The following is a 56,578-nucleotide window of genomic DNA, read 5'->3' as shown; positions in this document are numbered from 1 at the left end:
CTCTGCCCGACCACCGAGCGGGACCTGGCCGACGGGATCGGGCCGGCCCGCCGGCTGGCCGATGCGGACGTCCCGCTGAGCCTGGGCAGCGACAGTCACGCGGTGGTCGACCTCTTCGAGGAGGCCCGTGCCGTGGAGCTCGACGAGCGGCTACGCACCCGCCGGCGCGGCCACTTCACCCCGGCCGAGCTGGCGAGGGCCGCCACCGCCGCCGGGCACGCCGCGCTGGGCTGGCGCGACGCCGGCCGGCTCGCCGTCGGCGCCCGCGCCGATCTGGTCACGGTCCGGCTGGACAGCGCCCGCACGGCCGGGGTGCCACCGGTGGGGGCGTTCTTCGCGGCGACCGCCGCCGACGTCGCCTCGGTCGTCTCCGACGGCCGGCAGGTGGTCGCCGACGGGCGGCACCTGACGGTGGACGTGCCGCGCGAGCTGCGCGCCGCCGTCGAGGCGGTGACCCGGTGAGCGGCAGCCTGCTGGTCGACAATATCGGTGAGCTGGTGACCAACGTCGCCAGCACCGGCGACGGGAGCCCGCTCGGGCTGCACCATGACGCCGCCGTGCTGGTCGAGGAGGGCCGGGTCGCCTGGGTGGGCCCGGCCAGGCATGCGCCGGCCGCCGACCGGCGGATCGACGCCGAGGGGGCGGCGGCCCTGCCCGGCTTCGTGGACAGCCACGCCCACCTGGTCTTCGCCGAGGACCGGGCCGCCGAGTTCGCCGCCCGGATGGCCGGCCGACCGTACACCGGCGGGGGCATCCGGACCACGGTCGGCACGACCAGGGCGGCCTCCGACGACACGCTGCGGGCCACCGTGCGCCGGCTGGTCGGCGAGGCGACCCGGCAGGGCACCACCACGATCGAGATCAAGAGCGGGTACGGCCTCACCGTCACCGACGAGACCCGGTCGCTGCGGATCGCCGCCGAGTTCAGCGAGGAGACCACCTTCCTCGGCGCCCACGTGGTCCCCGCCGAGTACGCCGACCGCCCCGACAACTACGTGGAGCTGATCTGCGGGCCGATGCTGGCCGCCGCCGCGCCGCACGCGCGTTGGATCGACGTCTTCTGCGAACGGGGCGCGTTCGACGTCGACCACGCCCGCAACATCCTCGCCTGCGGACAGGCCGTCGGGCTGGGCGCGCGGGTACACGCCAACCAGCTCGGTCCCGGGCCGGGCGTGCGGCTCGGCGTCGAGCTGGGCGCGGCGAGCGTCGACCACTGCACGCACCTGACCGACGCCGACGTCGACGCGCTGGCCTCGACCCGGATCGGCTGCCTGTGCCACGAGGGGGGACACACCGCCACGGTGGCGACCCTGCTGCCCGGGGCCGAGTTCTCCACCCGCTCGCCGTACCCGGACGCGCGCCGGCTGCTCGACGCCGGAGTCACCGTGGCCCTGGCGACAGACTGCAACCCCGGCTCGTCGTACACCTCGTCGATGCCGTTCTGCATCGCCCTCGCCGTACGCGAGATGCGGATGACCCCGGCGGAGGCGGTCTGGGCCGCGACCGCCGGGGGCGCGCGGGCGCTGCGCCGCGACGACGTCGGGGTGCTGCGGCCCGGCTCCCGGGCCGACCTGAGCATCCTCGACGCGCCGTCGCACCTGCACCTGGCCTACCGGCCCGGTGTTCCCCTGATCCGCCAGGTTCTGCACAACGGAGTGCCGCAATGTCGACCGTAGTAGTCCAGCCCACCGGAATCTCCCCCGCCGACGTCCTCGCCGTGGCCCGCGGCACCGCCAAGGTCGCCCTCGCCCCCGCCACCGTGGAGGCGATGGCGGTCAGTCGCTCCATCGTGGACGGCATCGAGGCCGACGGCCGCCCCGTGTACGGAGTCTCCACCGGCTTCGGGGCGCTGGCGAACACCTTCGTCGCGCCCGAGCGGCGGGCCGAGCTCCAGCACTCGCTGATCCGCTCGCACGCGGCCGGGGTGGGCGCCCCGATGCCGCGCGAGGTGGTCCGGGCGATGATGCTGCTGCGGGTCCGCTCGCTGGCGCTGGGCCGCTCCGGAGTGCGCCCGCTGCTCGCCGAGGCCCTGGTCGACCTGCTCAACAACGATGTCACCCCATGGGTGCCGGAGCACGGCTCGCTCGGCGCGTCCGGCGACCTGGCCCCACTGGCGCACTGCGCGCTGGTGCTGCTCGGCGAGGGTTGGGTGCTCGGCCCGGCCGGCGAGCGGATCGACGGCGCGGACGCGCTGCGCGGGGCCGGGCTGGCACCGGTGGGGCTGGCCGCCAAGGAGGGGCTGGCGCTGATCAACGGCACCGACGGCATGCTGGGCATGCTGCTGCTGGCGGTCCGCGACGCGGCGCACCTGTTCACCATGGCCGACGTGACCGCCGCGCTCGCCATCGAGGCGATGCTCGGTTCGGAGCGGCCGTTCCTGCCGGAGCTGCACGCGATCCGCCCGCACCCGGGGCAGTCGGTGTCGGCGGCGAACATCCACCGGCTGCTCCAGAAGTCGGCGGTGATGGACTCGCACCGCGACGACCTGGCGCACGCCGTGCAGGACGCGTACTCGATGCGCTGTGCGCCGCAGGTCGCCGGGGCCGCCCGGGACACTTTGGACTTCGTCCGCACGGTGGCCGACCGGGAGTTGGTGTCCGTGGTGGACAACCCGGTGGTGCTGCCCGACGGACGGGTCGAGTCGACCGGGAACTTCCACGGGGCCCCGCTCGGCTTCGCCGCCGACTTCCTGGCCATCGCCGCCGCCGAGGTGGGGGCGATCTCCGAGCGGCGGGTGGACCGGCTGCTCGACGTCACCCGGTCCCGGGACCTGCCGGCGTTCCTCTCCCCCGACGCCGGGGTCAACTCCGGCCTGATGATCGCCCAGTACACCGCCGCCGGGATCGTCGCGGAGAACCGTCGGCTGGCCGCCCCCGCCTCGGTGGACTCGCTGCCCACCAGCGGCATGCAGGAGGACCACGTCTCGATGGGCTGGGCGGCGACGAAGAAGCTGCGCACCGTGCTGGACAACCTGACCAGCCTGCTCGCGGTGGAGCTGCTGGCCGCCGTACGGGGGCTCCAGCTGCGCGCCCCACTGACGCCGTCGCCGGCCGGCCGAGCTGCCCTCGCGGCGCTCGGCGACGTGGCCGGGGAGCCCGGACCGGACGTCTTCCTCGCCCCGCTGCTGGAGGCCACCCGGGCGGTGGTGGCCGGCCCGGAGCTGCGGATCGCCATCGAGCGGGCGATCGGCCCGCTCGGCTGATCGCCGCCCGGGTGGCCGGGACCCGCTCGCCGTCAGGCCCGGGTGGCCGGGACCCGCTCGCCGTCAGGGCCCGGGTGGCCGCGACCCGCTCGCCGTCAGGCGGGTGGCGGAAGCACCTTGGCGATCAGCTTGGCCAGCTCGCGCAGCGCCTTGCCCCGGTGGCTGATCGCGTCCTTCTCCTGCGGGGTCAGCTCCGCGTTGGTGCGGTCCTGGCCGTCGCCGAGGAAGACCGGGTCGTAGCCGAAGCCACCCTCGCCGCGCGGGGCACGCAGCAGCCGGCCGGTCTGGCGCCCGTCGACCAGGTGCTCCTTGCCGCCCGGCAGCACCAGGGCCACGGTGCAGACGAACGACGCGCCCCGGTGCTCGTCCGGCAGGTCGGCGATCTGGTCCAGCACAAGCTGGAAGTTGGCCCGGTCGTCGCCGTGCGAGCCCGCCCAGCGGGCGCTGAACACGCCCGGCATTGCGTTGAGGGCGTCGACCGCCAGGCCGGAGTCGTCGGCGATGGTCGACAGGCCGGTGCGCCGGCAACCCTCCCGCGCCTTGATCAGTGCATTTTCGCCGAAGGTCAGGCCGCTCTCCGGCAGCTCCGGGTACTCCTCGACGTCGTCGAGGCCGAGCAGCGCGACCCGATGCGCGCCGAGCGCGCCGTCGAGGATCCGCTGGAGCTCGATGAGCTTCTTCCGGTTGCGGGTGGCGAGCAACACGTTGTTCAAGAGAGAACCTTCCGCTGTGCCTCGGTCAGTTCCGCGCAGCCGGCGACGGCCAGGTCGAGCAGGGCGTCGAGTTGGTCGCGGGCGAAGACGCCGGACTCCCCCGTCCCCTGCACCTCGACGAACTCGCCGGTGCCGGTGCAGACCACGTTCATGTCGACCTCGGCCGCCACGTCCTCGGTGTAGCAGAGGTCGAGCCGGGCCTCGCCCGCGATCACGCCGACGCTCACCGCGGCGACGGAGCGGTGCATGACCTTCTCCGGCTTGCCGGCCAGCGACTTGCGGTCGGCCAGCCAGCTCACCGCGTCGTGCAGCGCTACGTATGCGCCGGTGATCGCGGCGGTGCGGGTGCCGCCGTCGGCCTGGAGGACGTCGCAGTCCAGCACGACCGAGTTCTCGCCGAGCGCCTTGAGGTCGATGCCGGCCCGCAGGCTGCGCCCGATCAGCCGGGAGATCTCGTGGGTCCGCCCGCCGATGCGGCCCTTGACGCTCTCCCGGTCCGAGCGGGTGTTCGTGGCCCGGGGCAGCATCGAGTACTCGGCGGTCACCCAGCCCAGCCCGGAGCCCTTGCGCCAGCGGGGCACCCCCTCGGTCACGCTGGCCGTGCAGAGCACCCGCGTTCCGCCGAACTCCACGAGCACGGAGCCCTCCGGGTGGGTGCTCCAGCCACGGGTCAGGGTCACCGGTCGGAGTTGGTCGGGCTGTCGCCCGTCAGGTCGCGCCATGACTGCACCCTATGCGGTGCGGTGATCGGACACCCCCGCCGGTGCCCCGGTGACCGCGCCGGGGGCGGTCAGATGTCGTAGCAGGCGCCGGCACGGACCACTTCCAGCGGCCCGTCGTACGCGGCACGGGCCGCCTCGCGGGTGGCCGCCTCGCTGCCCCACGCAGCGACCAGGTGCGTCAGCAGCAGCCGGCCGACGCCCGCCTTGGTGGCCGCCTCGCCGGCCTCTCGGCCGGTCAGGTGCAGGTCCGGGGGGTTCTCCACCCCGTCGAGGTAGCTGGCCTCGCAGAGGAAGACGTCGGCGTCCTGGGCGAGCCGCAGCAGCGACTCGCAGGGTGCGGTGTCGGAGGAGTAGCAGAGCACCCGACCGTCGTGCTCCAACCGCACCCCGTACGTCTCGACGGGGTGGTTCACCCGGTCGACGGTGACGCTGAACGGGCCGATGGGGAACGTGCCGGGCTGGAGGCCGTAGAACTGGTAGACGTCCTCGACCGTGCTGTCCTCCTGCCCGTAGGCCAGCGCCAGCCGGGCCGGTGCCCCGGACGGGGCGTAGACGGGCAGGGTCGGGTGCGGGCCGTCGGGGGCGTACCGGCGCACCACGACGTACGTCACGGCGTCGAGCATGTGGTCGCAGTGCAGGTGGGTGAGGAGGATGGCGTCGGGGGCGTGCAGCCCGGCGTAGCGCTGGAGGGTGGAGAGCGCACCGGAGCCGAAATCGACCAGGAGCCGGAAACCTTCGGCCTCGACGAGGTAGGCCGAGCACGGGGAGTCGGGGCCGGGGAAGCTCCCCGCACAGCCGAGGACGGTCAGTCGCATGAAGTCGTCCTGCTGTCACCTACGGTAGTCGCCGTGTCGGCAGCCGCTCTGTCGATGATCCTTACCGACGCGTACGACACGCTGCGCAGCCTACGCTGGCGCATGCCGGGCAAAGAATCATCTGCTGGAAGTTGTCATCAACGTGACACCCGCACCGGGGCGTTCCGGGCGGGACGACAAACGGGCCGGACCGGTCACCCGGTCACGGCCCGTCAGCGTCGTCGCCCGTCAGCGTTGTCGCCCCGTTGTCAGGCCCAGAGCTGCCCCTCCAGGGACTCCTCGGCATCGGCGAGCGTGCCACCGTAGGCGCCCGTGCTCAGGTACTTCCAGCCGCCGTCGCAGACCACGAACGCGACGTCGGCCCGGCGGCCGTCCCGGACCGCCTCGTGCGCCACCGCCAGCGAGGCGTGCAGGATCGCCCCGGTGGAGAAGCCGGCGAAGATCCCCTCCACCTCCACGAGCTGCCGGGTACGCAGCACGGCGTCGCGGGTGCCGACGGAGAACCGCCGGGACAGCACGGTGGCGTCGTAGAGCTCCGGGACGTACCCCTCGTCGATGTTGCGCAGCCCGTAGACCAGCTCGCCGTAGCGGGGCTCGGCGGCCACGATCTGGATGCCCTCGACCTTCTCGCGCAGGTAGCGCCCGGTGCCCATCAGAGTCCCGGTGGTGCCGAGGCCCGCCACGAAGTGGGTGATCGTGGGCAGGTCCTGGAGCAGCTCCGGGCCCGTGGTCTCGTAGTGCGCCCGGGCGTTCGCCTCGTTGCCGTACTGGTAGAGCATCACCCAGTCGGGGTGTTCGGTGGCGATCTGCTTGGCGGTGGCGACGGCCTGGTTGGAACCGCCTGCGGGCGGCGAGAAAATGATCTCCGCGCCGTACATCCGGAGCAGCTGGATCCGCTCGATCGAGACGTTCTCCGGCATCACGCAGACCAGCCGATAACCGCGCAGCTTGGCCACCATGGCCAGCGAGATGCCCGTATTGCCGCTGGTCGGCTCCAGGATCGTGTCGCCCGGGCGGAGCCGGCCGTCGGCCTCGGCCCGGCGAACCATGAACAGGGCCGCCCGGTCCTTGATGCTGCCGGTGGGGTTCCGGTCCTCCAGCTTGGCCCAGAGCCGCACCGGCGGCGCCCCCTCGGGCACCGCCGGTGAGAGCCGGGGCAGCCCGATCAGGGGCGTGCCTCCGCAGGCGTCCAGCAGGCTGTCGTACCGCGCCATCCTCGCCCCGCCTCAGCGGGCGGCGGCGGCGCGCGTGGCTACCGTGTGTGAGGCGATCGCCGCCGCCGCCGCGAAGCCGAACGCGCCGCCGGCCACGGCCGGCAGGATGGTGATGCTGTCGCCGTCATTGAGCTTGGCGTCGAGCGCGCCGAGGAAGCGGACATCCTCGTCGTTGACGTAGACGTTGACGAAGCGGTGCAGCGCGTCGGCGTCGGTGACCAGCCGACCGCGCAGGCCGGCGTGCCGGGAGTCCAGGTCGGCGAGCAGGTCGGCGAGCGTGTCGCCGGCGCCCTCGACGACCTTCGCGCCGCCGGTGTAGCTGCGCAGGATGGTGGGGATGCGAACCTCGATGGCCATGATGGTGCTCCTTGTCCGGGTGTGCGGTTGCTCGGTGACGGGAGGGGGGGAATGTCGCGGTGCCGCTGGGATCAGCGGTCGGAACACTCGTAGTCGACCGTCGCCGGGGCATGCCCGAACATGTAGGACTGGACGGCGTTCGAGTCCACGGCGGCGTCCACGATCCGGACCGGCTCCTCGGCCACCACGCCGTCGACGATCCGGTAGGAGCGGATCTCCTCGGCGTCGGGCTCACGGGTGGAGACGAGCAGGTAGTGCGCCCCCGGCTCGCCGGCGAGGGCGACGTCGGTGCGGGACGGGTAGGCCTCGGTCGCGGTGTGCGAGTGGTAGATGACGACCGGTTCCTCGTCGCGGTCGTCCATCTCCCGCCACAGCCGCAGATGCTCCATCGAGTCGAACTCGTAGAACGTCATGGAGCGGGCCGCGTTGTCCATCGGGATGTGCCGGGTCGGGGTGTCGCTGCCGACGGGACCGGCGACGACGCCGCACGCCTCGTCCGGGTGGTCCCGACGCGCGTGGGCGACGATCGCGTCGATGATCGACCGGTCGATGCTCAGCACGTCACCCAGCCTAGCGCCTCCGCCTCGCCACCCGTAGGTGGCGGCGGTCACGGTCAGTCGATCATGGCGTTGAGCAGGGACTCCTGGAGGTACCCGAGGTAGGCGTAGACCGACAGCTGGAACACCCGGCTCGACGCCGGGTCGGTGGCGACCGCCTCGTCCAGCTCCGCGCCGAGGTCCATGCCGTCCTTGACCTCCAGCCGGACGCCCATCGCCAGGCGGGCGTCGTTGAGCGCCCGCAGCCACGCCTCGGCCGCCTCGGCGTCGAGCTGGACCTCGCCGTCGGCCGAGTCCGGCAGGGCGGCGAGGATCGCACCGGCCTGGTCGACCTTGCCGGTCTTCAGGTCGCCCTCGGTGTATTTACGGAACTCCGCCGTGCCGGCCGAGTCCTCCGGGTAGACCTCGGGAAAGAGCCGGCCCACCACCGGGTCGGAGTGGTCGAAGCCGTCGGTGAGCAGCCCCACCACCTCGGAGGCCACCTTGCGCAGCACCCGGACCTCGTCGGTGGCGAGATCGGCCACGTACCGGTCGCCCCGGCGCCGGAACATGCTCACGACCGCTCCACCGTGGCCCACAGGCCGTACGCGTGCAGCTGCGCCGCGTCGTGCTCCATCCGTTCCCGGGCGCCGCTGGAGACGGCCGCCCGGCCCTTGTGGTGCACGTCCAGCATGAGCTTCTCGGCCTTCTCCCGGCTGTACCCGAACAGCTTCTGGAAGACCCAGGTCACGTAGGGCATCAAATTGACCGGGTCGTCCCACACGATCGTCACCCATGGCCGGTCGGAGACCGGCACCTCTTCGGTGTCCGGCGTCTCGACCGGTGCAAGCTGCGGAGCCGCCATGCCCCCATCGTGCCACCGCTTCCGGCGAACCGATGAACCGGAACGCCGGACGAGCCCGGATCGCCGACCCGGCGGCGCCCCGGCGGCCGGCACGGAAGCCGACCCGGGCCCTGACGCGGCGGGGTCCGGCCGAGCCCCACCGGCGAGGTCCGGGTCGCCGTCAGGCCAGCAGTATCCCGTGGTCGACCGCCGCGGAGAGCACCGTGCCGAGCGAGTGGCGGACGGCCTCGAACCGGCGGGAGACCTCCCGGGTCAGCTCCAGTTCCACCTCGCGCAGGGCCCGCTGGGCCCAGGACCGGGCGCCGCCCGGATCGTCGTTTCCGGGGCTGTGCCAGAGCTGCCAGCAGCCGCCGGAGAGCGCCACGGCGATCGGCGGAAGCACCTCGACCCGCTCCCCGCCCGGATAGCCGAAGATGGCGTCCACGGCCCCGGCGCCGGCCAACTCCGTCACCCCGGCGGCGCTGGTGACCAACAACACCCGGTCCAGGCCCTGGCCGACCGGGTCATCTGCCAGCCCCCATCGCACGGCGTTGCCGATGCGCCGGCGCAGCCCCTCGGGAATCGGGGCGTCCAGCACCCGCCCGGAGACCTCGTCGAGGATGGCCCGCACGGCCGCATCGCACTGGGCGGTGGCGAGCAGGGAGAGCGCCTCCAGCTCGCGGTCGAGCAGTTGCGGCAGGCCGGCGCAGCCGACCCCGAAGACGATCTCCTGAACCACCCGCAGGTGGGTCTTGGCCAGTTCCAGGGCGAGGTGCTGACGGATCCGCTGGGCGCAGGAACGGGTTTGCCGGTCCAGCAGCCCGGCCCAACCGGTGGCGTCCGCCCCAGCCGGCACCGGCACCCGGCCGTGCGATCCGGGCAGCACCGGCGGCTGCGCGCTGGCCCGGCGCAGCCCCTCGTCGGCGGCCCACCCGACCAGGGCGCGCCGCAGCGCGTCGGTGTCGTCCGGCCGGGCCGGGTACCACCGGGCGCCGGCCAGCCCCGGCACGGTGGCGAGCAGCGTCGCGCGGTGCGCGGCGACCACCACCTCGACCAGGTCCACGGTCCCGTCCACCGATGCGGGTGAATCGCCGGGACCGGGCGGGACGGAAGCCCCCGTGCCGTCCGTCCGCGCCCGGCCCCGGTGGCCGGTCGGGGCCTGATCCCGCGCCCCGGGCGCGCCCGGTCGACGCGCCCCGGCGTCCGGCGCACCGTCCGGCTGCGGTGCCCAGCCCGAGACGCCGGGGGTGACCACGAAGAAGACCTCGGCCGGGGAGTGTGCGACCTCGGCCAGCAGGTGCAGCTCGGCTGCGGTGAGCGCTTGGTCGGCCGCGATCACGAACAACAGCGCCCCCGCCCGGCCGACCGCGTCGAGCAGCAGCCCTCCGCCGGCGACGCCCAGCGTGTCGGTGTCGGGGGTGTCGACCACGGTGAAGTGCCGCAGCAACGGCTCGGTGATGGCCAACTCCACCCGGCGCGGTGGTCGGGCCAGCGCCGGACCCGCCGCCGACAGGTCCGGCGCGTACGCGTGCGGCTGGCGGTAACCGGGCACGTAGGCGGCGCGGGTCGGCACCCGGTCGTGGTCGACCAGCAGCCAACTCCCGGACGGGACGGCGAGCATCGCTGGGGCGCGCCCCAGCAGGGCGGCGAGCACCTCCCGGCGGGCGGCGCCGGCCGGGCCGACGGCGACCACGCCGAGCGGGTCGTCCGGCCGGGACTCGGTCACCCCGAGGCGGATGGGCGTGGGGCCATACCGCGGCGGGCCGGCCGGAGCACTCGGCTCGTCGGACACGTCGGCCGCGGGGAGAGGACCTGGCTTCATCAGGCGGCTGCTCCCGGTGAGGGCGACCGCGTTCGGATCCGGCCGCGTGAACATCCGGCGAGACACCCCCGGATGTCGAAAGAGTACGACGGTACGGCGACCTCGCCGCGTCCACCGGCTACTTAGGAGCACCATGGGATTACTCAACTTCGCACCGTGACGGCACGCACGCGTAGGGCTGTCGATCGATATGCTGCCCGGATGAGTCGGTGGGAGTTCGTCGGCCGCAGGGATGAACTCGGCCGCCTCCTGACGGCGGCGACCGGAGTCGAGGGGCGGGGGCTTTTCTACAGTGGCTCCGCCGGCGTCGGTAAGAGCCGGCTGCTCCGGGAGACCCTGGCTGCCATCCCGACCGACGGGCACGCCGTCTGGTCGGTCTCGGCCAGCGCCACCACCGCCGCGCTGCCGTTCGGCGGGCTGGTCCAGGTGCTCCCCGCCGAGCAACCTCAGGGGCTCTCCCCGGCCGGCGTGCTGCGCTGGGCGGTGGAGCAGCTGCAACAGCGGGCCGCCGGGCGACGCATCGTGCTGGCGGTCGACGACGCGCACCTGCTCGACCCGCCGTCGGCCGCGCTGGTGCACCTGATCGGCCGCGCCGAGAACGCCACTGTGATCGGGACGCTTCGCGACGGCGAGCAGCTGCCGTTACCCATCCGAGCACTGTGGACCGTCGGTCTGGTCGACCATGTCGAGCTGGCCCCGCTGGGGCTCTCCGACACATCCGGGCTACTCGCCGCGATCCTCAAGGGGCCGGTGGACGCCACCTCCGCCGGCCGGCTGTGGCGGCTCTCCGGCGGCAACCCGCTGCTGCTGCGCGAGCTGGTCATGGCCGCACCGGCCGGCGAGCTGAGACGCACGTACGGGGTGTGGAGGTGGACCGGCCGGCTGACGCTGGTGCCCACCCTCACCGAGCTGATCGACACCCGGATCGGGCAACTCACGCCCGGGGTCCGGGCGGTGCTGGAGCTGGTCGCCTTCGGGGAGCCGCTCGGGCTGCACCTGCTCTACCAGGCGGTGGAGCAGGCCGACGTGGAGATCGCCGAGGAGCGCGGCCTGATCAGGGTCGAGGACAACGACCGGCGGACGGACGTGCGGCTGGCCCACCCGCTCTACGGCGAGGTGATGCGGCGGCGCTGCCCGGTCAGCCGCACCCGACGGTTGCAGGCCCGCCTGGCAGAGCTGGTGGAGGCGGTGGGCACGCGGCGCCGAGACGACCTGCTCCGGGTGGCGGTGTGGCGGCTGGACTCCGGCACCGCGCAGGGCCCGGCGCTGCTGCTGGGCGCGGCGGCGCAGGCGTTCGCCCGGTACGACGTGCCGTTGGCGACCCGGCTGGCCCGGGCGGCGCTGGATGCTGACGGCGGCTTCGACGCCGCAGAACTGCTGGCCACCATCCTGATGTTCGCCGACCGGCCGCAGGAGGCGATCGCGATGCTCGACGCGGTCGCCGGCGACGCGGCGGGGCCGGGCCGGCGCAGCCGGTGGCTCACCGTGCGGGGAATGGTCAGTTACTGGGGACTCAGCCAGGAGTCCACCATGGACGACATCGCGGCGCAGGGCGCGGAGCTGTCTGACGCCACCGATCAGGCCCGGGTGCACGCCTTCGAGGCGATCATGCGGCTGCACCGGCTGGACACCGTCCGGGCGGTGCGGCTGGCCCAGGCGGTGCTGGACCGCCCCGCCGCCGGGCTGGCCGCCCGGGAGCTCGCCCGGTGCACGCTGGCCCACCTCCAGGCCGCGCGGGGGCAGCTGGACCGCAGTGCCGCGGCGATCAACCAGGTACAGGCCGAGGTGACCCGGTGGCGCGGTGACATGCCGTACCTCCAACTCGCGCTGGAGCTGGCCCGGGGCACGCGGCTCACGCTCGCCGGCGACCTGGCCGGCATCGACGCCATCGTGGCTGACGAGTTCGCCGACCTGGCCGGGGCGGGCGACTTCCGGCTCGGCACCGGCTACCTGTCCATCCTCAAGGCGTACGCGGCGCGGCTGCGCGGCCAGAGCGGCGCGGCGCTGAAGACGAGCCTCGGCGCCTGCGCGGTGCTGGCCACCAGCCGGGTCTTCGCGGGTCTGGCGCACGCCGAGCGGGCCCAGGCGGCGGCGCTGGGGGGCGACGCCGTGCACGCCGCCGAGGCGATGGCCGAGGCGGACCGTACCCACTCCCCGGGGATGGCGGTGCTGTACCCGTGGCTGGAGCAGGCCCGCGGGGCGGTGCTCGCCGCGGGCGGCGATCTGGCCGGCGCCACCAAGCACCTCGCCGCCCTGGCCGACCGGCTCCGGGGGGACGGGTTCGCCGGACACGAGGTGCTGGTCCTGCACGACCTGGTCCGGCTGGACTCCGCCGCCGTCCCGGTCGGGCCGACCTGCACCGACGGCGGCCGGCGGACGGTGGCCCAGCGGCTGACCGAGCTCTCCGAACGGGTCGACGGCCCGCTGCCGCCGCTGCTGGCCCGGTACGCCCGGGCCTGCGTCGACGACTGTGCCGACGAACTGCTCGCAGTGGCCGACGACTTCGCCGACCTCGACCTGCGGGTGCACGCCGCCGAGGCCACCGCGGAGGTGGTGCGCCGGCTACGACTGCGGCGCTCCAGCGCGGCAGCCGCCGCCCACGAGCGCCTCGGCGAACTGCTAGGTCGGTGCGACCACGTCGACACCCCCGCGCTGCGGTTCCGGCAGCCCGCCCTCAGCGACCGGGAGTGGGAGGTCGCCCGGCTCGCGGCGGAGGGTGCGACGAGCCGCGCCATCGCCGAGCGGCTGTACCTGTCCAGTCGCACGGTGGAGAACCACCTGCAACACGTCTACAGCAAACTGGGGGTGGCCGGGCGGGCGGAGCTGCGGTCCGCCCTGCGGTCGTTCCCGGGCCAGGAGGGCGAGCCGACGCGGTGAACTCTAGGCTGGCCAGGTGAGAACCTTTCGCCCCGCCCTGCTGACCGACCACTACGAGCTGACCATGGTCAGCGCCGCCCTGCGGGACGGCACCGCTGACCGTCCGTGCGTCTTCGAGGTCTTCAGCCGCCGGCTGCCCACCGGGCGCCGCTACGGCGTGGTCGCCGGCACCGCCCGTTTGATCGACATGATCCGCGACTTCCGCTTCTCCGCCGACGAGGTCGACTTCCTGCGCCGCACCGGCGTGGTCGACGACGCCGGCGCCACGTGGTTGGCCGACTACCGCTTCACCGGCGACATCGACGGGTACGCCGAGGGCGAGTTGTTCTTCCCCGGCTCCCCCATCCTCACCGTCTCCGGGGGCTTCGCCGAGTGCGTGGTGCTGGAGACGCTGGTGCTCTCGGTGCTCAACCACGACTGCGCGGTGGCCGCCGCCGCCGCCCGGATGGTCACCGCGGCCCGCGGCCGGGCGCTGATCGAGATGGGCTCCCGGCGCGCCCACGAGGAGGCGGCGGTCGCCGCCGCCCGAGCCGCGTACCTGGCCGGGTTCCGGTTCACCTCCAACCTCGCCGCCGGCGAGCGGTACGGCATCCCCACCGCGGGCACCGCCGCGCACGCTTTCACGCTTCTGCACGACGACGAGAAGACGGCGTTCGCCTCGCAGGTCGCCACGCTGGGCAAGGACACCACGCTGCTGGTCGACACGTACGACATCAGCCAGGGCATCCGTAACGCGATCGAGGTCGCCGGCCCGGAGCTGCGCGCGATCCGGATCGACTCCGGGGACCTGACGGTCATCGCCCAGCAGTCCCGGGAGCTGCTCGACTCGCTCGGCGCCACCGAGACGAAGATCATCGTCTCGGGTGACCTCGACGAGTACGCCGTCGCCACGCTCGCCGCCGAGCCGGTCGACATGTACGGCGCCGGCACCGCCGTGGTCACCGGGTCGGGCGCACCCACCGCCGGCCTGGTCTACAAGCTGGTCGAGGTGGCGGGGCGGTCGGTGGTGAAGCGCTCCGAGCACAAGGCCACCATCGGCGGGCGCAAGGTCGCCGTCCGCCGGCACAAGCCCACCGGCACCGCCACCGAGGAGGTCGTCGTCTCGCAGGGCGTGCCGGACCGGCAGCCCCACGACCGGCTGCTCCAGCGGGCGTACGTCATCGGCGGTGAACCGGTCGCACCGACGACGCTGGACGAGTCGCGGGAGCATCTGCGGCAGTGCCTGATCTCGATCCCGTGGGAGGGCCTGAAGCTCTCCGCCGGTGACCCGGCCGTCCCGGTGACCATCGTCCCGGCCGGCTGACCCCCCGCCACCGACCCGCACCGCGAAGGAGCACCCGGACATGGCCAACGCGCTGATCATCGTCGACGTACAGAACGACTTCTGCGAGGGCGGCTCCCTCGCGGTGGCGGGCGGCGCCGGCGTCGCCGCCGGGATCTCCCGGCTGCTCGCCGCCGAACCCGGCCGCTGGGAGCACGTCGTGGCGACGAAGGACTACCACCTGGACCCGGGGGCGCACTTCGGCGACCCGCCGGACTACATCGACTCCTGGCCGGTGCACTGTGTCGTCGGCACGTCCGGCTCGGAGTTCCACCCCGAGTTGGCCGTCGACCGGGTCGAGGCGATCTTTCACAAGGGCGAGCACGCGGCGGCGTACTCCGGCTTCGAGGGGCACACCGACGACGGCGAGTGCCTGGCCGACTGGCTGCGCGCCCGCGGGGTGGACCGGGTCGACCTGGTCGGCGTCGCCACCGACCACTGCGTCCGGGCCACCGCGCTGGACGCCGCCCGGGAGGGGTTCGCCGCCACCGTGCTGCTCGACCTGACCGCCGCGGTCGCGCCGGAGACACTGGACGTCGCGCTGCGCGCGATGGAGGGCGCCGGGGTGTCCATGCGGGGGGAGACTGTGATCAGGGCCGCCTGAGCAGGAATGCGCTTGCTGCCGTCGCACCCCCGGTCGAAGATGTCGCCCGGAGGTACTGACCGTGGCGAACATGAAACCTTACCGGCAGGCGCTCGCCCTGCCCGGGCTCCGGACGCTGCTGCTGGTGTCGGTGCTCGCCCGCGTCCCGCTCACCGCGACCGGGGTGACCGTCACCTTCTACGTGGTGCTCGACCTCGGCCGGGGCTACGGCGCGGCCGGCCTGGTCGGGGCGGCGATGACCATCGGCATGGCGCTCGGTGGCCCGCTGCTCGGCCGCCTCGTCGACCGGCGCGGCCTACGCCCGGTGCTCGCCCTGACCACCGTCGCCGAGGGGATCTTCTGGTCCACCGCGCCGGCGCTGCCGTATCCGCTGCTGCTGCCGGCCTCGTTCGTCGCGGGGCTGCTCGCCCTGCCGATCTTCTCGGTGATCCGGCAGTCCATCGCCGCCCTGGTGCCGCCGGAACAGCGCCGCCCGGCGTACGCGCTGGACTCGATGTCGACCGAGCTGTCGTTCATGGTCGGCCCGGCCCTCGCCGTGGCGCTCGCCACGGCCGGGTCCGCCCGGGTCACCCTGTACGCGGTCGGCGCCGGCATCGTCGCCGCGGGCATCGCCCTGTGGCGGCTGAACCCGCCCACCCGGGGCACCGACGAGCCGGCCCGGGAGCAGCGTCGGGTGCCCCGCCGCGAGTGGCTGACGGCCCGCCTGGTCGCCGTGCTGGCGGTCAGTCTCGCCGGCACCCTGGTGTTGGGCGGCACCGACGTCGCGGTGGTCGCCGTGCTCCGGGCTGCGGGCGAGGTCGGCTGGACCGGCGCGGTGCTCGCCGCGTGGGCGGTCGCGTCGCTCGGGGGAGGCTTCGCGTACGGGGCGGTGAGCCGGTCGGTGTCTCCGCTGGCGCTGACGGCCGTGCTCAGCCTCTGCACCATCCCCATCGGGCTGGGCGGGGCGCACTGGTGGCTGCTGAGCCTGGCCCTGATCCCGGCGGGCATTCTCTGCGCGCCGACGCTCGCCGCCACCGCCGACGCGGTCAGTCGGCTCGCCCCGGCCTCGGTGCGCGGTGAGGCGATGGGCCTGCACGGCTCGGCCGTGACCGTCGGCCTCGCCCTGGGTGCCCCGCTGTCCGGCGCGGTGATCGACTCCTCGACGCCGGCGTGGGGGTTCGTGGTGACCGGCGCGATCGGCCTGCTGGTCGCCGCCGCCGTGCTCCCCACCGTCCTGCGCCACGGCCGCGAGCCGGCCACGGCCCAGGCCGCACCGACCACGGCCGCACCGACCACGGCCCCGGTTGGCCCGTCCTGATCAACCCCATGGTCCCGCACCCTTTGGCCCGGCCCGGAAAAAGACGGCGGGCGCCACACCCCGCTCGGGGTGCGGCGCCCGCCGTACGGGTGCGGGGTCCTCAGCGCTGGTCGAGGTTCCCTGCGGTGTCCTCCCGGTAGCTGGCGCCACCGTCGGACTCGCTGGTCAGCGGCTTGGCACCGCCCTCGGGCGGGCCGGCCAGGCTCTGACCGGCGGCCAGCTCCGGGAACTTGGCGTCGAAGGCGGGCCGCTCGGAGCGGATCCGCGGCATCCGGTCGAAGTTGCGCAGCGGGGGCGGCGAGCTGGTCGCCCACTCCAGGGAGTTGCCGTAACCCCACGGGTCGTCGACCTCGACCACCGGGCCGGTCTTGTACGACTTCCAGCAGTTCCAGAGGAACGGCAGGGTCGAGATGCCGGTGATGAACGCGCCGATCGTGGAGACCATGTTCAGCGTGGTGAAGCCGTCGCTGGGCAGGTAGTCGGCGTACCGGCGGGGCATGCCCTCGGCGCCGAGCCAGTGCTGCACCAGGAAGGTGGTGTGGAAGCCGATCATCGTCAGCCAGAAGTGAATCTTGCCGAGCCGCTCGTCGAGCATCCGGCCGAACATCTTCGGGAACCAGAAGTAGATGCCGGAGAAGACGGCGAAGACGATCGTGCCGAAGAGCACGTAGTGGAAGTGCGCCACCACGAAGTACGAGTCGTGCACGTGGAAGTCCAGCGGCGGGCTGGCCAGCAGCACCCCGGTCAGGCCACCGAAGAGGAAGGTCACCAGGAAGCCGATGGCGAAGAGCATCGGCGTCTCGAAGGTGATCTGGCCCCGCCACAGGGTGCCGATCCAGTTGAAGAACTTCATACCGGTCGGGACGGCGATCAGGTAGCTCAGGAAGCTGAAGAACGGCAGCAGCACCTGACCGGTGGAGAACATGTGGTGCGCCCAGACGCTCATCGACAGGGCGGCGATGGCGATGGTCGCGGCGACCAGACCCTTGTAGCCGAAGATCGGCTTGCGGGAGAAGACCGGGATGACCTCGGAGATGATGCCGAAGAACGGCAGCGCGATGATGTAGACCTCGGGGTGCCCGAAGAACCAGAACAGGTGCTGCCACAGCATCGGCCCGCCGGTGGCGGGGTCGTACACGTGCGCGCCGAGCAGCCGGTCCGCGGCGAGCGCGAAGAGCGCGGCGGCCAGCAGCGGGAAGATCAGGATCGCCAGCAGGCTGGTGACCAGCATGTTCCAGGTGAAGATCGGCATCCGGAACATGGTCATGCCGGGCGCGCGCAGGGTCAGGATCGTGGTGATCAGGTTGACCGCGCCGAGGATCGTGCCCAGACCGGAGATGGCCAGGCCGACCACCCACATGTTCGCGCCGACGCCTGGCGAGTGCTCGACCGAGCTCAGCGGGGTGTACGCCGTCCAGCCGAAGTCGGCGGCACCGCCGGGGGTGAGGAAGCCTGCGGTCGCCATCGTGCCACCGAACAGGTAGAGCCAGTAGGCGAAGGCGTTCAGCCGCGGGAACGACACGTCCGGGGCGCCGATCTGCAGCGGCACGATGTAGTTCGCGAAGGCGAACACGATCGGCGTCGCGAAGAACAGCAGCATGATCGTGCCGTGCATGGTGAAGAGCTGGTTGTACTGCTCCGGCGACAGGAACTGCATCCCCGGCCGGGCCAACTCGGCCCGCATGATCAGCGCCATCAGGCCGCCGATCATGAAGAACACGAACGCGGTGACCATGTACATGATCCCGATCTGCTTCGCGTCCGTGGTGCGCAGCAGCCGCGAGAGTGCCGACCCCTTGACCGGCTCTCGGACCGGCCAGGGCCGGGTCACAACCGGCTTGGGTGCGACGGTGGTCACGAGTGGCCTCCGGTTCTGGGTTGTGCCGCTGGCACGCGTGGTTATCAGCGAGCCATCATCCGTAGGGAGGATAGTCCCCGGAAGGTGGGGATGCCGCGTGGGGTGGTGGGCTACGATCACCGCCGCCGTGGGCGGCGACTCACAGCGGATCGACCAACAACCGGTAGTGCTCGCCGAAGATCCGCTCGCCGCGTCCGCGCAGGAGAGGATCGCGCAGCGCCGGCGACACGTCGCGGGTCCGGTTGCGGTCCCGGGTCCGGTCCCGCACCCACCGGGTACGCGGGCGCCGGCGACTCTCGTACGCGACCAGCGCCGCCTCGACGCTGTCGGCCGCCTTCAGCGAGTCGGCCAGCACCACGGCGTCCTCCAGTGCCATGGCCGCGCCCTGGGAGAGGGTCGGTGCGGTGGCGTGGGCGGCGTCGCCGACGAGCAGCACCCGCCCCCGGTACCAGCGCCCCAGCTCGACCTCCTCAGTGGTGCCGACGTGCACCCGCTCCAGCGCCTCCAGCACCTCCGGCACCGGCCCTCCGTACCCGCCGAAGAGCTCGCGGAGCCGGGCCGGCGGATCCGCCGGCGGCACGGTGCCCGCCTCGTCGGCGTAGCAGTAGAGCCGCCCGGCACCGAGCGGCACGACGAGGAAGCCGGCCCGCTGGCCGAGCAGCGCGGTCCACTCGGCGACCGGCGGGCCGTCCCGGACGACAGCCCGGTAGACCACCTGACCCGCCGGCCGGGCGGGCCCGCCCAGGGCGGCCAGGGAGCGCACCGTCGAGCGGGAGCCGTCGGCGCCGACCACCAGGTCGTACTCGGCGGTGGTGCCGTCGGCGAGGGTGACGCCGACGGCGGCGGGTAGCAGTTCGATGCCGGCCACCTCGGCGCCGTGCCGGACCACGCCGCCGGCCCCGGTGAGCAGCACCCGGTGCAGCTCGGACCAGGGCAGCGCGCGGCACTCGCCGACGCCGCCCCAGAGCCTGTCGAGGTCGACCTCGCAGATCGGAGCGCCGGCGGCGTCGAGGAAGCGCTGCCGGTGGATGACCTGCCCGAGCGGTCGTACCGGGCCGTCGAGGTCCAGCAGCCGCAGCGCGCGCGCCGCGTTGCCGGGCAGGTAGAGGCCGGTGTCGACGAGTTCCGACGGGCGAAGCTTCTCGGTGACGTCGGGTCGGAAACCCGCCATCCGCAGCGCCCGCGCCACGGCCAGGCCGGCGATGCCCGCGCCGACGACGAGGACGCGCAGGGGGGAGCCACCCATCGTGGTGTACGCCTCCGGAGGGGGTGCGGCACGCATTGGAGGCAAGACACTACTCGGTGCGATCGGCGCACGCCAGGGCTGATCGCCCCGGGCCGACCGCCCCTCGACGGGCCGGGCCGACGGGCGGACGGTTCATCACCCGGACGGCCGCCCGAAGAGACCCGCAGGAATAAATACGGACCGAGGCCCAGAAAGAGCCGACCCGGTTGCGCAACGGTTTCAGACATGTGAATGTGTTCGCAGAGCGTGGGAGCGCTCCCGTCGCACCTGGCGGACCGTATCGACCTCTTGACGCCCGCAGCCAAGGAGCATCATGAAACGTCCACTCCGCGCCCTCGCGGCGGCCGGCCTACTCGCCGCCGGCACGCTCGTCGGCGTCGCCCTCGGCGGCGGCACCGCCTCCGCCGACACCCAGATCTGCGAGCAGTACGGCTCGACCGTCATCGGCGGGAAGTACGTCGTGCAGAACAACCGCTGGGGCACCAGCGCCCAGCAGTGCATCAACGCCACCGGCACCGGGTTCAGCATCACCAGCCAGCAGGGCTCCGCCCCGACCAACGGCGCACCGGTGTCGTACCCGTCGATCTTCGTGGGTTGCCACTACACCAACTGCTCCCCCGGCACGAACCTGCCGGTCCAGGTGAGCCAGATCAGCAGCGCGCCCAGCAGCATCAGCTACAACTACGTCAGCGGGGCCACCTACAACGCCTCGTACGACATCTGGCTGGACCCGTCGCCGAAGCGGGACGGGGTGAACCAGATGGAGATCATGATCTGGCTCAACCGGCAGGGCTCGATCCAGCCGATCGGCTCGCCGGTCGGCAGCGCCACCGTTGCCGGGCGCACCTGGGAGGTCTGGCGGGGCAACAACGGCGGCAACAACGTCATCTCGTACCTGGCGCCGTCGGCGATCCCGTCCATGAGCTTCAACGCCCTGGACTTCATCAACGACACACGCAACCGGGGCGCGATCACCAACTCCTGGTACCTGACCAGCATCCAGGCCGGCTTCGAACCATGGCAGGGCGGTGCCGGGCTGGCCGTCAACTCGTTCTCGCAGTCGGTGAACACCGGCGGCGGCACGCCCACCACCCCGCCGCCCACCACTCCCCCGCCGACCACGCCCCCGCCCGGCGGCGGCTGCGCGGTGAAGTACACGCCGAACTCGTGGAACAACGGCTTCACCGCCGACGTGCAGGTCACCAACACCGGCTCGTCGACGATCAACGGCTGGACGCTGGCGTACACCCTGCCGGCCGGGCAGCAGATCACCGGCTCGTGGAACGCCACCGTGACCCAGAGCGGATCGGCGGTGACCGCGCGGAACATCGGCCACAACGGGACGCTCGCCCCGGGGGGCACCGCCAGCTTCGGCTACCAGGGGACGCTGAGCGGTGCGTACTCGTCGCCGAGCAGCTTCACCCTCAACGGCGCGACCTGCACCCGGCTCTGACCGAGAATTAGGCATGGCGGGGGTGAGGCCAAACCGGCGCCACCCCCGCCTCGCGCCCGGCACGGGATCATCAGGTGTCCTGGCCGGTAGTCACTGAGGCTATCCGCGCAACGTTCTGAGCGCGGCCGACGGCGGCGGAGGTGGAGTTCGCTCAGCAGTTGGTGGAGCGGGCCCAGGCCGATGGGGTGTCCCTGGTCGGGCCGGGCGGGCTCCTCGCCGGGATCACCCGTACCGTGCTCGAATCAGCGCTGGACGCCGAGCTGGATGCTCACCTCGATGAGGTCGGTGTCGATGAGACGACCGGCCGGCGGGTCAACATTCGTAACGGGCACGGGGCGAAGACGGTGCAGACCGAGGTGGGGCCGGTGCGGATTCAGGTTCCGCGGGACCGGGCGGGTTCGTTCACGCCGCGGATCGTGCCGAAGCATGCCCGCGGGTTGGACGGGTTCAACGAGGCGATCCTGTCGCTGTATGCCAAAGGGTTGACGACCGGTGAGATCTGCGCGCATTTGGCGGATGTGTATGACGCCGACGTGTCCCGGGAGTTGATCAGCCGAGTCACCGACAGCGTCGTGGACGAGATGGAAGCCTGGCGGCAACGGCCGCTCGACAGGATCTATCCGGTGGTGTTCATCGACGCCCTGGTGATGAAGATCCGCCAGGGGCAGGTCGCGAACCGGCCCCTCTACGTTGTAGTCGGTATCAGCCTGGACGGGAAACGTGACGTGTTGGGCATGTGGGCTGGCACCGGCGGGGAAGGCGCCAAGCAGTGGGCCGGCTACCTCACCGAACTGCGTAACCGCGGTGTCGAGGACGTGTTCATGGTCTGCTCCGACGGCCTCAGAGGCATGACCGACGCCATCGAGCAGGTCTGGCCGCAGGCGGTGCACCAGCAGTGCGTCGTGCACCAGGTGCGGGCGTCACTGCGTTACACGAATCGCAAGGACTGGCTGAAGATCACCCCCGCGCTGCGGGAGATCTACACCGCCCCCACGGTCGCGGCCGCCGAGGCCCGTTTCGAGGCGTTCGCCGCCGAGTTCGGTGACCAGTACCCCGCCGTGATCCGGCTCTGGCGGACCTCCTGGGCGCAGTTCGTGCCGTTCCTCGACTACGACCACGAGGTCCGCAAGGTCCTCTACACCACCAACATCATCGAGAGTCTGAACGCTCGTTTCCGGCAAGCCGCCCGCCGGCGCGGGCACTTCCCGACCGAGCAGGCCGCGATGAAGGTCCTCTACCTCGTCGTCCAGCAGAAACGCAAGGGCGGCGGAAGCATCACCGGCCGGGTCTACGGTTGGGCCAAGGCCCTCAACGCCCTGATCCTCGCCTACGGCGACCGGATCGCCATCTAACAACCTCGATCACACCACAGGCCCAAACACGGAAATCGACACACTCCCCTGGATTTCGAGGAGCCATGCGCGCCGGATGGATGGCAACTTGGACCAAGGTTCCGGGGAACTGGTGATCTGCATAATAAGGTGGCACCGCCCCTGTATTACCCCAAGGGTGTCGGTTACGGAGAGCGTGCCGCTGGCGAAAATCTTCCTCGGGGGTACGAATGAAAATTCATGAAGTCGCAGACGACGTCCTGAGACGATGTGCAACCGCTCAGTTCTCTGAAGCTACGGACCTTTTCGTCGCTCTTTCTTTGGGCCGTCTTTTCTGGCCGGAAACCACGCTGGTTAACGGAGCTGCATTCCTTGCTCTTCATCCGGGCGACGCGGAGGAGATTGGACGTCGGATTGCCACATGGAATGAATCCGACAGCTTGACATGGGTTCAGGTCGTCGACAGCCTCAACATTTTCGAAGTGCGGTATCTTTTTGCTAACTGGCCCGGGTTTCCAGAAGTCGTAGGAGATGTCGAATCGTGTCTTGCCCAGATCTTGCTTGAAGTGTGGGCAGCCAAACTTAGGGCCGATTTTCCTGATCGTAGGTTCAGTGTCGAGTTAGACGGGAATCCTGCATCAGACGGCCCTTGTGTTTTGGTGCGGCAAACCTATCCGGACTTGCTTTGGCAGTCCGGGTAGTGTGCGGGAGAGTCGGGTCGGCCCTAGGTCGGCTGGGCCGGCGAAACGTATGACGACTGCTCGACTGTAAAGCCAATCCTTAGAGCAAGTTGAAGCCCTGCCGGGCTCTGGCCCGGCAGGGCTTCAATGGATTCCGGTGACTCAGAAATAAGTCTCTTGCTGGTACGGACATCTCCTATCTGCGAGGTCGCAACGGTGGTTGAGTCTTCTTCCGAAATGCCGACGATGGCACGACCGAGGCAACTTCGCACAACAGCCCGAAAACCTCCAACGCCCCAGCAACGACGAGCAGGCCCCGCCACCCGCCAAGCGCTCCCGCACCAGCCGGCAACGCGCACCGAAGCAGTAAGCCAGCCGGACCAATGCCCTCGACCAAGATCCGACTGGCTCAAAACTGCTCTACAGGATCAAGACGGCCCGGCAGAGCCGGGCGCGCGCACGCGCTACGACCTACGGCCCCGCGCGCACGCCCACCAACACCGAGCCACCAGCCAGGAGCCAGGACGATCCGCTCCGAGGCCGGGACGACTCCTTCACTTGATACTCAAGGTGGGTGGCTCCGGGGATCGACGCCGCACCGCTACGCGAACCGCCACTGGTCTCACTTCCGTCGCCATCCCGGCCTGCCGGCACGCCATCGAGACATCGACAATTACTGTTTGAATTTGACGGCAACCGTGACGGCAACCCGAGCAACCAACCAAGGCCCCGGACGGACGGCCGTTACGCTCTGCCATCCCCAACTAATCCGCAGCCCTCCGAGCAGCCCGGTCACCTTCAGGAGTGTTCGCCAACCAGCAGCCTGCGCCGAGCGGCTCCCATCCCAGTTCATCGCACTGCCGAATCACCTGATTCGTCAATTGCTCATAACTTCCCTTCCATGGCCCGAACCCGTCCTCAGTAATATCTCCGGGGATCATTAATCCACCGTCGACTAAGGCACGGACTAGACCCACGGCTGCATCGCGCAATGCGATGCCCTCGCTTGAGGCAGAGTCTCGTGCTTCGCCGACGACCCGGTCAATGGGCACCCAATCTTCCAAACCCTCGGCCAATATCTCCTGAATGACCGATTCACGGCTCCTCGACATGAACTTTCAGACCCTTCGAGTTTGGCGGGAAAATATCGATCGTGGCACCGCCTGATCGAGAGGCTCCACGCCATTGAATTACGGTTCCGTCGGCCTGTCGGTAAACCTCAGGAATCTTTGGCCCTCGAGCCGGAAGCTGCTCGGCACCATTAGTCATCTGACCGAACAGGTTGCGTAATTCATCTTCGCTACCGACAGTTCTGACATGTGATTGCTTGCCGGTCGGCAGGTTATCAAAACTGCTCTTCCAGCAGCCGCCGGTGTTGTGGACCAGTACCGTCGTGCCGCCAGCTACCACATAGTACGTGTGGATGTCGTCAATCGTGAGGTTGTGGACGCGAGCCGTCTCGGTCCACCGCCTGGTCCCAGCGATCTCGACCCGCTGCCCGGAGGACGCCAGCACCAGCTGGCCCTTCCTCAGGTCACGCGCATTCACCCACTCTTCGATCTCGTCCACCCAGAAGGGGTGGATCGCGGTCGCCACGAGCTTCGCGGTCCTGTCGCCCCGGTCGCCGTCCGTGTCCACCGTGATCTCGACAAGATCCTTGCGGCCCTTGCTCGTCAGGGTCGCCACCACCGTCTTGCCCGCAGACTCGCCTGCTTCCGGGTCCGTGGCCCGGACGACATCGCCCACGTCCACGTCCTCGATCGGCTTTTGGCTTCCGTCAGCCATCAGCACGAGGGTCCCCGGCACGAAGCTCTGGGGCACCGCGCAGCTCGCGCCCTCTGCCCCCGCACTCAAGGCGTCGTCCGCGCGTTTGCGGGACTTCATGAAGGTCTGGTAAGCCTCCTTGAGCCGGCCCCCGAGATTCACCAGGCGGTTCTTCAGGTCGTTCAACTTGTTCAGTCGCAGGGCGTACCGGGCGATGAGCTTGCCGGCCGCGCCGCCGACGGCGGTGAGCACCACGTTCAGCGCTGTCGCCGCGCAGGCACCCATGTCGCCCTTGACGAAGCAGTCCATCGCGTCGGTGATCCCAAGCTCGTCGGCAACGATCTTGCCGAGTTCCTTGGCGATCGCGATCACCATCTGCTTCGCCCGCTCCGCCTCCTTACGGGCGCGGGTCACCTCCGGCGGCTCGGACGGTCGCGGGGTATCCGGCGTCGCCTTCTTTTTCGCCTTTCCCGTCGAGACGACGGTCCACCTGCCGCTATGCGGGTCCTGCGCCAGCTTCTGGTCGGGGTGGTCCCTCCAGTACTTGTCCTCGGCGGCACCACCCCCCTCGGTCGCCAGCGGCTTCAGGCCGTCCGGGTCGCTGAACAACAGCGGATTGTTGTTGCCGTACGAGTACCCGTGCATCTGCTGCGGGTCGGCCGGGTCCATGATCGGGTCGACCGAGATGAAACGGCCGATCGTCGTGTCGTACTCCCGCGCGCCGAGATGGGTCAGGCCCGTTGACTCGTCCTTCGTCCCACCGACGAAGCCCTTGTCGCCGAACCATTCCCCCGCCGCGGGCTGGGTGCCCCGCGGGGTGCCGAAGGGCGTGGTCCGACGGTAGGTGAGCTGCCCGGTAGTGGCGTCCACGGCGGCCTGGCCGGTGCCGTGGTGGTCGGCCGCCTGGAACTGGATGCCACTGACGGTCCGGACCACTGACATCTTGTCCGTGACCTGGTAGAAGCGGGTCCCGTTGACCACGTTGGTGGCGTGGTCGAGCCGCAGCTCCATCCCCGGCAGGTAGACGGTGGTGGCGTTCGGCTCCTTCCGGACCAGGCGGTTGCCGTCCGCGTCGTAGACGAAGCTCGTGGTCTGGCCGTTCTCGGTCGCCGAGGCGAGGTGCCCCTCGGCGTCCCAGACCAGGGTCTGCTCCTCGCCGACCCGGGTGCGCTTGGTGGTGTTGCCGGCGCTGTCGTACTCGTAGGAGTAGAGCCGGTCACCGCCGGACGTCTCCTCGGTGACCGAACGGACCGTGTGCGGCTGCGGCTGGCCGGCCGCCGGATAGCCGTAGCTCCGCTCGATCTCCGCAGTGCCACCAGCGGCATGCTGGGTCTCGGTGAGACGGTTGCCGGTGGCGTCGTAGGTGTAGCTGTGGTGGTACGGAGCCGGGCCGCCGAGGCCGCTGGTGGCCGGGCCACCCGCGCACGGCTCGGTGGCGGTGGTGCCGGTGCTCCAGGCATCGGTTACCCGCCGCAGGTGGTCGTAGGTGAAGCACTGGATGTCCCGTTGACCGTTGCCGGGGGTGTCGGCGATGGTCAGGACGTTGCCGGCGTCGTCGTACGTGTAGCGCTGGTCGATGTCCGAAACCGGCTCGGTCGGCGCTGGTTGCCCCGGTGCCACGACAGCCTGGCGGGTCAGCGTGCTCCGGTTGAGCCGCTGGGTGCCCTCGTCGTAGAAGTACGTGCCCCATGCTTTGCGGCCACCGGTGTTCAGCTCGACCTGCTGGAGCTCGCCGGTCTGGGCGTACTGGGTGTTGGTGACGTAGGACTGCTGGCCGGTCGTGCCCGAGCCGGTGATGGCGGTGACCTGCTGGAGGCTGTCGTACGTGTAGGCGACGGTCTCCTGCGCGAGGCCACCGGCCGCCGGGAAGCCGGTGTTCCGGACGGTGCCGTCGCTGTTGTAGCTGGTGAAGAAGCGGTAGACGCCGCCCAGCGGGTCGTCGACAGTGGGCTTCGGGATCGAGTACCGGACCTCGGTCGGCCGGTCGAACACGTCCCGGGCCGGGTAGAAGACCTGGTACTTCAGGCTGCCCACGAGCCGGGTGGAGGAGTAGAGCTGGCCCTTGGAGATGGTGTCGTAGACCGTCTCGCTGAGCTTGGTCCCGGTCGCGACGCTGCCCTGGTAGGTGGCGGTCTTCCGGCCGAGCACGTCGTAGGTGAACGACACCTGCGCGTTCGCGGCGTTGGTCGTGGAGGTGAGCTGGTCGTAGTCGTTGTACTGGAGGGTGCTGGTGCCGGCGTCGGGATCCGACGTGGATATCTTGCGACCCCGCTGGTCGTAGGTGTAGCTCCAGACGTTGCCAGCGGCGTCCGTCACCGTCTTCGGCTGTCCCGCCGTCGTGTAGTCGTACGTCGTCTCGTCGTACGCGCCGGACGGGGCGGCACCCTTGTACTGGCGGAGGGCGCGCGCCTGGCCGCGGGCGTCGGTGATGGTGGTGGTCGGCGTCGCGCCGCTCGGCGGGTCGAGATGGGTACGGTCACCGCCGTAGGCGGTGACGGTGCGCCACTTCTCCGTGCCCGCCACCAGCGTGATGGCGTTGGTGACCCGGTCCGCTCCGTCGTACACGTACGCGTCCTGCAGATCGGTGTCGCCGGTGAGGGTCGGCAGGATCTGCCCGGACGGCGCCCCCGTCGCGTAGTAGGGCGCGTTGACCCGACCGACCTGACCGGTGGCGGTGTAGTAGGTCTCAGCGACCATCCCAGGTCCTCGACCTGGGTGACCCGGCCCACCGGGTCGGTGTAGGTCGCCGTCTTGACGTCGTGGGTGGTGACCGATTTGCCTCGCCTGGGCGACGAGTGTCGCGGTCGCCGCCAGCCTGCTTGGCAATTCGCGGCAGCCTCGAGGAGGGCTTGAGCAGGGATTCAGGCAGCGCTTCGCGCCCCGGGTCGCCCAAGCGCGGGCCGCCGGAATTGCGGGTCCGTCGCGCCGGCCAACGATTCATCGGCGCGATCGAAGCGCGCTGCGCACCAGGTCAGCCCCGGTCCGGCAACCCGAGGCAAGGAATCCACGCAGGCCCATCCCAGCCGCATCGGCGGGCGGCGGAAAACGACGGCCCCGGGCCGCAGCACGGGGCCGGCTACCGGCGGGCGTGCCGGGGTCGGTCAGGTGCCCAGGGCGTCGATGTCGCGCATCTCCTCGGCGGTCAGCGAGAAATCCCAGATGTCGGCGTTGGCGCGGATCCGCTCCGGCGTGACCGACTTCGGGATCACCACGATCTCGTGGTCGATGTGCCAGCGCAGAACCACCTTGGCCGGTGACACTCCGTGCGCGGCGGCGATCCGGGTCAGCACCGGGTCCGCCAGGTCAGTGGACTTGAACGGGCTGTATCCCTCCAGCACCACGCCCCGGTCCCGGTGTTCGGCGTGCCGTTGCCGGTCGTACAGCGAAGGGCTCCACCGGATCTGGTTGACCGCCGGGTTCTCCTCGGTGGCCTGGATCAGCTCGTCGATCTGCGCGGTGCTGTAGTTGCTCACCCCGACCGCCCGGGTCAGGTTGTCGTCGCGGGCGGCGAGCAGCTCCCGCCAGACCGGGATGCTGTCGGCCGGCGAGGACGGTGGCCAGTGGATCAACCACAGGTCGACGTGGTCGGTGCCGAGCGCCCGGAGGCTGGCCTCGATCGTCTCCCGCTCCCGGCCCACCTGTTCCGGGGGCAGCTTGGTGGTGATGAAGATGTCCTCCCGGCGTAGCCCACTCTCCTTGACCGCCCGGCCCACCTCCTCCTCGTTGCCGTACATCGTGGCGGTGTCGAGGTGCCGGTAACCGGCGTCGAGCGCGGCGCGCACGGCGTCGTACCCGGACTGGCCGGTGGCCTGCCAGGTGCCGAAGCCGAGCAGCGGCATCCGCACGTCGCCGGGAAGCAGGGCGGTGGACTGGTCCAGGTCGTCCATGGTGGGTCTTCTACCCCTGATCACGCCGGCCATGCCCCGCGCCGCGTACCGGTGGGGAACCGGCGGCGCCACGCCCGCAGCCGACCGGGCCGGCGGCGGGGTGCTGCGGATCGGGGCGGCTCGACGGAGAATCGCTCGTTGAGCATTGATGTGGCCTGAGACCACGGGCCGGGCTCCGAGCCGGGGGACCGGGACGCCCAGCGCGCGGCGAGGCACCACAAGCCGAGACACGAGGAGCAGCGTGTACCTGACCCACCTGGAGTGCCCGCGCTGCGGGCAGGCGTATCCGGCGACCGAGCCGCAGAACCTGTGTGCGTGCGGCTCGCCGCTGCTGGCCCGCTACGACCTCGCGGCGGTGGCCGACGCGGTCACCCCGGAGCGGTTCACCCTGCGGCCGGCGGACCTGTGGCGCTACCGGGAGCTGCTACCGGTGGCCGACCCCCGATACGAGACCACGCTGGGCGAGGGCTGGACGCCCATGCTGCGCGCCCCGTCGTACGGTGCCCGGATCGGCATCCCGGACCTGATCGTCAAGGACGAGGGGTTGACCCCGACCGGGTCGTTCAAGGCGCGCGGGGCGGCGGTCGGGGTGAGCCGGGCCCGGGAGCTGGGCGTGACCCGGATCGCCATGCCGACCAACGGCAACGCGGGCGCGGCGTGGGCGACGTACGCGGCCCGGGCCGGGATCGGCGCGACCATCGTGATGCCGCTGGACGCGCCGACCATCTGCCGGCGTGAGGTGCTGGCCGCCGGTGGCGACCTGCGCCTGGTCGACGGGCTGATCAGCGATGCCGGCCGACACGTGGCCACCCTGCTGGCAGAGTCCGGGGGCGCGGTCTTCGACGCCGGCACGCTGCGCGAGCCGTACCGGCTGGAGGGCAAGAAGACCATGGGGTACGAGATCGTCGAGCAACTCGGCTGGCAGGTGCCCGACGTGATCGTCTACCCGACCGGCGGCGGGGTGGGGCTGATCGGCATCCACAAGGCGATGCACGAGCTGCGCGAGCTGGGCTGGATCGGCGACAAGCTGCCCCGGCTGGTCGCGGTGCAGTCGACCGGTTGCGCGCCGATCGTCCGCGCCTTCGCCACCGGTCAGCCGCGGGCCGAGCCGTGGGCCGACGCGCACACCGTGGCGTTCGGTATCACCGTTCCGGCCCCGCTCGGCGACGAGCTGATCCTGGCCGCGCTGCGGGCCAGCGCCGGCACCGCGATCGCGGTCGAGGACGCCGAGATCCTGGCCGATCTGCGGGATTTTGGGGCGGACGAGGGGCTGCTGCTCTGCCCGGAGGGGGCGGCCTGCCTGAGCGCCGCCCGGCACCTGCGGGCCGGCGGGTGGATCCGGGACGGCGAGCGGGTGGTGGTGCTCAACACCGGCGCCGGCCTGAAGTACCCGGAGACGGTGGACGTCTCGGCCGTCCCGGTGGTGGCCTGACCGGGAGGGGTGCCCGGGACCGCTCGACCCGGGCCGGCCACGATCAGGCAGGCGGGGGCCGGTCGGCCCCCGCCTCCGCGGGCGGTCAGGAGGTCGGCGGCTCGTCCTTGCCGGCGGCCTCCGCCGCGTCGGCCTCCTTCTTGGTCTTGTGTACGGCCTTGTCTGCGTGCTCCGGCGGCCCGTAGACGGTGTAGAGGACCAGCGGGTTGGGGCCGGTGTTGACGAAGTTGTGCTTCGTTCCGGCCGGCACAACCACCAGGTCGCCCTGGGCGACCTCCTTCTTCTTGCCGGCGACGCGGGCCTCGCCGGTGCCGCTGACGAAGGTCAGGATCTGGTCGGTGCCCTCGTGGACCTCCTCGCCGATCTCGCCACCCGGCGGGATCGTCATGATCACCAGCTGGGTGTGCTCACCGGTCCACAGCACCCGCCGGAAGTCCGGGCTCTTCTCGGCAACGGTCGCGATCGTGAAATGCTCCATGGCCCGCACATACCCCGTGCCGCCCCCGGTCACGCCGGGAACGAAAGATGATGGAATTCCGCACGCTTCGAGGTTTGGACGCGTCGGGGTCGGGCATGTCAAACACCGACCGGCGCACGAGATCGGTCGAGCCAGGTCCTCGTCGGCGTACCGCCGTACGGCTGCGGTGGCGGGAGACGGCCAGAGCGCGGCGACGTCACGACCCCCGGGTCGCGGCGGCGCCGCGCGCTCATGTCCGGCGTCGGTAGGGCCCGGAACCCCCGGCGGTGTACGGGACGCGAGCGGTTGGTCGACTCCGGCGGCGGCGAGGCCGCACCGGCCCCACGCAGGGCCGGTCCCCGCCACGGGGAGGTGACGGGGACCGGGTTCGAGGGCTGTCAGGACGAGATGGTCAGGTGGAACGCCCGGTCGGCGGCCACCCCCGCCGAGGTGAACGTCTGGACGAAGACCCCGTTCGGCACACCGAAGCGGCCGACCACCGCGATCTCGCCGCTGGGCGAGCTGCCCACGGCCCCGGTCAGGCCGATGGTCCCGACGTATGCGGAGCGGGTCAGGTCGTGGCTGAACACCACCTGGTACTGGCCGGCGCCGAGACGGGTGGCCGAGACGGCCCCGAAGCCGCGGACCAGGACGCCCGTGGACTCGATCACGGCCCAGAAGAGCTGCGCGGTGGGGGGCATTCCGACGGTTGTCCCGGGGACCAGCTGTGCGCTGGCCTCGGCGATGTCGCTGGCGCTCGGGGCCGGCTGGTCGGCGGGTTTCTTGGACTCGCTGGACATGGTGGGGCTCCTTGACTGCCGCCCGGTGAGGCGCGGCCAACCTAGAGGGATGAAAGGGAAATATACTGATCAGACGGCGATTGACGGTTTGATCTGATCAATACCCTTTAGTTGGTCAAACGGTAATCCGTGCCCCCCACCCAGGACCAGGGGTAAAACTGTACAATCATGGACTTTCGACTATTTGATCATGCCGCTGAGCTGCGGATATGTCGTCGGATCCGTGACTCTGCGGCGACCCATCCGGGTGCCGCCGGTCAGCCGTCGCGGTGCAGCCAGGCGAGCAGGTTCCGGCGGGCGAGGACGGCGGTCCGGTCCCGGTAACGCGCCAGGGTCTCCGCGTCGAGCAGTTCCCGGCCCTGCCCGGAACGGCCACGCCGAAAGAAGGCCGAACGATCCATGAGCACCCCCGCCGGGTCCGGCGCCAGGCGATCGGCCTGCTGGCGCATCCGGTCGAAGGTGGCCGCCTCGACCAGTTCCGGCCAGCGCGGTCCGGGCACCTCGATATCCAGGTGGTGCCGTTCTTGGAGCGGGCACTGATCACGATGTCGCCGTCGCGGAACGGGAAACCGAGCCACCGGGCGCTGTCCTCGTCCGGGGAACGGTAACGAAAGGGGTTCTCTGGCAGCCGGGGATGGTAATGACGGCAGCGCCGCAAGCACCCGACATTTACCGGAAGCCCTGTGACGAGCACCGATGTCTGGCTACATTGAACTATGGTGCCCGCGCCTGGGGGCCGGGTGGCGGATCCGGTCTACCGCCCCGTCCTCACCAGCCGACGAAGCGAGCTGGAGGCGCTGCGCCATCTCGACGCCGCCGTCGCTCCCCTGCTCGCCCCGGTGCTCGATGTGTCCACCGTGGATGCCACCCTTCCTGACAGTCTCGCCCGGCTGCCGTCCGGGCTGCTGCCGGCGGTCGACGTGACCGCGCTGGCCGACGGGGTGGACAGCGAACTGGTCCGCTGGGGCGTACCGCTGGTGCCGGTGGCCGGGCTCGCGGACAGCGACGCACGGCTGGCCGCCCACGGCCTGGCGGCCCGGGCGTACACCGGAAGGCTGGTGGTGCGGCTGCGGGCCGCTTCGGACCGGTCGGGCCCGGACGCGACGACGGCCGCGGTGGAACGGATCTGGCGGCTCACCCGACTGGTCCCGGAGCAGTGCGAACTCCTCGTCGACGCCGGGGACGTTTGCTGCCGGGCCGACGTCCGGCTGGCGGAGCCGAGGGTCCGGTGGCTGGCGGACTGGGCGCGGCGGCACGCCTGGCGGGCAGTGACCGTGGCGGCCGGCGGGCTGCCGCCGACAATCTCCCGGCTTCCCACCGACGAGCCGGTCCGGCTGGACCGGTGGGACTGGCTGCTCTGGCAGCGGCTGGCCGACCTGGGCGTCGGGTACGGCGACTACGGGGTCGGCTGCGCGGTGCCCGGGGCGGACGCCGCCGGGGACCGGCTGCCCACCGTCCGGTACACCGCCGGTGGGGCGTGGTGGGTCTACCGCTGGTCGCGGCGCGGCGGCCGGGGCGACGAGCGGGTGGCGGACCTGTGCCGGACGCTGGTCTCCGCACCGCACTGGCCGACGGACGGGGCAGCCTTCTCCTGGGGGGACCACGAGATCCTGCGCCGGGCCCGGCGGACGGCCGGGGCCGGGTCGACGACGAACTGGGCGGCCTGGAGCACCTCGCACCACCTGGCGAGGGTGCTGTTCGACCTGTGCCGACCGGCCGGGGCCGGACCGGAGGCCGAGCAGCGGACGGGGCCCCGGCCCGGCGGTGAGCGGCTGCCCGGCGGGTGGCGGGCGGGGCCGGAACGCGGCCGGCCCGGCCGGCCTCACCGGGGCGGTGAGGCCGGTCGGGCCGGCTGAGCCCGGGGCCTACTCCTTCCCGGTGAAGCCGAACTGCACGACCCCCTCGTCGTCGACGGTGGCGTCGACCGAGGTGTCGCCGAGCAGTTCGGCGGCGTCGGAGTCGAGGAAGATCCGGGCGCCCTCGTTGTCCAGCACCTGGTCGCCCTGCGCCGGCTCCGGCACCAGTTCGATGGTGAGCGAGCCGGCGTCGGCAGCGGCGATGCGCAGCCCGCCGTCCTGGGCGACGTCCTCCTGGGCCGCGAGGTCACGGATCACGAGCACGGCGTTGTCGGTCATGGTCAGCATGGTGGACTCCTCGTGGGTTCTCGGATCGCGGTCGGCGCAGGCCGGGCTCAGCCCGCGTACGAGCACACGGGGGAGCAGGGCGACGGAGAGCCCGTCGCCACACGAAACGGGGCAGTTCGCACGCCCCTCCCTGCCTACGGTGCCCGCTGAACGCGGATCCGTCAAATAGAGCGGCGCCGACCTACCGTCCCACCCAAAACCGGCTCCGAGCTGCCCCGATGCTCCCTAGGCTGGACCGGTGGACGCAGCGAGACGGTACGCGGCCGAGTCGAGGTGACCCTCGACGGCACGTCGGTCAACGAGCCCCTGACCACCCAGATTGGCAAAAACCTTCGCCCTGCGGGTTTCCATGGCATAAACCTGCATGACAGCATCAGTGCATGCATCGTCGCCTCTGTCCCCGGTGCGCACGCTGGCGGCGTTGTCGCCGGCTTCCCCAGCGCCCTTGCTGAGGCGCTGTTGACCGCCGGGTCCCCTTCCTGGTGCGGAGGAAGGGGACCGGGCCGCAGGGCGCGACGGCGGGGCCGCCCGAGGCACGAGGATGGGCGCCCCGCCGTCGCACCCTCAGGCGACGGGGCGGGCCGGCGCCGCCGGGTCGCCCTGCTCGATCAACGCGTCGATCTCGGCGGCCCGCAGGCCACGTAGCGCGAGCACCCGCCTCCCCCAGCGGTGCAGCCGGCACGGGTGCGGGCTCGCGTCGTTGCGGCAGACCGTCCCGCCCGACCACCTGCGGGGCGCGTGCACCACTACCGCCCGCACCGCGAACTGGGCGTCCTCCACCGTGACGTACGGCGGCAGCGGGATCTCCCGGAGCGTCTCCCCCGACTCCTCGACGCCGAGGGCGGTGGCGGGGCGGACGGTACGGGTGGTGGTGGTGCTGCTCATCGGCAAAGCCTCCACAAAGGATGGACGAACCGGGACAGCAGGAAACCTACGACCGCTCACCGGCGGAGCGACGGACAAACTGTCCCGGCCGAGCGGCCGAGGTCGGCTCCAGCACCCGGCCAGCCGTGGCCCCCGACGTCTTCCGTCCACCCCGCGCCGGCCAGTAGGTTCGACGGGTGAGCGTGACGCGCAGCACCGACCCCGACCGCGTCGGCTTCGACCCCGCCCGGCTGGCGCGCATCGACGAGCACTTCGGCAGGTACGTCGACGACGGGCGACTCGCCGGCTGGCAGATCGTCGTCACCCGCCGGGGCGAGATCGCCCACTCCTCCACCTACGGCCAGCGCGACCGGGAGGCGGGCTTACCGGTCGAGGCGGACACTCTCTGGCGCATCTACTCAATGACCAAGCCGATCACCTCCGTCGCGGCCATGATGCTCTGGGAGGAGGGCCGGTTCGAGCTGACCGACCCGATCAGCCGTTGGTTGCCGGAGTTCGCCGACGTCCAGGTCTACGACAGGGGCTCGGTGCTCACGCCGTACATGTCGCCGGCGGTCGAGCCGATCCGGATCTGGCACCTGCTCACCCACACCGCCGGGCTGACGTACGGCTTCGCCCAGGTCAGCGTGGTCGACGGCCTGTACCGGGCCGCCGGCTTCAACCTCGGCGTGCCCGTCGGGGCTGACCTGGCGACCGCCGTACGGGGGCTGGCCCGGCTGCCGCTGCTCTTCCAGCCGGGCAGCAGCTGGAACTACGGGGTCTCCACCGACGTGCTCGGCCGGCTCGTCGAGGTCATCTCGGGCCGGCCGCTGGATCAGTTCTTCGCCGAGCGGATCCTCCGCCCGCTGGGCATGACCGACACCCGCTGGTGGGTCGACGAGCCGGACGCCAAGCGACTGGCCGCCCTGTACGCCCCGAACCCGGCGACCGGCCAGACGGTCCGGGCCGACGCGATCGGCCGGGCGGCACTGGCGGAGCCGTCGTGGCTCTCCGGCGGCGGCGGGCTGGTCTCGACGGCCGCCGACTACCACCGGTTCACCCAACTGCTGCTGCGCGGCGGCGAGCTGGACGGCGTACGCCTGCTCGGGCCCCGGACGGTGCGCTTCATGGCCCGCAACCACCTGCCCGGCGGCCACGACCTGGCCTCGTTCTCCCCTACCGGGTTCGCCGAGACGGTGCTGAACGGCGTCGGGTTCGGCCTCGGCTTCGCCGTGGTCCAGGACCCGGTCCCGTCCCGGGTGCCGAGCAGCGTCGGCGAGTACTACTGGGGCGGGATGGCCTCCACCGCGTTCTGGGTGGACCCGGTGGAGGAGGTCACCGCGTTGCTCTTCACCCAGCTCATGCCGTCGAGCGCTTACCCGCTCCGGTCCCAGCTGCGCCAACTCGTCTACTCGGCGCTGGTCGACTGACACTACGCCCTTCTTACTGCGCCGTCCGGGCCGCCGCCGACGCGGCGGCGGCCCGGACCACGGTGACGCCGGTCCAGAGGTAGGTCAGTCGGTAGCCGTTGACGGCGTCACCGGAGAGGTTCACCGGCCGCATCCCGCCGCCGGAATCGGGGGAACGGCACCGCCGGGGGCGCTCGGCTCCCTAGCCTGAAGAACGAAGGACGAGGGTCGCGCCGACGGGGTGCGGCGCGGGAGGCGGGCAGGACATGAGCGACATCGTGGTGTTCGGGGCCGGCGGTACGGCGGGTTCGCGGATCACCACCGAGGCGGTGAACCGGGGGCACCGGGTGACTGCGGCGGTACGCCGCCCGGAGGCGACCAGCTACCTGCCGCCCGGGGTCGACGTGGTCACCGGCGACGCCACCTCGGAGCGCAGCGTACGGGAGTTGGCCCCGGGCGCGGACGTCATCGTGGTGGCCGTCGGCGGCGGTGAGCGGGCGCTGTGGCGGGACGTGGCGGAGAACCTGATCACGGTGCTGCGGGACCTGCCGAACCCGCCCCGGGTGATCCACGTCGGGGGCGGGGCGACCCTGCTCACGCCGCAGGGCACCGCGCTCCTGGAGGAGCCGGACTTCCCCGAGGAGTACCGGGACGCCGCGCTTGGCCAGGCCGACGCGCTGGCCTGGTACCGGTCCTCGGCCGCAGGGGTGACCTGGACATACGTCTCTCCGCCGCCGGTGGAGTTCCACCCCGGCGAGCGCACCGGCCACTACCGCACCGGCACCGACGAGCCGGTCGCCGACGAGCGGGGCCGCGCGGTGCTGAGCTACGAGGACCTGGCCGTCGCCATCGTCGACGAGATCGAGAACCCGCGCTTCGAGAACATGCGCTTCACGGCCGGCTACTGAGCTGCCCCCAGGCCGGCCGGCTCAGTCGGCTGCCCCAGGCCGGCCGGCTCAGTCGGCGAGACGGGCCGGGAAACCGCCGGTGGCGATCGGGCCCCAACTGTCGACGGTGACCCGGATCAGCGATTTACCCTGCCGGACCATCGCCGCGCGGTACTCGTCCCAGTCCGGGTGCTCGCCGGAGATGCTCCGGCCCGGTCGACCCGGGTGTTGCTCGCGATGCTGCGTGCCATCACCCGTTTCTACCAGCATTGCGTCAGCGCGGTCGGGCGGCGGCCCGGCCCGTGGGCTGGGCGGGCACCCGGGGCCGCACGCTGGGCCGCCAGGCCCGGCCGTTGGCGTAGATCACCCGGAAGCCCAGGTACGCCGCCAGCGGGGCCCAGTGCGCCGACCCCATCCGCAGTTCGGCGGCGTTGTGCCGCTGCCCGTTGGCGAGCACGTCGAGCAGTACGGTCTCGAAGGCGGCCGACTCCACCCAGTCGACCTCACGGGTGAAGCCGCAGATCAACGCGGCTCCGGTCACATCGAGGAAGTCGTGCAGCGCCGCGTCGGACGTCCGCAGCACCGAGCAGCTGCCGAAGTAGAGCCGGCGGCCGTCGCACCGGCCCTCCATCCGCTCCGCGACGTCGGAGAGCTCGACGGAGTCCCAGTCGGTGAGGCAGAGCCGGCTCGGCTCGCCGTGCATGGCGAAGAATCCGACCCGGTAGTCGGCGTACTGCTTGAGCAGCCAGCGGTCGAGGAAGTAGAAGAGTTCGTCCCGGGTGGCCGCGCCCTTGTGGATGAACCGGATCTTGCCCAGCCGCTCCAGCAGTTCCAGGGTCGGCAGGACCGACCCGCGGTCGTTGAGGTCGCGGTGCCACTGCCCCTCGACACAGAACACACCACCCCGCGGCACAGCCACCTCCCCTGATCCCCCTGGTGACGGTACCGCTGGCCGGCCGGCCCCGCCCGTCGGCCTCCGTCGCACCGGCATCACCTTTTGTGTCACCTCGCGCCCTCCACGCGGTTTCCGTCCTTATCGCCCCCGCCGGGAAGTGCGGACGCTTCGCGATCCACCCCCTTTCTCAGCAGATCCCCGGAGACGGATGAAAGCGAGAACAATTCCCCTTATTTGCCACGAGGCGGCCGTCGCGATGCGAGGGTGAAACCGACGGGACGTCCCGCTCGACCTACCCCACTCGCTCTCCTTTCGGGAGGATTTCCGTGCGTGCCCAAACCATGAAACGGGTCGTCGTCGCGTTCGCGCTGGCGCTGCCGGGTGCCGCGATCGCCTCGGTGGTGGCCGCCCCGGCGGCCCACGCCGACGGCTGCTACACGTGGAAACGCAACCTCTACCAGGGGCGCTCCGGCGACGACGTCCACCAACTCCAGATCCGGGTGGCCGGTTGGGCGGGCCGCCGGGACATCGTCGAGACCGACAGCCGGTACGGCCCGAAGACCGCCGCCGCCGTCAAGCGCTTCCAGTCGGCGTACGGGCTGAAGGCCGACGGGGTGGCCGGGCCGCAGACGTACGCCAAGCTCTACGCGCTCCAGGACGACGACTGCACGCCCCGGCACTTCAGCTACGGCGAACTGGATGACGGTTGCGGGCAGGCCAGTTGGACCGGCGGGCCAATCTCGTCAACGAAGACCAGGGACAACGCCCTGCACACCATGTGGAAGCTGGAGGCGCTGCGGCACGACCTCGGCGACCAGCCGCTGAGCGTCACCAGCGGCTTCCGCAGCACGTCCTGCAACCAGCAGGTCGGGGGCGCATCGAACAGCCAGCACCTCTACGGCACCGCCGCCGACCTGGCCGCCCCGAGCGGCAAGTCCCTGTGTGATGTGGCCCGGGAGGCCCGCGACCACGGGTTCAGCGGAATCTACGGCCCGGGGTACCCGGACCACGACGACCACGTCCACGTTGACTCCCGCCGGGAGAACAACGACGACGGGCTCACGAACACCACCTCCTGGTCCGCCCCGGACTGCGGGATCGGCGCCGGCGCGGACTGACCGGACCGGCGGACAGCATGCCGCCGGTTCACGGTGAGACGTGACGGGGTCGCGGTCGGTCACCGACTGCCGTTAGGCTGTGCCGGTTTCGACGGCGCGGGAGGCGGCGGTGTTCGGTCGGGATCTGGACGACGCCGAACGGTGGGTGGCCGACTGGTCCGCCTCGATCTCCGAACGCGCCGAGCGGGCCCAGCGGCTCGCCGCCCGCGTGGCCGGGCTGGCCGGCAGCGCCGAGTCCGCCGGCGGGCTGGTCGAGGCGCGGGTCGACAGCGGGGGCGTCCTGGTGGCGCTGCACCTCGACGACCGCCTGACCGGCTGGCCGGCCGCCCGGATCGAGCGCGAGATCATGATCGCGCTGCGCCGGGCCCAGGCCACGTTGACCGGCCGGGTCGCCGAGGCGGTCGCCGAGACCGTCGGCGCCGACACCGAGACAGGCCGGGCCGTCCTCGACGGGTACGACCGCCGCTTCCCCGCCCCGCCGCCCGACGACCACCCCGGCGGGTGGCCGGACGGCGGCACCCCGGGGTTACGCCGTGACCGGTGACCAGGCACCGGCCGCCCGCCCGCAGGCGCGCGGCGGTCCACCGGCCCTGGAGGTCACCCCGGAGGCGTTGACCGCGCACGCCGCCGGTCTGGACCGGATCGGCGCGACGGTCGCCCAGGCGATCGGAGCCGCCGGCGGCCTCCGGGTCGGCGGGCACGCGTACGGTCAGTTGTGCGCGGCGTTCCCGGCAATGCTGGAGCCGCTGCACGACCTGGCCGAGCGGGTCCTCCGCGAGGCGCACGACGCGCTGGACGAGACCGCCGACGGGGTACGCATGGCGGCGTCCCGCTACCGGGACGTCGACCAGCGCGCCGCCGAGAGTTTCGGTCAGCCCCGGTGACCGTGCCGAATCCGCTGGTCGCCACGCGGGTGGACAGCACCACCGACTGGACGGGCATCGGGCTGGCCGAGGACGTCGACCTGCTGGTGGAGGCGTTCCGCGGCGGGTCCTGGATCGACGGGGCGATCGGCGGCTTCGCGGCCGGCCTGGACACCCTCGCCCTCGTCGTCGACCCGCTGGGTCAGCTCGTCTCGTGGGGCGTGGCGTGGCTCATCGAGCACCTCAAGCCGCTCTCCGACGCGCTGGACTGGCTGGCCGGCGATCCCGACCAGATCACCGCGTACGCCGACACCTGGTCACACGTCGCGGCGGCGCTGCGCTCCTCGGCGACCGACCTGGACGCGGCCGTGGCCGCCGACCTGGCCGGCTGGTGGGGCGAGACCGGCGGCGCGTACCGGGCACACGCCGCGCGGCACCGCGAAACGCTGTCCACCATGGGCGCAGGGGCCGAGGCGATGGCCGCCGTCACCACCGGGACCGGCCTGGTGGTCGCCCTGGTCCGGGAGATCGTCCGGGACCTGATCGCCGACTTCGTCTCGGTGCTCGCCGTACGCCTGTGGGAGTGGCTGGCCATCGCCGGCGGCACCCTCGGCGCGGGTACGCCCTGGGTCGTCGCGCAGGTGTCCACGTTGGCGGCGAGGTGGGCCGCGAAGATCGCCCGGCTGCTCACGGGGCTGCTCAGCAGTCTCCGCCGGGTCGCCCCGATCCTGCACCGGCTGGGCGATGTCCTGGAGCGCCTGGAAGCGGAACTCCGCCGCCTCGCCCGCCAAGACCCCACCACCGCTCCGCGGCCTCGATCCGGAAATCTCTACTCGAGCAACAGCACGCGCACCAACCGAGACGTGCTTGAGAACGGCCCGGGGACGCCGCGCACCGTCGAGAATGTCCATGCTGTCGCCGAGAAAATGGGCATTGATCTTCGGGGAGTGGACATCCAACTCGTAGTAGAGCCCGATGAGGTGCGGTATCTCGATTCCATGGACGCATGCGCCTACACGCCAAGCGAGTTGCAGGGTCGGGAAGTCCGGCTGGGTCCCGCCAGCTTCACGGACGAAGAGACCTTGGCAGCTACGATCGCCCACGAGTACTGCCACGTTAAGCAGTTGCATGCGGGGGACCACCTCCGCCGTACCTGGAGGGAACTCGAAGACGAGGCGTACGCGGTCGAGCCCGATGCGTTGAGGCGATTCCGAGGAGATAGATGAGGCGGATCAGGTTCCGGGTCGACGAAGTGTTCGACCTCTCCTCCCGATCGGGCCTCGTCGCCTGCGGGACCCTCCTCGACGGCGAGGAACTGATCGGGCTTCCAGTCTTCGTTGACGAGATGACCGGTCGGCCGGTCCACGTTCTCGGCGTCGACTTTCCGACGCCGAGAACCCGACGCACCGGGCAACACCTCCTCATCGTGTCGCGGGATGACATCGAACTCGTCACCCCAGGGCGCACCTGGGTCTCATGATGAGAAGACGGGCATTGACTCGAGGCCGCCCGGGTCCCTCAGAAGCCATTTCGCTCCCTCACATGTCCGATGCATCTGGTCGAACCCGCCGCCGTGACAAGACGGGTTGATCGACTGCGCTGACCACGTACGCGCCGGTGCCCCGCCGGAAACGGGGGATCGTCGCGAAGCTCGCCGTAGGGATTTCCCGCATCCCGCGTGTGGAGCTTCTCGTCGGACATCCAGCTCCGTCACAATGTGGAGGCAATTCTCCACTGACGGCAACGTGGCCGGGACGAGAGGGGATCGACGATGACCTCTGCGAAAAGGGCACCGGGCGGCGCGGGAATCTTCCGGCGCAAGCCGGTCGAGGAGATCGCCGAGGAGACCGACGAGGGGCTGTCGCGGTCCCTCGGGTTGTGGCAGCTCACCGCGATCGGGGTGGGTGGGATCATCGGTGCCGGCGTCTTCGCCCTGGCCGGGGCGGTGGCGCACGAGACTGCCGGCCCGGCCGTGCTGGTCTCGTTCCTCATCGCCGGCCTGGCCAGCGCGGCGGCGGCCCTGTCGTACGCCGAGTTCGCCGGGATGATCCCGAAGGCCGGCTCGGCCTACACCTACGGGTACGTGGTGCTAGGCGAGGCAGTGGGCTGGTTCATCGGCTGGGACCTGCTGCTGGAGTACACGGCGATCGTGGCGGTGGTCGCGATCGGCATCTCCGGGTACTTCGGCTTCCTCCTCGGCGAGCTGGGGCTGGCCCTGCCCGCCTGGATGCTGGGCGCCCCGGGCACCGGCGACGGTCACGTGGTCGACCTCTTCGCGGTGCTGCTCTGCCTGCTCATCGCGTTCCTGCTCAACCGGGGGATCAAGTCTGCGGCCCGGGTCGAGACGTTCGTGGTCGGCTTGAAGGTCGCCGTGGTACTGCTGGTGATCGTGGTCGGCTTCTTCCACGTGAAGACCTCGAACTACTCGCCGTTCTTCCCGTTCGGGGTGAGTGGGGCGTTCACCGGCGCGGCCACCGTCTTCTTTGCCGTGTTCGGGTACGACGCGATGAGCACGGCGGCGGAGGAGTCGAAGGACGCCCGCCGGCACATGCCGAAGGCGATCATCTGGTCGCTGGCCATCTCGATGGTGCTGTACGTGCTGGCCACGCTGGCGCTGACCGGGATGCAGAACTACCGGGACATCGACCCGGAGAGCGGCTTCTCCTCGGCGTTCGCCTCGGTGGGGCTGTCCGGGCTGGCCAGCGTCATCGCGGTCGGGGCGATCATCGGCATCCTGACGGTGATGTTCACGTTCATGCTCGGGGTGACCCGGGTGTGGTTCTCGATGAGCCGCGACGGCCTGCTGCCGGCCTGGTTCAGCAAGCTGCACCCGGTGCGCCGGGTGCCCAGCCGGGTCACCTGGATAGTGGGCGTCGGCTCGGCCCTGTTCGCCGGCTTCCTGCCGATCCGGCAGGCCGCCGAGCTGACCAACATCGGCATCCTGCTGGCGTTCACGGTGGTCTGCGTCGCGGTGATCGTGCTGCGTTACCGCCGCCCCGATGCGCCGCGCACGTTCCGGCTGCCGGGGATGCCGGTGGTGCCGGCGCTCGGCGCGATCTTCTCGATCTGGCTGATCACCTTCCTCGCCCCGGTGACCTGGCTGCGCTTCGGGGCGTGGTTCCTGCTCGGCGCCCTGGTCTACGGTCTCTACGGCTACCGCCGTTCGGCACTGGCCGACCGGGGCTGAGGGCGGCGGCCCACCGACGCCAGCAGTTTGTCGAACGCGTCGACCTGCTGGCATCGGTGGTCCCGGCTGACGCGCCGCCGCCGGGGCACCGTCAGAAGCGGTACGCCGTGCCGTATTCCGGCACCAGCACCCGGCTCCGCGGGGACGCCGCGCGCAGCTCCGTGACCAGCGCGCCGAGCCGACTGCGGTCGGCCGGTGCGACCGTCGGCGGGTTGACCAGCGGCGTCTCGAAGTTGTCCCAGTGCACCGGCACCAGGACCTTCGGATAATCGAGGGCGGCCATCAGCCGGGGCACGTAGTCGGCGGTGGCAGTGGTCGACTGGAGCGCGACCATCGCCACGTCCGGGGCCAGGCCGGCGAGGTCCCGCTCGGCGAAGTCGCTGGCACCCATGAAGAACACCGTCGGGCCGTCGGCGATCCGCACCTGGTAGGCGAGGGTGTCGCCCTCGGGCAGGTCGGCGATGGTCGCCGGCCGCTCCGGCCGGCTCACCCGCACCCCGGGGAAGGCCATCGAGTACGACGCGTTGCGGCTGTGCAGCGAGCCGACCACCTCGATCGTGTGGTCGCCGAACTGGAGCACCTCGCCGCCCCTGACCGGGCTGAGCTGCCCGGCCGGCACCCCGCACGCCAGGCCCAGGTGGTACGCGGTGAGCGTGCCGAAGACCCGGGCACCGGTGCGCTGGGCGATCCGGGGCACATCGTTGAAGTGGTCCCAGTGGGTGTGGGTGACCAGGATCGTGCTGGCCCGGTCGACGTACCGGTCGAGCACGTCCTCGGCGACGGTGAGCGGCGTCTTGTCGTTGAAGTTCCCGGTGAACAGCCCGGTGTCGTACCGGCTGAGGTACGGGTCGACCAGCACCGTCCGGTCGCCGATGTCGATTCGCCAACCGGAGGTGCCCCACCAGCGGAAGCTGACGGCTGCGGTGCGGCGGCGGGCGGGGGCCGGGGTGGGCACGGCGGCTCGGGCGGAGGCGGCCGGGGTGGTGGCGGCGAGGCCGCCGACGGTGACCAGGGCCGCTCCGGCGGCAGCGTCGCGCAGCAGGCGGCGGCGGTCGAGGTGGTTCTCGGGCATGGTGGGCTCTCCCCGTCGGGTGGTGCGGTAAGGAACCCGTCGACCTCACCACCGCACCCCGGGCCGCGTCCAAGATCGACGGCAGGCAGGGTCGATAGGCGATCGGGTATCGGCCCAGCTCAACACCCCTGCCCGGCGGCGGTGGTCCGGGGAAAATCAGCCGTCGCGCAGGGCCTCGACGGCGATCCGCGCGGCCTCGCCCATGGCCAGGTCCACATCGATGCGGCGGGTCGCCAGCCGCTCGGTGCGGGCGAACACCGCCATCGCGTACCGGCGGCCGTCGGGGTACTCGGCGACCCCGGCCTCCAGGTGCAGGCCGGGCAGGGTGCCGGTCTTGGCGCGGACCCGCACGCCGGGCGGAAAGCCGGAGGCGAGCCGGGTCCAGAAGAGCTGCCGGTCCATCAGCTCCCGGACCGCCGCGCAGGCCGGCACCGGGCCGGCCTCGTCGCGCCAGATCAGGCCGAGCAGCCGGGTCATCTCCCGGGCGGTGCTCGACGTGGTGTGCGCGGGGTCGAGCACCCGCATGGCCCGGACCCGCTCGTCGGAGAGGGTGGGGAAGATCCGGGCGAACTCCGCCTCGGTGCGGGCGCCCACGTCGGCGAGCATCGTCTCCACCAGCTCGCGGGGCCCACCGACGATCCGGGTACGCGGCAGCCCCAGCTCGGCGGCGAGCATCGGCAGCACGTCCCGGCCGACCCGGCGCAGCAGCAGGTCGGCGGCCGTGTTGTCACTGACGGACATGGCGAAGTACGCCAGGTCGCGCAGGGACACCTCGGCGTCGTCGGCGCAGCCGGCCACTCCCCAGCCGCCGAGTCGGTCCGCCGCCCGGACCAGCACCCGCTCGGTCGGGTCGAGCTGCCCGACGCTGGCCTGCCGGGCGAACTCCAGCACCAGCAGGATCTTGAAGACCGACGCGATGACCACCTGCTCGTCGGCGCGCATCGCCACCTCGCGGGCCGGGCCGCCCACCCGTTCCGGGTCCGCGTCGTCGGAAACTCGCACCGGGTCCGCGTCGTCGGGGACCCGTTCCGGGTCGTCGTCGACGTCGACCACGTGCAGGCTGGCGACCACCCCGGCCCGACCGAAGACCTCCGCGATGCGCTCCCTGACCGTCACCCCGGCACCGTACCGGCGGGCGAGGCCCGGACGCCGGTACGGTGCCGGAAGGCCCTCGCCCCGGGGGCGTTCGCCGCGTCGTTTCCCACCCCGTCGCCGGTCGGGTCGCTGGCGTAGGGTCGGCGGCCGTGGACCTGCTCCGGCACCTGCGGCACTTCGTGGTGGTCGCCCACGAGCTGCATTTCGGCCGGGCGGCCGAGACGCTGGGCATGGCGCAGCCGCCGCTGAGCCAGTCGATCCAGCGGTTGGAGCGGGAGCTTGCCGTCGAGCTGTTCGACCGGTCCCGCCGGCAGGTGCGGCTGACCACCGCCGGCCAACTCCTGCTCAGCGAGGCCGAGGAGCTGCTCGCCGCCGAGCAGCGGGCGCGCAACCTGATGCGCCAGGTTCGGGCCGGGACGCTCGGGGTGCTGCGGGCCGGGGTGCCGCCGGAGACCTCGGCGGTGACGCTGCACGAGTTGCTGGACCGGCTCGCCGCGCAGGCCCCCGGGTTGGACGTCGACCTGCACGAGCTGACCAGCGCCGAGCAGGTCCAGCAGCTCGCGCAGCGGCGGCTGGACGTGGGGCTGCTGCACCACCCGGTCAGCGCCGACGGGCTGCGGTTCGGGCCGTCGGTGGCCGTACCGCTGGGGGTGCTGCTGCCCCGTGCGTCGCCGCTGGCGCGGCCCCGGGAGGTCGAGCTGGCGGCGCTGGCCGGCCTGGACCTGATCGCCGCGCCCCGGGCGACGGCGCCCCAGTGGCACGACCATGTCCTGGACGTGTGCCAACGACACGGTTTCACGCCCCGGCGGGTGCGGCCGGCCCGCAACCCGGAGTTCCTCTTCGGGTTGGTGCTGGCCGGCGGGGCGGTGGCCGTCGAGCCGGCGACGACGGCCCGCCGGGAGCCGCGCATCGCCTGGCGGCCGGTCGCGGGGGCGCCGCTGGTGAAGCGCACCTCGGCGGCCTGGCCGCTGCGCGCCGGCCACCCCGCCGCCCCGGTCTTCGGTGAGCTGGCCGCCGGGGCGCTGGCCGACGCGGAGCCGACGCCGCCGACCGACCCGCTAACCCCTGTCCCGCGCCCCTGGCCGGTGCTGTTCGAACCCCGACCGGCGGATTCACCCCCGTAAAGTTTCCCGGTGCTCTCCCGGTGTCCGCCCACCGCCGCTAACATCGCTGACCATGAATACAAAGAGCATCACCCGCTCGCGACCAGGGCGGTGGATCACGGTGTTCGCACTGGCCGTGACGCTGGTGATACCCGTCGTGGCGAGCACCTCCGCGTCGGCGGCGGCCACGCTGACCGTCGCACAGGCGCTGGCCGCCCAGGACGGCCGCGCGGCCACCGTCACCGGGTACGTCATCGGCCAGCCGACCGCCACGTCCACCGTGATCACGTCCGGGTACACGGCCGACACTGCGATCGCCATCGCCGACACCGCCGCCGAGGCCGGCACGGGCCGGATGCTCTACCTCCAGGTGTCCGCCGCGTACCGGAGTAGCTTCGGGCTGCTGACCAACCCGGGGCTACGGGGGAAGCGGGTCACCGCCACCGGCGCGCTGACCGCGTACTTCAGCCACGGCGGGCTGAAGAACCCGACCGCGATGAGCCTCGACGGCGCTACCCCGACCCCGACGCCGACGGCGTCGCCCACCGCGTCGCCCAGCCCGACGCCGAGCCCGACGCCCAGCCCGACCGGCGGCAGCGGCGGCCCGTACGACACGACGTACTACGCCACCGCGGTCGGCAAGACCGGCACCGCGCTGCGCAGCTCCCTGCACACGATCATCCAGACGCAGACGAAGCTCAGCTACGACCAGGTGTGGGAGGCGTTGAAGGACACCGACCAGGACCCGGCGAACGCCAACAACGTCCTGCTGCTCTACACCGGCCGCTCGCAGAGCAAGTCCACCAACGGCGGCGGCGTCAACGACTGGAACCGGGAGCACGTCTGGGCCAAGTCGCACGGCGACTTCGGCACCGCCACCGGCCCCGGCACCGACGTGCACCACCTGCGCCCCGAAGACGTCTCGGTCAACTCCTCGCGCGGCAACAAGGACTTCGACAACGGCGGCAGCGCCGTCTCCGAGGCCGCCGGCTGCTACACCGACGCCGACTCGTTCGAGCCACGCAACGCGGTCAAGGGCGACGTGGCCCGCATGATCATGTACATGGCGATCCGGTACGAGGGCGGCGACGGCTGGCCGAACCTGGAGATGAACAACTCCGTGTCCAACGGCAGCGCGCCGTACCTGGGCAAGCTGTCGGTGCTGCTCTCCTGGAACCAGCTCGACCCGCCGGACACCTTCGAGAAGCGCCGCAACCAGGTCATCTACGACCGCTGGCAGGGCAACCGCAACCCGTTCATCGACCACCCGGAGTGGGCCACCGCGATCTGGGGCTGACCCGCGCCACCGGCACTGCCCACACCACCGGCGCCGCCCGGTTGTCGCACATCACCCGACCCGGACCGTGAGGAACCGGCTGGGAGGGGTACGACAACCGGGTGGCACGGTCGGACCGGCCGGCGGGCAGGAAAGCGCTCCCACCGCACCGGTCGGCCCCTGGACGAATGGAAGAGGCTGCCGAATGGCGAACACGATTCCCGACATCACGCTCAACGACGGCAACACCATCCCGCAGCTCGGTTTCGGGGTGTTCCAGATCGAGCCGGAGGACACCGCCGAGGCGGTCGGCCGGGCCCTGGAGGTCGGCTACCGGCACATCGACACCGCCGAGATGTACGGCAACGAGGCCGAGGTGGGTCAGGCTATCCGGGTCTCCGGCCTGGACCGGGACAAGGTCTTCGTCACCAGCAAGCTGAACAACGCCTTCCACCGCCCGGACGACGCCCGCCGGGCGTTCGACTCCACGCTGGCGGCGCTGAAGATGGACCGCATCGACCTGTTCCTGATCCACTGGCCGCTGCCCACCCGCTACGACGGCGACTTCGTCTCCACCTGGAAGGTGCTGGAGGAGTTCCGGGGCGACGGGCGGGCCCGCTCGATCGGCGTGTCGAACTTCCAGGTGCCGCACCTGGAGCGGCTGGTCGCCGAGGCGGAGGTGGTGCCGGCGGTCAACCAGATCGAGGTGCACCCGTACCTGGGCAACGAGGAGGTACGCGCGTACGGCAACGCGCACGGCATCCGCACCGAGGCGTGGTCGCCGATCGCGCAGGGCAAGGTGCTCGACGACCCGACCCTGCTCGGCATCGCCGAGCAGGTCGGCCGGACGGTGGCCCAGGTGGTGCTGCGCTGGCACGTGCAGCGCGGGGACATCATCTTCCCCAAGTCGACCACCCCGCGCCGGGTCGAGGAGAACTTCCGGATCTTCGACTTCGAGCTGGACGACGCGACGATGGACCGGATCAGCAGCCTGGACAGGGGCGAGGCGGGCCGGCAGGGGCCGAACCCGGACACCTTCGACCTCATTCCCGACTGAGCGGACGCGGGGGCCGGGGGGAGAGGGAGCCGGTCGTTCCCTCCGCCCCGGCGGGTTCGCACCGACGGGGGCGGTCAGTCGGTGAGGGCGATGCGCCAGTTGTTGCAACGTATCCACCGGCCCGGCGGGTAGAGCCGTCCCCGGGGGTAGCCGAAGTTCGGCGAGTCGTAGAAGCAGTACCAACCCGACGGGCAGTCAGCCGTTCCGGCCGTCTCGATCGGGGCCCGCAGGGTGACGACGAACTCACCGCCGCGGTAGCTGATCTCGTTGTCGCTGAGGATCGTCCCGCCGGGGTGCGCCGCCAGGTAAGTCCTCGCCGACGTGAAGCGATCGGCAGCCGCGGCGGCCGTCGCCGGACCGGGAGCCGAGAACGCCATCAGCAGGCCGGCGGCGACGGCCACGGTTCGAAACGAAATTGCACTGACCATTCGACACCTCGCGATGCAGGCGCAGGGCGGACGGGCGGCACCGACCGGTGGTGACCAGGGACCGGCGGGTCGAACAAACATGCCATACGACGATGCTCCGTCAGCATAAGGAACACCTACGCCGACCGCTAGATTCAGAAGTGTCTATTTAATTACAGCCGTCATTCGAATACCAGGCATGATCCGGCAAATCACGCAGCGATTACCCTGGGGCTATTTCATGCAATATGCAGTAGTCAGTCGACGAAGCGGGGCAGATCAGCGGGCGTCGGTGACCACGTGGGAGCAGGCGACGCAGGCGGCGGCGCCCTGCTCGGCGTACCACCGGCAGGAGCGCCGGATCGCGCAGCGCGGCAGCTCGGCCTCGGTCGACCCGGTCACCTCGCGGTACGACTCGGCGACGCGGGCGCCGAGGCCGCAGTGGTCACCGGTCCAGAAGCCGCAGGACGAGGTGACGCAGGGGCCGGCGAGCCGGTACCGGGACTCCACCGGCTCCGGCGACCCGGCGACCGTGGCGAGCGCGACCTCGGCTGGGAGCTGCGGCGTGACGTAGGCGACCCGGCCCGCCGGAGTGATCATGCCGAGGAAGACGGTGGCGTTGGCCGCCGGCGTACTCGGGCACATCCGCTCCGGCGGGTCCGGCCGGTGATGGGGCTGGGTCACTTCTGGATCCAGAACCCGATGTCGTTGATCTTCTGACCGAGCTCGTCGGCGAGCGGGCCGTTGAGCACCCACAGGCCGTACCACTCGGGCCGGAGCCGGATGTTGCCGTGCCCGACGGTGAGCGGGTTGCTCAGCTTGGCGTTGGCCACGCTCAGGGCGTTGAGGCCGGCTTTCTGGATCTCCCGGGAGATGAGGCTCTGCTGGTCGGCGGTCAGATCGACCCCGTCGACCACGAACCGGAACTCGCTGCGTGCCATCTGCTGTCTCTTCTCTACTGGTAGGACTCGGTGCCGCTACTGGTAGGACTCGGTGCCCAGACCGAGCCGCAGGCTCGCCCTGGTGAAGGCCGCCCACCCGGAGCGGGAGGCCACGTCGGCGCGGTGGCCGGCCCGGGCCAGGGCCCGGTTGGCGTGGCCCCGCCAGTCGGTGACGCCCGCCGCCGCGAAGCCCCACAGCTCGCGGCACGCCGCCGTGGCGAAGGCGACCTGCTCGGCTGAGCCGGTGAACGCGGCGGGCCCGTCGGTCACCCGCAGCCCGCCGCCGGGCAGCCGCCGGACGGACGGGAAGTGGTGGTGCAGGCTCGCCTCGGTGGCCAGGTGGGCGGCGTCGCGCCGGGCGGCGGCGAAGCCGTCGGCGAGGTGCTCGCCCCGCCGGATGCGCAGGGTGTGCAGGGTGAAGGCGTCGCCGGCGGCGGTCGGCGTGCCGGCCACCTCCACCGGGGCGCTCCACGACCGGGGCGAGTTGGCCGACCAGAAGACCAGCCAGGCGGCGAGCCGTTCGTGGAGGTCGGCCTGGAATCCGGCCGTGGCAGGGCCGACGCCGGTCACCAGGAGGCGGGCGGCGGCGATCCGGTCGTGGCCGACGGGCGCACCGGCGATCCCGGTGGACGCGGTGGACGGGGCGGCCGTGGCTGCGGTCGCGCCGGCGGCGGTGAGCGCCGAGGCGGCGACCGCGCCGACGAGCAACCGGCGACGGGAGAGGGAAGAATGAGGATGGGCGTTCATGGCCCGCCTTTCGCTGACGGCCTTTGCCCTTGGACACTATCGACCTGGGTAGATCAGCAGAGTGGTCGCTCTATCGGGACGTCGACAGGAAAACTGGGAATGGCAGGCGGCAGAATTCGCTGATTCGTGCATGCCCACCAGGCCGAAGATCCAACGATCCGGAGGGCGCGGGCCCGATCAGCTACTCCACCACCTCGGCCGTCACCCGCCCGGCGCACGCGTACGGGAAGGCGAAGGTCAGCTCCCTGAATCAGGACGATCGGGTCCGGCGTCAACTCTTCTTCCCCATTCCGCCCGCCCCGCTCCCGCTGCCCTCGCCGACTCCCACTCCCACCCGCTATCCGCTGCCCGGGACACCGGTCCCCGGCTAGGTCGAGCTGACCTTCACCGACGGAGCGCTCACCTCCGGCGCGTCGACCGGGCCGATCCAGCTCCGGCTCCACCGGTCCGACTGGAGCACCCTCGACGAGCGCGACGACCCGAGCTGGCAGGCCGCGACCGCGGCGTGGACCGACAACAGTCGGATCACCCTCGACGTGGGGGCGTCCGCGAGTTCGGCGACCCGCCGTACCCCCCCCGGGGGGCTGAACACCCCACCCGTACCAGCGATCTTGCACTTTGGGCCCTCGGAACGCGTTATTCGCCGCTTTCGTCCGGGCCACAACTGCAAGATCGCGGGTGGGGCGGGGTGGGGCGGGGTGGGGCGGGGCGGGGTGGGGCGGGGTGGGGTGGGGCGGGGTGGGGGTCAGGGCTTGCGGGCGACCGCGCCGTAGATCGACGCCTCGGTCAGCGGCGAGCGCTCGGACTCGGGCACCTCGGCACGCCACTCGGTCACCGGGACGATGCCCGGCTCGACCAGGTCCAGGCCGGCGAAGAACCGGGCGAACTCCGCCCGGGACCGGGCGACGGCGTCCTGCTTCATCCGACCCGCCACCACCTCGGCCGTCCATAGATCGACGATCTCGGCGGACATGAGATCGGTGGTGACGTGGCTGACCACCAGGTAGCTGCCCGACGGCAACGCGTCGACCAGCCGGGCGACCACGTCGTACGGCCGGTCGGCGTCGGTCAGGAAGTGCGCGACCGCGACCAGGATCAGCGCCACCGGCCGGGACAGGTCCAGCGTGCGGTGCAGCTCGCCCGCGGCGAGGATCCTCGCCGGGTCGCGCAGGTCGGCGTCGAGGTATGCCGTCGCGCCGGCCTGGGAGCTGGTCAGCAGCGCCCGCGCGTGGACCAGCACCATCGGGTCGTTGTCGACGTAGAGGACCCGCGCGTCGGGGGCCACGGCCTGGACGACCTCGTGGGTGTTGTCGGCGCTCGGGATGCCGGTGCCGATGTCGAGGAACTGCCGGATGCCGACGTCGGCGGCCAGGTACCGCACCGCCCGCTGGAGGAAGGCCCGGTTCTCCCGGGCGAGGGTGCGGATCGCCGGGTACACGGCGGCGATCTGGTCCCCGGAGCGACGATCCACGGCGAAGTTGTCCTTGCCGCCCAGCCAGTAGTTGTAGCGCCGGGCGGGGTGGGGAACGCTGGTGTCGAGTCGGTCGGAGACCCGAGCGTTGTGGTTGTCCTGAGGGGTTGCGGCACCCACGAAAAATCCTCATCGGTCGTACGGCAGGGACGGGGGCCCCGACCTCCGGCGGTTACCCCTTCGGCCGGCACCCTCGCACAGCGTAGGCGTCGGATCGGCCGCACGCTGACCCGCCGCTCACCATGGGTGAACTCTCAGTGTCCCCTCAGGCCGCCTCGGGGGGTGTCAGCAGGCGCTTCGTCGGGCAGGTGGATGCGGTTGGCGGGAACCCCGGCGGCGAGCAGCCGCAGTCGCGTGCCAGCCACCATCGCGGGCGGCCCGCAGGCGTACACCTCCTGTCCGGGCCGGTGGTGCCGGAGTGCGACGGTGAGTGCGTCGCCCCACTCGTCGGGCTCGGCGTGCACATCGTGGGAGAACGCCGGCACGAGGGTCAGCCAGTCGTGGGCAGTCTGGAGCTTGTCGAGACTGACCGGGTCGTACAGGTCGGCGAAGGCGCGGACACCGACGACCAGGGTCACCCGCCGGCCGGCCGGTGCGGTGGCGACCTGCTCGACCAGGGAGCGCAGCGGGGCGAGGCCGGTGCCCCCGGCGACGAGGAGCAGGTCGTCGGCCGAGTCGGGGGCGAGGGTCAGGCCGACGCCGCGGGGTGGGCCGAGCCAGAGCTGCCCGCCGGGGCGTACCTCGTCGACGAGGCTGCGGGAGACGGCCCCGGCGGCGCGGACGTGCAGCTCGACCGTTCCGTCGGGGCGGGGCGCGTTGGCCGGCGAGTACCAGCGCCACCGGCCGGGCAGGCCGGGCACGCTGACCGCGACGGCCTGGCCGGGGCGGAACGGCAGGCGCTGCCAGGGACGTACGGTGAGAATGGCGACGCCCTCGGCGGGCCGGTCGTGGTCGAGCACCTCGACCGGCCACCAGGCCGGGCCGTCGCCGACCCGCGCGGCGGCGTGCCGGACGGCATCCAGGGCGCGGCCGGCGGCACGCTCCCAGCCGACGGCGAGCGTCGACGTCCATTCTGGACGGGAGTGCCGGGCCACCGTGGCGACCAGCGCGTCACCTACCAGGCCCTGGTGGCGCGGGCCGAGGGAGCAGTCGCGCCAGGCCCGGCCAAGGACGGTCAGCAGCGCGGCCCGCCCGGCGCAGTCGTCATCGCCGACGGCGAGTTGGCCGAGGGCGGCGAGGAAGAGCGGAGCGTCCCGCTCGGGCAGCAGGGCGGGCATCCGGTCGGCGAGGGTGCACCAGAAGTGGTCGGCGGCCCGGCCGAGGTCGGCGACGGTGACCGCCCAGGAGGCGGCGAGGTCCACTCCCCTCACCGGCCGGCGTCCCCGGCCGCACGTCCTTTTCCGGCGGACGCGCCGGGATGCGCCTCCCCGGCGAACGCGGCGCGGGCGGCGGTGATCGCGGCCTGCGGCACGTCGAGCGCCCAGAGCACCCCGGCGAGGTAGTCGACCAGCCGCCGGTGCTGCCCCTCCCCCAACCCGAGCCCCGGCCAGGCATCCGCCGCCACGCGTCCGTCGAGCGCCGCGCCGAGGGTCGCCGCCAACTGGTCGGCGAACCGGCCCAGATCGACCCCGACCAGGTACGGCTCCAGCTCCGCGTCCGCCGCCACCAGCCGCAGCCACTGCCACACGGCCTCCCGCACGACCTCGCCCGAATACGCCACGCCCACGCTCCCTGCTTATGTAAGGAGGGGCACCTTGTTAACGCATTCGGTAGAGGAAGGGCCCCTTATTAACGGGTGGAATGGCGCCGGGGCGGGCGGGGGTGGGACGCGTCGGGGGAGGACGCATCCCCGGAGCCAGCACCCGCCCCGGGCCATGTGTCCACCATTATCGGGAGCGGGCTCGACCAGAACGACTACGCACTGCACCTAGGAGGTAACCCCGCTGCACATGCCCCCGATACGCTGCCCAAAGGCGGCTCGACGAGACCGAAGGTGGCGCGATGACGACGGTGCAGCGGTGGACCGGCCGGGAGACGAGGGCCCTGCGGCATGCCCTGCGGATGAGCATCAAGGATTTCGCCGCGCACCTTGGCGTGGCCGAGCGCACCGTCTCGAAGTGGGAGGCCGGGCAGGAAACCGTCTGCCCGCGCCCGGAGATGCAGGCCGCCCTCGACACAGCTCTCGGCAAGGCGAACGAGGAGGTCCGCAGCCGCTTCGCCTCAACCGCCAACGTCGGAGACTCGCTCCGCCCGCCCGCAGACGCAGGAAGGCCTGACTTCGTTGCACTGGCTCAGCAGCAGACGATACGAGTGCGAACGGCGGCCGGACTCAACCACGAGAACTTCGCCCGACTGCTGGCTTCGCTGCTGACGTGGTCACCCACGGCTGCCGACGTCCGGAGCTGGGAGACAGTAGCCGTCCCTCCGGGCGACGTGATGCTGGCACTGCGATCACAGGAGGATCGGCCGGAGGATTCCGCCAACCAGCTCGCGGGTCTCACGGCGGTCTACCCGAACAGGTCCGAACTCTCGGCACGTCTGCCCGCGAGCAGGTTGTTCGACAACGCCCGCGACATCCGGGCAACGGGCCTGTCGCTCAACGTGCTGTGCCAGGACTACGCGGACCACGGATGGCACGCCCTCGTGGAGAAGGGCGCCCACATCCGTTGTCTCTTTCTCGATCCCGATGGTGCCGCCATTCCGGCACGCGAAGCGGAAGAGGGCTTTCCGTCCGGGCAACTGTCGGCCCTGACCAAGCTCAACATTGAGACGATGCTCCGCGTCCGCGACCGCCTCCCCGCCGAGCTGCGCAGCAGCTTGGAACTCGCCACCTACGACAGCACACTTCGGTTCAACATCGTGCTCGTGGACGGTCTCTGCGTGACCCAGCCCTACCTGACCGAGAGTCGAGGGGTGGACGCCCCCGCGTTCGTAATGCGCCGGCAAGAGCGAGGGGCGGGGCTCTACCCGGTGTTCGAACAGGTCTTCAAATCGCAGTGGAAGCGGGGGCGGCTGCTATGAGCGACTACGCCGGACTGCTCCCGGTGGCCATCGAGGCGGTCAGGCGAGGAGCGGAGGCCATGCGGGGACGCTCACCGGGATCACTGAGCGCCAAGAGCGACCGGGACCTTGTCTCCGAGCTGGACTTCACAATCGAGCGGGAGCTGCGCGCCTTCCTTCGCCACGCAACACCTGCCATCGGCTTCCTCGGTGAGGAGGAGGGCAGCACAGGTTCAGCGGAGTTGCAGTGGGTTCTCGATCCCATCGACGGCACCGCCAACTTCGTACGCGGCATCCCCCTGTGCGCCGTCTCGCTCGGACTGGTCCACCACAACGACGCCGTACTCGGCGTCATCGAGCTGCCTTTCCTCGACAGCCGTTACGCCGCCGCCAGAGGCGATGGGGCGAGCCTCAACGGCCAGCCGATCAAGGCCAGCACCGTCGACGACCTGAGTGAGGCGATCGTCGCCATCGGCGACTATGCAGTGGGACCGGATGCGGCCCCGAAGAACCAGCTGCGTCTCGCACTGACGGCTCAGCTCGCCGAGAGGGCACAGCGGGTACGGATGACCGGGTCAGCCGCCCTGGACCTGGCGTGGCTCGCCAAAGGCCGGATCGATGCGGCGTTGACCCTATCGAACCATGCCTGGGACATGGCCGCAGGAGTGGCGATAGCACGGGAGGCGGGAGCCTCGGTGGTCGACCGCGACGGCACGAGCCACGACGCGCTCTCGGAGATGACGATCGCCGCAGCGCCCGCGTTGTCCGACACGCTGCTGACCCTACTCGCGAAGGCAGATTCCCAGCAGACATCGACAGGTGAGATCCCGTCGGGCAGCTACTGAACGTCGAATACCGGCGGCCGGGTCCCGTCGACCTCACGAGCGAAGAACGAGTCGAACGGTCGGCCTTGTCCAGCAGCGCCAGCACCTGCGTCCGGCAGCCTTCGACCACCGCCGGGTCGACGAACTTGTCCGCCCCGACCGGCGTGCCGGGCAGCTCTATATGGGCCGGCGGAGGGTAGGCCGATTCGGCGGAGGGCACCCTACGGAAGCCCCTCCGCCCCGTCCGCGCTGGTCCGCGCTGGTCCCCGCCGCCAGCTGCCGCCCTCCCGATCCCGCCCGCGAATGCCGCAGACGCCGATACGTCGATAGAGTTTTCCACTCACCCATCTTGAGCTCGAAGAAACGCACGACTTTGCCGGGGCCCTGCGGTCGAAGTGCGACCGACGATGACGCCAGTCCTGCCGGGAGCGCGGCGAACGCGGTACCCGAACGGCCGCCTCCGCGTCACAGGATCCGGTGGTAACGGGCACCCGTCCAAGCATCGCGACGCGGCGTCCACCGGATCACACACTGCCCTCCCTGATGACTGGACGTTGGCACCCCCTCGCCGAGGCGGCTGCCAGAAGCAGTCCGACGGCGACGGCGGTCCCGCCGAGGTAGGCAAGCGGTCGGAGCCCGAGGAAGGTGTACCCGAGCCAACCCGGGGTCGGACTGGCCGAATCGAGGTAGGCCGCCAGGATTGCCACGCCGCTGAGCAGAGTCGCGGGCAGCACCGCCAGAAGACCACCACTGCACAGCAACACGACAACTGTTCGTCTGGCGGGTTGCAACCGGTACGCCCGCCGGAATGCCCCGGCGGTCAGCAGCCAGCCGAGCAACCCGCCGACCACGAGTCCGCCCGCGGTCAGCGGAAGTACAGAGGCGGGTGTCGTACGGGTGAGCGCGACCTGGAGCCCGTAACGAGATGCCTCGAGGTCCCCCTCCGAGAAGACCTCAATCAGCCACCCCCGCTTGGTGGCCGCCAC

Annotated in this window: 54 protein-coding genes and 1 pseudogene (2 of these 55 only partly in view); 24 read left to right on the top strand and 31 right to left on the bottom strand. The window is 71.5% G+C overall.

The window, feature by feature from the left end; all coding sequences use genetic code 11:
- The 3 genes in view from SNR22_RS03875 to hutH are tightly spaced (each overlapping or abutting the next) and all read left to right on the top strand, a layout consistent with a single transcriptional unit that may run on beyond the window.
- On the top strand, positions 1-462 hold the 3' portion of the coding sequence (locus SNR22_RS03875; protein ID WP_320065050.1) for a formimidoylglutamate deiminase. 954 nt of this gene lie to the left of the window's left edge; the window shows 462 of its 1,416 coding nt (coding positions 955-1,416); its start codon lies off the left edge, out of view; its stop codon occupies positions 460-462.
- Positions 459-1,676 carry an imidazolonepropionase gene (hutI, locus tag SNR22_RS03870; protein WP_320065049.1) on the top strand — a complete coding sequence of 406 codons (1,218 nt, stop codon included), beginning with the start codon at positions 459-461 and terminating at the stop codon, positions 1,674-1,676. Before SNR22_RS03875 ends, hutI begins: the two co-directional genes overlap by 4 nt.
- On the top strand, positions 1,664-3,202 hold the full coding sequence (hutH, locus tag SNR22_RS03865) for a histidine ammonia-lyase (RefSeq protein ID WP_320065048.1): 1,539 nt from the start codon (positions 1,664-1,666) through the stop codon (positions 3,200-3,202). Before hutI ends, hutH begins: the two co-directional genes overlap by 13 nt.
- A 95-nt stretch (positions 3,203-3,297) precedes the next feature.
- On the opposite strand, the gene rdgB is transcribed toward hutH, so the two are convergent.
- From rdgB to SNR22_RS03820, 9 genes are all read right to left on the bottom strand, one after another.
- The gene (gene rdgB / locus SNR22_RS03860; RefSeq protein WP_320065047.1) at positions 3,298-3,915 is read right to left on the bottom strand and encodes an RdgB/HAM1 family non-canonical purine NTP pyrophosphatase; all 618 of its coding nucleotides are present in this window, start codon (positions 3,913-3,915) and stop codon (positions 3,298-3,300) included.
- The gene (rph, locus tag SNR22_RS03855) at positions 3,912-4,637 is read right to left on the bottom strand and encodes a ribonuclease PH (RefSeq protein WP_320065046.1); all 726 of its coding nucleotides are present in this window, start codon (positions 4,635-4,637) and stop codon (positions 3,912-3,914) included. Before rph ends, rdgB begins: the two co-directional genes overlap by 4 nt.
- 68 nt (positions 4,638-4,705) lie before the next feature.
- Positions 4,706-5,452, bottom strand: a complete 747-nt coding sequence (locus SNR22_RS03850; protein ID WP_320065045.1) for an MBL fold metallo-hydrolase — start codon at positions 5,450-5,452, stop codon at positions 4,706-4,708.
- Positions 5,453-5,700: 248 nt separating this feature from the next.
- Complete coding sequence (locus SNR22_RS03845; protein ID WP_320065044.1) at positions 5,701-6,666, bottom strand: PLP-dependent cysteine synthase family protein; 966 nt, start codon at positions 6,664-6,666, stop codon at positions 5,701-5,703.
- A gap of 12 nt (positions 6,667-6,678) precedes the next feature.
- A complete protein-coding gene (locus SNR22_RS03840; RefSeq protein WP_320065043.1) occupies positions 6,679-7,023 on the bottom strand; it encodes a MoaD/ThiS family protein in 345 nt (114 codons plus the stop codon).
- A 71-nt stretch (positions 7,024-7,094) separates the two neighbouring features.
- Positions 7,095-7,583 carry a M67 family metallopeptidase gene (locus SNR22_RS03835; protein WP_320065042.1) on the bottom strand — a complete coding sequence of 163 codons (489 nt, stop codon included), beginning with the start codon at positions 7,581-7,583 and terminating at the stop codon, positions 7,095-7,097.
- A gap of 53 nt (positions 7,584-7,636) precedes the next feature.
- Positions 7,637-8,131 (bottom strand): DUF2017 domain-containing protein, encoded by a 495-nt coding sequence (locus SNR22_RS03830; RefSeq protein ID WP_320065344.1) that lies wholly within the window; start codon positions 8,129-8,131, stop codon positions 7,637-7,639.
- 2 nt (positions 8,132-8,133) lie between these two features.
- Positions 8,134-8,424, bottom strand: coding sequence for an ATP-dependent Clp protease adapter ClpS (gene clpS / locus SNR22_RS03825; RefSeq protein ID WP_320065041.1), 291 nt, complete (start codon positions 8,422-8,424; stop codon positions 8,134-8,136).
- A gap of 160 nt (positions 8,425-8,584) precedes the next feature.
- A complete protein-coding gene (locus SNR22_RS03820) occupies positions 8,585-10,129 on the bottom strand; it encodes a hypothetical protein (RefSeq protein WP_320065040.1) in 1,545 nt (514 codons plus the stop codon).
- Positions 10,130-10,426: 297 nt separating this feature from the next.
- Between SNR22_RS03820 and SNR22_RS03815 the strand changes: the two genes are divergently transcribed.
- From SNR22_RS03815 to SNR22_RS03800, 4 genes are all read left to right on the top strand, one after another.
- Complete coding sequence (locus tag SNR22_RS03815) at positions 10,427-13,102, top strand: LuxR C-terminal-related transcriptional regulator (protein WP_320065039.1); 2,676 nt, start codon at positions 10,427-10,429, stop codon at positions 13,100-13,102.
- A gap of 16 nt (positions 13,103-13,118) precedes the next feature.
- Positions 13,119-14,405, top strand: coding sequence for a nicotinate phosphoribosyltransferase (locus tag SNR22_RS03810; protein WP_320065038.1), 1,287 nt, complete (start codon positions 13,119-13,121; stop codon positions 14,403-14,405).
- 40 nt (positions 14,406-14,445) lie between these two features.
- Positions 14,446-15,027 carry an isochorismatase family protein gene (locus SNR22_RS03805; RefSeq protein WP_320065037.1) on the top strand — a complete coding sequence of 194 codons (582 nt, stop codon included), beginning with the start codon at positions 14,446-14,448 and terminating at the stop codon, positions 15,025-15,027.
- Between the two features lie 70 nt (positions 15,028-15,097).
- On the top strand, positions 15,098-16,324 hold the full coding sequence (locus SNR22_RS03800) for an MFS transporter (RefSeq protein ID WP_320065036.1): 1,227 nt from the start codon (positions 15,098-15,100) through the stop codon (positions 16,322-16,324).
- Positions 16,325-16,424: 100 nt separating this feature from the next.
- Here the strand turns inward: SNR22_RS03800 and ctaD are convergent, their stop codons facing one another.
- Together ctaD and SNR22_RS03790 are read right to left on the bottom strand one after the other, a co-directional pair.
- Positions 16,425-18,182 carry a cytochrome c oxidase subunit I gene (gene ctaD / locus SNR22_RS03795; protein WP_320065035.1) on the bottom strand — a complete coding sequence of 586 codons (1,758 nt, stop codon included), beginning with the start codon at positions 18,180-18,182 and terminating at the stop codon, positions 16,425-16,427.
- 139 nt (positions 18,183-18,321) lie between these two features.
- Entirely contained in the window at positions 18,322-19,428 is a 1,107-nt protein-coding gene (locus SNR22_RS03790) for an FAD-dependent monooxygenase (RefSeq protein ID WP_320065343.1), read from the bottom strand.
- A 313-nt stretch (positions 19,429-19,741) separates the two neighbouring features.
- On the opposite strand from SNR22_RS03790, the gene SNR22_RS03785 reads away from it, so the two are divergent.
- Positions 19,742-20,881, top strand: a complete 1,140-nt coding sequence (locus SNR22_RS03785; RefSeq protein WP_320065034.1) for a GH12 family glycosyl hydrolase domain-containing protein — start codon at positions 19,742-19,744, stop codon at positions 20,879-20,881.
- A gap of 140 nt (positions 20,882-21,021) precedes the next feature.
- A complete protein-coding gene (locus SNR22_RS03780) occupies positions 21,022-22,233 on the top strand; it encodes an IS256 family transposase (RefSeq protein WP_320065033.1) in 1,212 nt (403 codons plus the stop codon).
- Between the two features lie 1,754 nt (positions 22,234-23,987).
- Here the strand turns inward: SNR22_RS03780 and SNR22_RS03775 are convergent.
- Both SNR22_RS03775 and SNR22_RS03770 read right to left on the bottom strand, forming a co-directional pair.
- A complete protein-coding gene (locus SNR22_RS03775; protein WP_320065032.1) occupies positions 23,988-27,353 on the bottom strand; it encodes a polymorphic toxin-type HINT domain-containing protein in 3,366 nt (1,121 codons plus the stop codon).
- Between the two features lie 404 nt (positions 27,354-27,757).
- Entirely contained in the window at positions 27,758-28,543 is a 786-nt protein-coding gene (locus tag SNR22_RS03770) for an aldo/keto reductase (protein ID WP_320065031.1), read from the bottom strand.
- A 241-nt stretch (positions 28,544-28,784) separates the two neighbouring features.
- On the opposite strand from SNR22_RS03770, the gene SNR22_RS03765 reads away from it, so the two are divergent.
- A complete protein-coding gene (locus SNR22_RS03765) occupies positions 28,785-29,975 on the top strand; it encodes a threonine synthase (protein ID WP_320065030.1) in 1,191 nt (396 codons plus the stop codon).
- A gap of 85 nt (positions 29,976-30,060) precedes the next feature.
- Here the strand turns inward: SNR22_RS03765 and SNR22_RS03760 are convergent, their stop codons facing one another.
- The 3 genes from SNR22_RS03760 to SNR22_RS03750 all read right to left on the bottom strand — a co-directional run bounded on the left by SNR22_RS03760 (position 30,061) and on the right by SNR22_RS03750 (position 31,732).
- Positions 30,061-30,453: a cupin domain-containing protein gene (locus tag SNR22_RS03760; RefSeq protein WP_320065029.1), complete on the bottom strand. Its 393-nt coding sequence runs from the start codon at positions 30,451-30,453 to the stop codon at positions 30,061-30,063.
- A 377-nt stretch (positions 30,454-30,830) separates the two neighbouring features.
- Positions 30,831-31,232 (bottom strand): hypothetical protein, encoded by a 402-nt coding sequence (locus SNR22_RS03755; protein ID WP_320065028.1) that lies wholly within the window; start codon positions 31,230-31,232, stop codon positions 30,831-30,833.
- A gap of 257 nt (positions 31,233-31,489) precedes the next feature.
- Entirely contained in the window at positions 31,490-31,732 is a 243-nt protein-coding gene (locus SNR22_RS03750) for a hypothetical protein (RefSeq protein ID WP_320065027.1), read from the bottom strand.
- Between the two features lie 216 nt (positions 31,733-31,948).
- Between SNR22_RS03750 and SNR22_RS03745 the strand changes: the two genes are divergently transcribed.
- On the top strand, positions 31,949-33,088 hold the full coding sequence (locus SNR22_RS03745) for a beta family protein (RefSeq protein WP_320065026.1): 1,140 nt from the start codon (positions 31,949-31,951) through the stop codon (positions 33,086-33,088).
- Positions 33,089-33,097: 9 nt separating this feature from the next.
- On the opposite strand, the gene SNR22_RS03740 is transcribed toward SNR22_RS03745, so the two are convergent.
- Together SNR22_RS03740 and SNR22_RS03735 are read right to left on the bottom strand one after the other, a co-directional pair.
- Positions 33,098-33,376: an iron-sulfur cluster biosynthesis family protein gene (locus SNR22_RS03740; protein ID WP_320065025.1), complete on the bottom strand. Its 279-nt coding sequence runs from the start codon at positions 33,374-33,376 to the stop codon at positions 33,098-33,100.
- Positions 33,377-33,940: 564 nt separating this feature from the next.
- A complete protein-coding gene (locus tag SNR22_RS03735; RefSeq protein ID WP_320065024.1) occupies positions 33,941-34,261 on the bottom strand; it encodes a hypothetical protein in 321 nt (106 codons plus the stop codon).
- Positions 34,262-34,437: 176 nt separating this feature from the next.
- On the opposite strand from SNR22_RS03735, the gene SNR22_RS03730 reads away from it, so the two are divergent.
- On the top strand, positions 34,438-35,670 hold the full coding sequence (locus SNR22_RS03730; protein ID WP_320065023.1) for a serine hydrolase domain-containing protein: 1,233 nt from the start codon (positions 34,438-34,440) through the stop codon (positions 35,668-35,670).
- 245 nt (positions 35,671-35,915) lie between these two features.
- Positions 35,916-36,557 (top strand): NAD(P)-dependent oxidoreductase, encoded by a 642-nt coding sequence (locus SNR22_RS03725; protein ID WP_320065022.1) that lies wholly within the window; start codon positions 35,916-35,918, stop codon positions 36,555-36,557.
- 48 nt (positions 36,558-36,605) lie between these two features.
- On the opposite strand, the pseudogene SNR22_RS03720 reads toward SNR22_RS03725, so the two are convergent.
- Together SNR22_RS03720 and SNR22_RS03715 are read right to left on the bottom strand one after the other, a co-directional pair.
- A pseudogene (locus SNR22_RS03720) lies at positions 36,606-36,746 on the bottom strand (PPOX class F420-dependent oxidoreductase); the annotation flags it as partial.
- 64 nt (positions 36,747-36,810) lie between these two features.
- Entirely contained in the window at positions 36,811-37,449 is a 639-nt protein-coding gene (locus SNR22_RS03715) for a DUF6642 family protein (RefSeq protein WP_320065342.1), read from the bottom strand.
- A gap of 308 nt (positions 37,450-37,757) precedes the next feature.
- Between SNR22_RS03715 and SNR22_RS03710 the strand changes: the two genes are divergently transcribed.
- The 6 genes from SNR22_RS03710 to SNR22_RS03685 all read left to right on the top strand — a co-directional run bounded on the left by SNR22_RS03710 (position 37,758) and on the right by SNR22_RS03685 (position 42,599).
- Entirely contained in the window at positions 37,758-38,549 is a 792-nt protein-coding gene (locus tag SNR22_RS03710) for a D-Ala-D-Ala carboxypeptidase family metallohydrolase (protein ID WP_320065021.1), read from the top strand.
- A 79-nt stretch (positions 38,550-38,628) separates the two neighbouring features.
- The gene (locus tag SNR22_RS03705; protein ID WP_320065020.1) at positions 38,629-39,093 is read left to right on the top strand and encodes a YbaB/EbfC family nucleoid-associated protein; all 465 of its coding nucleotides are present in this window, start codon (positions 38,629-38,631) and stop codon (positions 39,091-39,093) included.
- A complete protein-coding gene (locus SNR22_RS03700; RefSeq protein ID WP_320065019.1) occupies positions 39,083-39,433 on the top strand; it encodes a type VII secretion target in 351 nt (116 codons plus the stop codon). Before SNR22_RS03705 ends, SNR22_RS03700 begins: the two co-directional genes overlap by 11 nt.
- Positions 39,430-40,638, top strand: coding sequence for a hypothetical protein (locus SNR22_RS03695; protein ID WP_320065018.1), 1,209 nt, complete (start codon positions 39,430-39,432; stop codon positions 40,636-40,638). The genes SNR22_RS03700 and SNR22_RS03695 overlap by 4 nt, the downstream gene beginning before the upstream one ends.
- Positions 40,635-40,892, top strand: coding sequence for a hypothetical protein (locus SNR22_RS03690; protein ID WP_320065017.1), 258 nt, complete (start codon positions 40,635-40,637; stop codon positions 40,890-40,892). The genes SNR22_RS03695 and SNR22_RS03690 overlap by 4 nt, the downstream gene beginning before the upstream one ends.
- A gap of 291 nt (positions 40,893-41,183) precedes the next feature.
- A complete protein-coding gene (locus SNR22_RS03685; RefSeq protein WP_320065016.1) occupies positions 41,184-42,599 on the top strand; it encodes an amino acid permease in 1,416 nt (471 codons plus the stop codon).
- Positions 42,600-42,690: 91 nt separating this feature from the next.
- Here SNR22_RS03685 and SNR22_RS03680 read toward each other — a convergent pair whose 3' ends face one another.
- Positions 42,691-43,671 (bottom strand): MBL fold metallo-hydrolase, encoded by a 981-nt coding sequence (locus SNR22_RS03680; RefSeq protein ID WP_320065015.1) that lies wholly within the window; start codon positions 43,669-43,671, stop codon positions 42,691-42,693.
- A gap of 156 nt (positions 43,672-43,827) precedes the next feature.
- The gene (locus SNR22_RS03675; RefSeq protein WP_320065014.1) at positions 43,828-44,787 is read right to left on the bottom strand and encodes a serine hydrolase; all 960 of its coding nucleotides are present in this window, start codon (positions 44,785-44,787) and stop codon (positions 43,828-43,830) included.
- Between the two features lie 128 nt (positions 44,788-44,915).
- On the opposite strand from SNR22_RS03675, the gene SNR22_RS03670 reads away from it, so the two are divergent.
- The 3 genes from SNR22_RS03670 (at position 44,916) to SNR22_RS03660 (ending at position 48,202) form a co-directional block, all read left to right on the top strand.
- Entirely contained in the window at positions 44,916-45,890 is a 975-nt protein-coding gene (locus tag SNR22_RS03670) for a LysR family transcriptional regulator (protein WP_320065013.1), read from the top strand.
- 52 nt (positions 45,891-45,942) lie between these two features.
- Positions 45,943-47,166, top strand: a complete 1,224-nt coding sequence (locus tag SNR22_RS03665) for an endonuclease (RefSeq protein WP_320065012.1) — start codon at positions 45,943-45,945, stop codon at positions 47,164-47,166.
- A gap of 184 nt (positions 47,167-47,350) precedes the next feature.
- Positions 47,351-48,202 (top strand): aldo/keto reductase, encoded by an 852-nt coding sequence (locus tag SNR22_RS03660; protein WP_320065011.1) that lies wholly within the window; start codon positions 47,351-47,353, stop codon positions 48,200-48,202.
- A 74-nt stretch (positions 48,203-48,276) separates the two neighbouring features.
- Here SNR22_RS03660 and SNR22_RS03655 read toward each other — a convergent pair whose 3' ends face one another.
- From SNR22_RS03655 to SNR22_RS03620, 8 genes are all read right to left on the bottom strand, one after another.
- A complete protein-coding gene (locus tag SNR22_RS03655) occupies positions 48,277-48,630 on the bottom strand; it encodes a hypothetical protein (RefSeq protein WP_320065010.1) in 354 nt (117 codons plus the stop codon).
- A 258-nt stretch (positions 48,631-48,888) separates the two neighbouring features.
- On the bottom strand, positions 48,889-49,293 hold the full coding sequence (locus tag SNR22_RS03650) for a hypothetical protein (RefSeq protein ID WP_320065009.1): 405 nt from the start codon (positions 49,291-49,293) through the stop codon (positions 48,889-48,891).
- Positions 49,290-49,550, bottom strand: a complete 261-nt coding sequence (locus SNR22_RS03645) for a hypothetical protein (protein ID WP_320065008.1) — start codon at positions 49,548-49,550, stop codon at positions 49,290-49,292. The genes SNR22_RS03650 and SNR22_RS03645 overlap by 4 nt, the downstream gene beginning before the upstream one ends.
- Before the next feature lie 36 nt (positions 49,551-49,586).
- The gene (locus SNR22_RS03640) at positions 49,587-50,297 is read right to left on the bottom strand and encodes a hypothetical protein (RefSeq protein ID WP_320065007.1); all 711 of its coding nucleotides are present in this window, start codon (positions 50,295-50,297) and stop codon (positions 49,587-49,589) included.
- A 367-nt stretch (positions 50,298-50,664) separates the two neighbouring features.
- Positions 50,665-50,814: a hypothetical protein gene (locus SNR22_RS03635; RefSeq protein WP_320065006.1), complete on the bottom strand. Its 150-nt coding sequence runs from the start codon at positions 50,812-50,814 to the stop codon at positions 50,665-50,667.
- Positions 50,815-51,042: 228 nt separating this feature from the next.
- Positions 51,043-51,888: an SAM-dependent methyltransferase gene (locus SNR22_RS03630; protein WP_320065005.1), complete on the bottom strand. Its 846-nt coding sequence runs from the start codon at positions 51,886-51,888 to the stop codon at positions 51,043-51,045.
- Positions 51,889-52,022: 134 nt separating this feature from the next.
- A complete protein-coding gene (locus SNR22_RS03625; protein WP_320065004.1) occupies positions 52,023-53,138 on the bottom strand; it encodes an FAD-binding oxidoreductase in 1,116 nt (371 codons plus the stop codon).
- Entirely contained in the window at positions 53,135-53,488 is a 354-nt protein-coding gene (locus tag SNR22_RS03620) for a hypothetical protein (protein WP_320065003.1), read from the bottom strand. The genes SNR22_RS03625 and SNR22_RS03620 overlap by 4 nt, the downstream gene beginning before the upstream one ends.
- A 281-nt stretch (positions 53,489-53,769) precedes the next feature.
- Here SNR22_RS03620 and SNR22_RS03615 point away from each other — a divergent pair, with 281 nt between their 5' ends.
- Both SNR22_RS03615 and SNR22_RS03610 read left to right on the top strand, forming a co-directional pair.
- The gene (locus tag SNR22_RS03615) at positions 53,770-54,789 is read left to right on the top strand and encodes a DUF5919 domain-containing protein (protein WP_320065002.1); all 1,020 of its coding nucleotides are present in this window, start codon (positions 53,770-53,772) and stop codon (positions 54,787-54,789) included.
- Complete coding sequence (locus SNR22_RS03610; protein WP_320065001.1) at positions 54,786-55,613, top strand: inositol monophosphatase family protein; 828 nt, start codon at positions 54,786-54,788, stop codon at positions 55,611-55,613. Before SNR22_RS03615 ends, SNR22_RS03610 begins: the two co-directional genes overlap by 4 nt.
- Before the next feature lie 503 nt (positions 55,614-56,116).
- Here the strand turns inward: SNR22_RS03610 and SNR22_RS03605 are convergent.
- Positions 56,117-56,578, bottom strand: the 3' portion of a protein-coding gene (locus tag SNR22_RS03605; RefSeq protein ID WP_320065000.1) for a hypothetical protein. Its footprint extends 483 nt past the window's final position; 462 of the gene's 945 nt are visible here — the last part of the coding sequence; the start codon falls outside the window, past its right edge; its stop codon occupies positions 56,117-56,119.

This window comes from Micromonospora sp. RTGN7, assembly GCF_033804645.1.
In the GTDB taxonomy this organism is placed as follows: domain Bacteria; phylum Actinomycetota; class Actinomycetes; order Mycobacteriales; family Micromonosporaceae; genus Micromonospora.
The sequence above is the reverse complement of the archived record's forward strand: the minus strand, read 5'-3'. Positions and strand labels throughout refer to the sequence as shown.

What these genes read in the sequence shown, in the direction of transcription:
- hutH (WP_320065048.1), top strand. Translation starts at nt 1,664, where the DNA reads ATGTCGACCGTAGTAGTCCAGCCCACCGGAATCTCCCCCGCCGACGTC.
- SNR22_RS03740 (WP_320065025.1), bottom strand. Translation starts at nt 33,376, where the DNA reads ATGCTGACCATGACCGACAACGCCGTGCTCGTGATCCGTGACCTCGCG.
- SNR22_RS03640 (WP_320065007.1), bottom strand. Translation starts at nt 50,297, where the DNA reads ATGAACGCCCATCCTCATTCTTCCCTCTCCCGTCGCCGGTTGCTCGTC.
- SNR22_RS03800 (WP_320065036.1), top strand. Translation starts at nt 15,098, where the DNA reads ATGAAACCTTACCGGCAGGCGCTCGCCCTGCCCGGGCTCCGGACGCTG.
- SNR22_RS03790 (WP_320065343.1), bottom strand. Translation starts at nt 19,428, where the DNA reads ATGGGTGGCTCCCCCCTGCGCGTCCTCGTCGTCGGCGCGGGCATCGCC.
- SNR22_RS03745 (WP_320065026.1), top strand. Translation starts at nt 31,949, where the DNA reads ATGGTGCCCGCGCCTGGGGGCCGGGTGGCGGATCCGGTCTACCGCCCC.
- SNR22_RS03785 (WP_320065034.1), top strand. Translation starts at nt 19,742, where the DNA reads ATGAAACGTCCACTCCGCGCCCTCGCGGCGGCCGGCCTACTCGCCGCC.
- SNR22_RS03805 (WP_320065037.1), top strand. Translation starts at nt 14,446, where the DNA reads ATGGCCAACGCGCTGATCATCGTCGACGTACAGAACGACTTCTGCGAG.
- SNR22_RS03770 (WP_320065031.1), bottom strand. Translation starts at nt 28,543, where the DNA reads ATGGACGACCTGGACCAGTCCACCGCCCTGCTTCCCGGCGACGTGCGG.
- SNR22_RS03735 (WP_320065024.1), bottom strand. Translation starts at nt 34,261, where the DNA reads ATGAGCAGCACCACCACCACCCGTACCGTCCGCCCCGCCACCGCCCTC.
- SNR22_RS03815 (WP_320065039.1), top strand. Translation starts at nt 10,427, where the DNA reads ATGAGTCGGTGGGAGTTCGTCGGCCGCAGGGATGAACTCGGCCGCCTC.
- SNR22_RS03845 (WP_320065044.1), bottom strand. Translation starts at nt 6,666, where the DNA reads ATGGCGCGGTACGACAGCCTGCTGGACGCCTGCGGAGGCACGCCCCTG.
- SNR22_RS03685 (WP_320065016.1), top strand. Translation starts at nt 41,184, where the DNA reads ATGACCTCTGCGAAAAGGGCACCGGGCGGCGCGGGAATCTTCCGGCGC.
- SNR22_RS03760 (WP_320065029.1), bottom strand. Translation starts at nt 30,453, where the DNA reads ATGGAGCATTTCACGATCGCGACCGTTGCCGAGAAGAGCCCGGACTTC.
- SNR22_RS03850 (WP_320065045.1), bottom strand. Translation starts at nt 5,452, where the DNA reads ATGCGACTGACCGTCCTCGGCTGTGCGGGGAGCTTCCCCGGCCCCGAC.
- SNR22_RS03775 (WP_320065032.1), bottom strand. Translation starts at nt 27,353, where the DNA reads ATGGTCGCTGAGACCTACTACACCGCCACCGGTCAGGTCGGTCGGGTC.
- SNR22_RS03725 (WP_320065022.1), top strand. Translation starts at nt 35,916, where the DNA reads ATGAGCGACATCGTGGTGTTCGGGGCCGGCGGTACGGCGGGTTCGCGG.
- rph (WP_320065046.1), bottom strand. Translation starts at nt 4,637, where the DNA reads ATGGCGCGACCTGACGGGCGACAGCCCGACCAACTCCGACCGGTGACC.
- SNR22_RS03680 (WP_320065015.1), bottom strand. Translation starts at nt 43,671, where the DNA reads ATGCCCGAGAACCACCTCGACCGCCGCCGCCTGCTGCGCGACGCTGCC.
- SNR22_RS03755 (WP_320065028.1), bottom strand. Translation starts at nt 31,232, where the DNA reads ATGTCCAGCGAGTCCAAGAAACCCGCCGACCAGCCGGCCCCGAGCGCC.
- SNR22_RS03610 (WP_320065001.1), top strand. Translation starts at nt 54,786, where the DNA reads ATGAGCGACTACGCCGGACTGCTCCCGGTGGCCATCGAGGCGGTCAGG.
- SNR22_RS03645 (WP_320065008.1), bottom strand. Translation starts at nt 49,550, where the DNA reads ATGGCACGCAGCGAGTTCCGGTTCGTGGTCGACGGGGTCGATCTGACC.
- SNR22_RS03830 (WP_320065344.1), bottom strand. Translation starts at nt 8,131, where the DNA reads ATGTTCCGGCGCCGGGGCGACCGGTACGTGGCCGATCTCGCCACCGAC.
- SNR22_RS03655 (WP_320065010.1), bottom strand. Translation starts at nt 48,630, where the DNA reads ATGGTCAGTGCAATTTCGTTTCGAACCGTGGCCGTCGCCGCCGGCCTG.
- clpS (WP_320065041.1), bottom strand. Translation starts at nt 8,424, where the DNA reads ATGGCGGCTCCGCAGCTTGCACCGGTCGAGACGCCGGACACCGAAGAG.
- SNR22_RS03615 (WP_320065002.1), top strand. Translation starts at nt 53,770, where the DNA reads ATGACGACGGTGCAGCGGTGGACCGGCCGGGAGACGAGGGCCCTGCGG.
- SNR22_RS03690 (WP_320065017.1), top strand. Translation starts at nt 40,635, where the DNA reads ATGAGGCGGATCAGGTTCCGGGTCGACGAAGTGTTCGACCTCTCCTCC.
- SNR22_RS03660 (WP_320065011.1), top strand. Translation starts at nt 47,351, where the DNA reads ATGGCGAACACGATTCCCGACATCACGCTCAACGACGGCAACACCATC.
- SNR22_RS03665 (WP_320065012.1), top strand. Translation starts at nt 45,943, where the DNA reads ATGAATACAAAGAGCATCACCCGCTCGCGACCAGGGCGGTGGATCACG.
- SNR22_RS03840 (WP_320065043.1), bottom strand. Translation starts at nt 7,023, where the DNA reads ATGGCCATCGAGGTTCGCATCCCCACCATCCTGCGCAGCTACACCGGC.